This window comes from Hoyosella sp. YIM 151337, from assembly GCF_026041215.1.
Lineage (GTDB): Bacteria > Actinomycetota > Actinomycetes > Mycobacteriales > Mycobacteriaceae > Hoyosella.
In genome coordinates this window covers 1-57,671 of sequence record NZ_JAPEIQ010000019.1, presented here as the reverse complement: position 1 = coordinate 57,671, position 57,671 = coordinate 1, and the positions used below count along the sequence as shown (strand labels likewise).

At 65.4% G+C, this 57,671-nt stretch carries 50 protein-coding genes and 1 tRNA gene; 13 read left to right on the top strand and 38 right to left on the bottom strand.

Translation table 11 applies throughout. The annotated features are described in order from the left end of the window. Nucleotides 1–7: 7 nt before the first annotated feature. From uca to ONR57_RS09305, 3 genes are read right to left on the bottom strand one after another with little or no spacing between them, the layout of a single operon-like run. A complete protein-coding gene (gene uca, locus ONR57_RS09315) occupies nt 8–3,571 on the bottom strand; it encodes an urea carboxylase (RefSeq protein ID WP_265122972.1) in 3,564 nt (1,187 codons plus the stop codon). 30 nt (nt 3,572–3,601) lie between these two features. Beyond that, the gene (locus ONR57_RS09310; RefSeq protein WP_265122970.1) at nt 3,602–4,231 is read right to left on the bottom strand and encodes an urea amidolyase associated protein UAAP2; all 630 of its coding nucleotides are present in this window, start codon (nt 4,229–4,231) and stop codon (nt 3,602–3,604) included. Nucleotides 4,232–4,241: 10 nt separating this feature from the next. After that, complete coding sequence (locus tag ONR57_RS09305; protein WP_265122968.1) at nt 4,242–5,075, bottom strand: urea amidolyase associated protein UAAP1; 834 nt, start codon at nt 5,073–5,075, stop codon at nt 4,242–4,244. 339 nt (nt 5,076–5,414) lie between these two features. Here ONR57_RS09305 and ONR57_RS09300 point away from each other — a divergent pair, with 339 nt between their 5' ends. Further along, nucleotides 5,415–6,875 (top strand): sodium:solute symporter family protein, encoded by a 1,461-nt coding sequence (locus tag ONR57_RS09300; protein ID WP_265122966.1) that lies wholly within the window; start codon nt 5,415–5,417, stop codon nt 6,873–6,875. Between the two features lie 352 nt (nt 6,876–7,227). On the opposite strand, the gene ONR57_RS09295 is transcribed toward ONR57_RS09300, so the two are convergent. Continuing rightward, on the bottom strand, nt 7,228–7,824 hold the full coding sequence (locus tag ONR57_RS09295; RefSeq protein WP_265122965.1) for a hypothetical protein: 597 nt from the start codon (nt 7,822–7,824) through the stop codon (nt 7,228–7,230). Nucleotides 7,825–8,277: 453 nt separating this feature from the next. Between ONR57_RS09295 and ONR57_RS09290 the strand changes: the two genes are divergently transcribed. Then, complete coding sequence (locus ONR57_RS09290; RefSeq protein WP_308198673.1) at nt 8,278–8,967, top strand: TetR/AcrR family transcriptional regulator; 690 nt, start codon at nt 8,278–8,280, stop codon at nt 8,965–8,967. A 307-nt stretch (nt 8,968–9,274) separates the two neighbouring features. Here the strand turns inward: ONR57_RS09290 and ONR57_RS09285 are convergent, their stop codons facing one another. Next, nucleotides 9,275–10,102 (bottom strand): class I SAM-dependent methyltransferase, encoded by an 828-nt coding sequence (locus ONR57_RS09285; protein ID WP_265122964.1) that lies wholly within the window; start codon nt 10,100–10,102, stop codon nt 9,275–9,277. 150 nt (nt 10,103–10,252) lie between these two features. Between ONR57_RS09285 and pepN the strand changes: the two genes are divergently transcribed. Then, nucleotides 10,253–12,823: an aminopeptidase N gene (gene pepN, locus ONR57_RS09280; RefSeq protein ID WP_265122962.1), complete on the top strand. Its 2,571-nt coding sequence runs from the start codon at nt 10,253–10,255 to the stop codon at nt 12,821–12,823. A 73-nt stretch (nt 12,824–12,896) separates the two neighbouring features. Here the strand turns inward: pepN and ONR57_RS09275 are convergent, their stop codons facing one another. The 3 genes from ONR57_RS09275 to ONR57_RS09265 are packed head-to-tail and all read right to left on the bottom strand — an operon-like array spanning nt 12,897 to nt 14,337. After that, complete coding sequence (locus ONR57_RS09275) at nt 12,897–13,379, bottom strand: DUF5130 domain-containing protein (protein ID WP_265122960.1); 483 nt, start codon at nt 13,377–13,379, stop codon at nt 12,897–12,899. Then, nucleotides 13,366–13,611 carry a hypothetical protein gene (locus tag ONR57_RS09270; RefSeq protein ID WP_374116427.1) on the bottom strand — a complete coding sequence of 82 codons (246 nt, stop codon included), beginning with the start codon at nt 13,609–13,611 and terminating at the stop codon, nt 13,366–13,368. Before ONR57_RS09270 ends, ONR57_RS09275 begins: the two co-directional genes overlap by 14 nt. Before the next feature lie 60 nt (nt 13,612–13,671). Beyond that, nucleotides 13,672–14,337 (bottom strand): HNH endonuclease, encoded by a 666-nt coding sequence (locus tag ONR57_RS09265; protein ID WP_265122958.1) that lies wholly within the window; start codon nt 14,335–14,337, stop codon nt 13,672–13,674. Between the two features lie 175 nt (nt 14,338–14,512). Between ONR57_RS09265 and ONR57_RS09260 the strand changes: the two genes are divergently transcribed. The 3 genes from ONR57_RS09260 (at nt 14,513) to ONR57_RS09250 (ending at nt 16,964) form a co-directional block, all read left to right on the top strand. Then, entirely contained in the window at nt 14,513–15,466 is a 954-nt protein-coding gene (locus ONR57_RS09260; protein WP_265122956.1) for an iron-siderophore ABC transporter substrate-binding protein, read from the top strand. Nucleotides 15,467–15,546: 80 nt separating this feature from the next. Then, nucleotides 15,547–16,506 (top strand): mechanosensitive ion channel family protein, encoded by a 960-nt coding sequence (locus ONR57_RS09255; RefSeq protein ID WP_265122954.1) that lies wholly within the window; start codon nt 15,547–15,549, stop codon nt 16,504–16,506. Between the two features lie 56 nt (nt 16,507–16,562). After that, nucleotides 16,563–16,964, top strand: coding sequence for a globin (locus tag ONR57_RS09250; protein WP_265122952.1), 402 nt, complete (start codon nt 16,563–16,565; stop codon nt 16,962–16,964). A 5-nt stretch (nt 16,965–16,969) separates the two neighbouring features. On the opposite strand, the gene ONR57_RS09245 is transcribed toward ONR57_RS09250, so the two are convergent. From ONR57_RS09245 to ONR57_RS09215, 7 genes are all read right to left on the bottom strand, one after another. Continuing rightward, a complete protein-coding gene (locus tag ONR57_RS09245) occupies nt 16,970–17,578 on the bottom strand; it encodes a hypothetical protein (RefSeq protein WP_265123033.1) in 609 nt (202 codons plus the stop codon). Nucleotides 17,579–17,625: 47 nt separating this feature from the next. Beyond that, complete coding sequence (locus tag ONR57_RS09240) at nt 17,626–18,105, bottom strand: acyl-CoA thioesterase (RefSeq protein ID WP_374116428.1); 480 nt, start codon at nt 18,103–18,105, stop codon at nt 17,626–17,628. Nucleotides 18,106–18,128: 23 nt separating this feature from the next. After that, on the bottom strand, nt 18,129–23,180 hold the full coding sequence (locus ONR57_RS09235; protein ID WP_265122950.1) for an NAD-glutamate dehydrogenase: 5,052 nt from the start codon (nt 23,178–23,180) through the stop codon (nt 18,129–18,131). A gap of 96 nt (nt 23,181–23,276) precedes the next feature. Continuing rightward, nucleotides 23,277–23,690, bottom strand: coding sequence for a thioesterase family protein (locus tag ONR57_RS09230; RefSeq protein ID WP_265122949.1), 414 nt, complete (start codon nt 23,688–23,690; stop codon nt 23,277–23,279). A 4-nt stretch (nt 23,691–23,694) separates the two neighbouring features. After that, entirely contained in the window at nt 23,695–25,371 is a 1,677-nt protein-coding gene (ettA, locus tag ONR57_RS09225; RefSeq protein WP_265122948.1) for an energy-dependent translational throttle protein EttA, read from the bottom strand. A gap of 183 nt (nt 25,372–25,554) precedes the next feature. Further along, complete coding sequence (locus ONR57_RS09220) at nt 25,555–26,100, bottom strand: single-stranded DNA-binding protein (RefSeq protein ID WP_265122947.1); 546 nt, start codon at nt 26,098–26,100, stop codon at nt 25,555–25,557. Between the two features lie 180 nt (nt 26,101–26,280). Then, the gene (locus tag ONR57_RS09215; RefSeq protein ID WP_374116426.1) at nt 26,281–28,350 is read right to left on the bottom strand and encodes a cytochrome c oxidase assembly protein; all 2,070 of its coding nucleotides are present in this window, start codon (nt 28,348–28,350) and stop codon (nt 26,281–26,283) included. A 173-nt stretch (nt 28,351–28,523) separates the two neighbouring features. Between ONR57_RS09215 and ONR57_RS09210 the strand changes: the two genes are divergently transcribed. The 5 genes from ONR57_RS09210 (at nt 28,524) to ONR57_RS09190 (ending at nt 32,223) form a co-directional block, all read left to right on the top strand. Then, a complete protein-coding gene (locus ONR57_RS09210) occupies nt 28,524–29,153 on the top strand; it encodes a SipW-dependent-type signal peptide-containing protein (RefSeq protein ID WP_265122946.1) in 630 nt (209 codons plus the stop codon). Next, nucleotides 29,153–29,782 carry a hypothetical protein gene (locus tag ONR57_RS09205; RefSeq protein ID WP_265122944.1) on the top strand — a complete coding sequence of 210 codons (630 nt, stop codon included), beginning with the start codon at nt 29,153–29,155 and terminating at the stop codon, nt 29,780–29,782. Before ONR57_RS09210 ends, ONR57_RS09205 begins: the two co-directional genes overlap by 1 nt. Before the next feature lie 8 nt (nt 29,783–29,790). After that, a complete protein-coding gene (locus ONR57_RS09200) occupies nt 29,791–30,369 on the top strand; it encodes a signal peptidase I (RefSeq protein WP_265122943.1) in 579 nt (192 codons plus the stop codon). After that, a complete protein-coding gene (locus ONR57_RS09195) occupies nt 30,366–32,081 on the top strand; it encodes a hypothetical protein (protein WP_265122941.1) in 1,716 nt (571 codons plus the stop codon). Before ONR57_RS09200 ends, ONR57_RS09195 begins: the two co-directional genes overlap by 4 nt. 65 nt (nt 32,082–32,146) lie before the next feature. Beyond that, a tRNA-Arg gene (locus ONR57_RS09190) sits at nt 32,147–32,223 on the top strand. Here ONR57_RS09190 and ONR57_RS09185 read toward each other — a convergent pair. The 23 genes from ONR57_RS09185 to ONR57_RS09075 all read right to left on the bottom strand — a co-directional run bounded on the left by ONR57_RS09185 (nt 32,189) and on the right by ONR57_RS09075 (nt 55,601). Continuing rightward, nucleotides 32,189–33,868, bottom strand: a complete 1,680-nt coding sequence (locus ONR57_RS09185; protein WP_265122940.1) for a recombinase family protein — start codon at nt 33,866–33,868, stop codon at nt 32,189–32,191. The two genes, ONR57_RS09190 and ONR57_RS09185, sit on opposite strands and share 35 nt — an antisense overlap. 184 nt (nt 33,869–34,052) lie before the next feature. Then, the gene (locus ONR57_RS09180) at nt 34,053–34,262 is read right to left on the bottom strand and encodes a hypothetical protein (RefSeq protein WP_265122939.1); all 210 of its coding nucleotides are present in this window, start codon (nt 34,260–34,262) and stop codon (nt 34,053–34,055) included. Continuing rightward, nucleotides 34,259–34,873 (bottom strand): DUF4913 domain-containing protein, encoded by a 615-nt coding sequence (locus ONR57_RS09175; RefSeq protein WP_265122937.1) that lies wholly within the window; start codon nt 34,871–34,873, stop codon nt 34,259–34,261. Before ONR57_RS09175 ends, ONR57_RS09180 begins: the two co-directional genes overlap by 4 nt. A 19-nt stretch (nt 34,874–34,892) precedes the next feature. Next, complete coding sequence (locus ONR57_RS09170) at nt 34,893–35,384, bottom strand: single-stranded DNA-binding protein (protein WP_265122936.1); 492 nt, start codon at nt 35,382–35,384, stop codon at nt 34,893–34,895. A 91-nt stretch (nt 35,385–35,475) separates the two neighbouring features. Next, entirely contained in the window at nt 35,476–37,218 is a 1,743-nt protein-coding gene (locus ONR57_RS09165) for a TraM recognition domain-containing protein (RefSeq protein ID WP_265122935.1), read from the bottom strand. Between the two features lie 23 nt (nt 37,219–37,241). Beyond that, nucleotides 37,242–37,808 (bottom strand): hypothetical protein, encoded by a 567-nt coding sequence (locus tag ONR57_RS09160; RefSeq protein WP_265122934.1) that lies wholly within the window; start codon nt 37,806–37,808, stop codon nt 37,242–37,244. Then, on the bottom strand, nt 37,808–39,310 hold the full coding sequence (locus ONR57_RS09155; protein WP_265122933.1) for an ATP-binding protein: 1,503 nt from the start codon (nt 39,308–39,310) through the stop codon (nt 37,808–37,810). Before ONR57_RS09155 ends, ONR57_RS09160 begins: the two co-directional genes overlap by 1 nt. Next, nucleotides 39,307–40,533 (bottom strand): hypothetical protein, encoded by a 1,227-nt coding sequence (locus ONR57_RS09150; RefSeq protein ID WP_265122932.1) that lies wholly within the window; start codon nt 40,531–40,533, stop codon nt 39,307–39,309. Before ONR57_RS09150 ends, ONR57_RS09155 begins: the two co-directional genes overlap by 4 nt. 119 nt (nt 40,534–40,652) lie before the next feature. Continuing rightward, nucleotides 40,653–42,125, bottom strand: a complete 1,473-nt coding sequence (locus tag ONR57_RS09145; protein WP_265122931.1) for a PrgI family protein — start codon at nt 42,123–42,125, stop codon at nt 40,653–40,655. 7 nt (nt 42,126–42,132) lie between these two features. After that, complete coding sequence (locus ONR57_RS09140) at nt 42,133–43,563, bottom strand: conjugal transfer protein TrbL (RefSeq protein WP_265122930.1); 1,431 nt, start codon at nt 43,561–43,563, stop codon at nt 42,133–42,135. A gap of 41 nt (nt 43,564–43,604) precedes the next feature. Further along, nucleotides 43,605–43,877 (bottom strand): DUF6112 family protein, encoded by a 273-nt coding sequence (locus ONR57_RS09135; protein WP_308198675.1) that lies wholly within the window; start codon nt 43,875–43,877, stop codon nt 43,605–43,607. Nucleotides 43,878–44,055: 178 nt separating this feature from the next. After that, the gene (locus tag ONR57_RS09130) at nt 44,056–44,322 is read right to left on the bottom strand and encodes a DUF6112 family protein (RefSeq protein ID WP_265122928.1); all 267 of its coding nucleotides are present in this window, start codon (nt 44,320–44,322) and stop codon (nt 44,056–44,058) included. Between the two features lie 6 nt (nt 44,323–44,328). Further along, nucleotides 44,329–45,996, bottom strand: coding sequence for a M23 family metallopeptidase (locus ONR57_RS09125; protein WP_265122927.1), 1,668 nt, complete (start codon nt 45,994–45,996; stop codon nt 44,329–44,331). 14 nt (nt 45,997–46,010) lie between these two features. Beyond that, nucleotides 46,011–46,700, bottom strand: a complete 690-nt coding sequence (locus ONR57_RS09120; RefSeq protein ID WP_265123030.1) for a hypothetical protein — start codon at nt 46,698–46,700, stop codon at nt 46,011–46,013. Between the two features lie 55 nt (nt 46,701–46,755). Then, entirely contained in the window at nt 46,756–47,772 is a 1,017-nt protein-coding gene (locus tag ONR57_RS09115; protein WP_265122925.1) for a ParB N-terminal domain-containing protein, read from the bottom strand. Further along, complete coding sequence (locus ONR57_RS09110) at nt 47,769–48,695, bottom strand: hypothetical protein (protein WP_265122924.1); 927 nt, start codon at nt 48,693–48,695, stop codon at nt 47,769–47,771. Before ONR57_RS09110 ends, ONR57_RS09115 begins: the two co-directional genes overlap by 4 nt. 95 nt (nt 48,696–48,790) lie before the next feature. Then, the gene (locus tag ONR57_RS09105) at nt 48,791–49,243 is read right to left on the bottom strand and encodes a hypothetical protein (RefSeq protein ID WP_265122923.1); all 453 of its coding nucleotides are present in this window, start codon (nt 49,241–49,243) and stop codon (nt 48,791–48,793) included. Next, the gene (locus tag ONR57_RS09100; RefSeq protein ID WP_265122921.1) at nt 49,240–50,055 is read right to left on the bottom strand and encodes a DUF2637 domain-containing protein; all 816 of its coding nucleotides are present in this window, start codon (nt 50,053–50,055) and stop codon (nt 49,240–49,242) included. Before ONR57_RS09100 ends, ONR57_RS09105 begins: the two co-directional genes overlap by 4 nt. Next, the gene (locus tag ONR57_RS09095; RefSeq protein WP_265122919.1) at nt 50,055–51,026 is read right to left on the bottom strand and encodes a bifunctional DNA primase/polymerase; all 972 of its coding nucleotides are present in this window, start codon (nt 51,024–51,026) and stop codon (nt 50,055–50,057) included. The genes ONR57_RS09100 and ONR57_RS09095 overlap by 1 nt, the downstream gene beginning before the upstream one ends. Further along, the gene (locus ONR57_RS09090) at nt 51,026–52,147 is read right to left on the bottom strand and encodes an ImmA/IrrE family metallo-endopeptidase (protein ID WP_265122918.1); all 1,122 of its coding nucleotides are present in this window, start codon (nt 52,145–52,147) and stop codon (nt 51,026–51,028) included. Before ONR57_RS09090 ends, ONR57_RS09095 begins: the two co-directional genes overlap by 1 nt. A gap of 244 nt (nt 52,148–52,391) precedes the next feature. Further along, on the bottom strand, nt 52,392–53,321 hold the full coding sequence (locus ONR57_RS23300) for an AraC family transcriptional regulator (RefSeq protein ID WP_265122917.1): 930 nt from the start codon (nt 53,319–53,321) through the stop codon (nt 52,392–52,394). A gap of 133 nt (nt 53,322–53,454) precedes the next feature. Further along, the gene (locus ONR57_RS09080; RefSeq protein ID WP_265122916.1) at nt 53,455–55,002 is read right to left on the bottom strand and encodes a PH domain-containing protein; all 1,548 of its coding nucleotides are present in this window, start codon (nt 55,000–55,002) and stop codon (nt 53,455–53,457) included. Further along, entirely contained in the window at nt 54,999–55,601 is a 603-nt protein-coding gene (locus ONR57_RS09075) for a PH domain-containing protein (RefSeq protein ID WP_265122915.1), read from the bottom strand. Before ONR57_RS09075 ends, ONR57_RS09080 begins: the two co-directional genes overlap by 4 nt. Before the next feature lie 96 nt (nt 55,602–55,697). Between ONR57_RS09075 and ONR57_RS09070 the strand changes: the two genes are divergently transcribed. Then, nucleotides 55,698–56,300 carry a TetR/AcrR family transcriptional regulator gene (locus ONR57_RS09070; protein WP_265122914.1) on the top strand — a complete coding sequence of 201 codons (603 nt, stop codon included), beginning with the start codon at nt 55,698–55,700 and terminating at the stop codon, nt 56,298–56,300. 40 nt (nt 56,301–56,340) lie between these two features. Beyond that, nucleotides 56,341–57,435, top strand: a complete 1,095-nt coding sequence (locus tag ONR57_RS09065) for a TRM11 family methyltransferase (RefSeq protein ID WP_265122912.1) — start codon at nt 56,341–56,343, stop codon at nt 57,433–57,435. Nucleotides 57,436–57,671 lie beyond the last annotated feature (236 nt).

Here is a 57,671-nt window from a genome sequence, read left to right as displayed (position 1 = left end):
CAACCCGTCAGCGTGGCGCGAGAATCACCACGCCTTCGCCCGCGGCCACCTGCTCACCGGCCGCACCCAGAACGGTTCTAACGACTCCCGCCTGAGGTGCACTGATGACGGTTTCCATCTTCATTGCCTCAAGCGCGAACAAGGGCTGGCCCGCTTCGACAATCTCCCCTGGCGCCACCATCACCTTCCAGATGTTGGCGACGAACGGCGCTTTCACGAGCGCCCCGCCAACAGGCACCGCAACGTCACCAGGAGTGGCCGCCACGGCATCGTTCGACTGCGCGACCACCTCCTGACGGTCGAACTCTCCCGCCGCCTCCCAGATGTCGCGTTCCGCCGCGAACGCAGCTGCCTGGCGGGCCCGGAATTCACCGATCGGCGCCGCGTTCTCCTGCAGGAAGCGCTGATGGTCCGCTAGCGCAAACTCACCCTCTGTGATGTCCACGTGGCCACGTCCGGCCGCCATCTCAGCGCGGAGCTCGGCCAGTTCCTCGGGACTAACGGGGTACCACTGGATTCGGTCGAAGAAGTTGAGCAGCCACGGTTTTTCACCGGCGCCGTAACGGTTCCACACCTGCGTCGTACGGCCTACGAATTGGTATCCGCCGGGCCCCTCCATTCCGTAAACACACAGGTAGGCGCCGCCAATACCGACTGCGTTCTCCGGTGTCCACGTCCGCGCGGGGTTGTACTTTGTTGTGATCAGCCGATGACGTGGGTCGAGCGGCGTCGCGACCGGCGCTCCGAGGTACACGTCACCGAGTCCGAGAACGAGGTAGTCCGCCTCAAAGACCGTACGATAGACGTCGTCCACGGAAGCGAGCCCATTGATGCGGCGGATGAACTCGATGTTCCAGGGGCACCACGGAGCATCACTACGGACTCCAGACATGTAGCGCTCGATCGCTTCTCGCGTCGCCGGGTCATCCCACGACAGCGGCAGTCGCACCGTCCGGCTGGGCACGACGAGTTCTGCCGCGGGCGGGATGTCCTCCTCAGCTTCCTCAAGGAGGTTGAGGAGTTTCGGCACAGGCAGGACATCGGGGTCGACGTGGACTTGCAGAGAGCGGATTCCCGGAGTCAGGTCAAGGACTCCGTCAAGATTCTCCGCCTCCAGCTTCAGGTGCAGCGCATGGACTCGTGCGCGCAACTCTAGGTCCAGCGTGATATCCCCATACTCGACGAGGACGTTGTCGTCACCGGAGCGGCGGTACGTCCGCGACGGCACGCCTGCCCCTGCGCTGTGGCGGGCGAGCACACCGTTGTCGTTGTCGCGATTCGCCGCTGGTACGACCCATCGAGTGTGATCGAGCGAACGGCGCGACGGCGCTTTCGCCGCCTGGATCGGTGTGAACCGCACGGTATCGCCCGGCTTGAGCTGACCTAGCTTCCAGCGCTGCGCCGACACAACCGTCACTGGGCAGACAAAGCCGCCGAGACTCGGCCCATCTGGCCCGAGAAGGATAGGGGTATCACCGGTGAAATCCAGAGCGCCTACTGAGTACGCGTTGTCGTGGATGTTCGATGGGTGCAGCCCAGCCTCACCGCCGTCGCGCCGCGCCCATTCCGGCTTCGGCCCCGTCAACCGCACACCGGTGCGGGCGGAGTTGAAATGCACCGTGTACTCGGCGCTGTACAGGGTATCCATGTCCGCGCGGGTGAAGAATTCTGGTGCGCCGTGCGGACCTTCGGTGACTGCGAGTGTCCACGACGACGTGAATTCCGGGCGATCACTGATCGCTGTGCCAGCCACTGTGGAGCCGGCGGCGCGCAACACATCTCCGGTGCGCAGCGCGCGTCCACCGTGCCCGCCGAACTGCCCGAGTGTGAATGTCGACGTGCTGCCCAGGTATTCAGGCACGTCGAGCCCGCCCGCGAACAGGATGTAGGTCCGCAATCCAGGACCGTCAGCTGAACCGACATCGAGAGTTGCCCCCGCTGGGACGGTGACCGGCTGCCACATTGGTGTGGCAGCGCCGTCAATAGTCACGCTGGCATTAGCGCCTGTCACACAGACGGTGGTGGCGTGACTGAAAGTCAAAGCTGGCCCCGCCGCAGTGCATTCCAGCCCGGGCGCTCCCTCGTCATTACCGAGGGCGCAATTGCCCAGCCTGAAGGAAAGGTCGTCCATCGGCCCGCTAGGCGGCACGCCTACCTGCCATAGCCCAGCTCGCCCCGGCCAATCTTGGACGGTCGTGAGCATCCCCGGGCGCTGCACGGTAATCCGCGGTTCGGAGTCGTTAATACTCGCGATGGTGGCGGTGCTGTGCGTACCTGCGCGCACGCGGGGATCCATTGTGATGGCGCGGAGCAGTCCGAGGTTCGTTTCGATACCGTCTACGCGGGTTCGCTGGAGCGCGCTGCGCATCGCGGAAAACGCGTCAGCGCGGCTATCCGCGCCGACGATTACCTTCGCAAGCATCGGGTCGTAGGCCGTGGTCACCTCGGTGCCGGTTTCGGCCCAGCTATCGACACGGACATCATCCGGCAGCACGACGCGTGTGAGCACTCCAGCTGACGGAGCGAAATCGCGACTGGGGTCTTCGGCGTACACGCGGGCCTCGACGGCATGGCCTCGGACGGGGATCGACTGGGGCAACTGGGGCGTGGTGCCGAGGGCGAGTTCCAGCATCATGCGGACGAGGTCGACTCCGGTCACTAGCTCGGTCACCGGATGCTCGACTTGCAGCCGGGCGTTCACCTCGAGGAACGACGCTTCGCCGCGCTCCGGGTCGTAAACAAATTCGACAGTGCCCGCGCTTCGGTACTGCACCGACGAGGCTAAGCGCCGTGACGTGTCGTGAAGGATGCGGCGCACATTGTCGTTCAAGCCTGGGGCCGGTGCTTCTTCCACGACTTTCTGGTTGCGCCGCTGCAGCGAGCAGTCCCGGTCCCCTAGCGTCGCTACTTTGCCCTTGCCGTCGCCGAAAACCTGAACCTCGATGTGCCGCGCGTTTTCCACGTATCGCTCTAGAAAAACGCCGGTCGCCGAGAAACTCTTGGCGGCGAGCCGTGCGACGACATCGTACGCGCGGTCGAGTTCGGCCGCGCTGCGGCACACCTGCATTCCGATGCCACCGCCACCGCCTGTTGCTTTGAGCATGACCGGATAGCCGATGCGGTCTGCTGCTGCGAGCGCATCGTCGAGACCGCTGAGCAGATCGGTGCCTGCGATCATGGGGACCCCCGCAGCTTTTGCTGCGTCACGGGCGGTGTGTTTTGTCCCGAAGGTCCGCAGTTGGCCGGGTGTCGGTCCAACGAATACCAGCCCCGCTGCCTCGACGCGCTCAGCAAATGAAGCGTCCTCGGAAAGGAAACCGTAGCCCGGGTGAATCGCGCCTGCTTCCGCGGTGCGGGCGGCATCGAGTATCGCCGTGGCGTTCAGGTACGACTCTCTCGGCGGCGTCGGTCCGATGTGTACCGCGTCGTCGGCGAGACGAACGTGTGCGGCGCCGCGATCCGCATCAGAGAACACGGCGACGGTGCGAAGCCCCATCTCGCGGGCTGTCCGGATGATGCGGCACGCGATTTCGCCCCGATTGGCGACGAGGAGCGTGTCGAAAGCAGGCATGGGAGACCTTCCATGGGTGGGTGCAAAACCTCAGGCAGGGCTTGTAACTGTCATGCGCACGGGTGTCGGATTGAAGCCGTTGCAGGGATTGTTTATCTGCGGGCAGTTAGAGATGAGGACGAGTGTGTCGCGTTCCGCGCGCAATGCGACCTGCTTTCCCGCGCCGGAGATTCCATCGACAATGCCAAGTGTTCCGTCCGGGTCGACGGGAACGTTCATGAACCAGTTGATGTTCGACACGAGATCGCGTTTGCCGAGCCCCCACTTGGCTCCTTCGATAAGGAAGTTCTCCACGCATGCGTGCTGATGCTTGGTGTGGTGCCCGTACCGGAGCGTGTTCGACTCTTGTGAGCAGGCTCCACCGAGGGTGTCGTGCCGTCCACAGTTGTCGAACGTAACGGTCATCAGCGGTGCGCCTGTGTTTGCGCGCAAGACGCTGCCCGCGGTCAGGTACGCATTGCGCTGGGCGGCGATGGTTTCGGGTGCGCTGTAGCGTTCGGCGGTGTCGTGCGCGTTGTAAAGGATGCAGTCGACGGCCTGGTTCCCCTCGAGGTCGGTGATCGTGAGTGTGTCTCCGGCGCGAATGATCGCGGACCAGGGGGATCGCGCGGGCACGTGCTCATCGAGAATCGACGGGTCCATGCGGAATGTGGCGGTCATGCCGGGCTCCTTATTTCTTGCCGCGCGCGGCGATGTAGTCCTCGGTGTTGGCGATGGCCCGCAGGTACTCGGGATCGGTGCACGGAAGCAGGCTGGGTTCATCGAGTGCCTCGCGCGAGTCCCACGCGAGCACGTTCAGCGCCGTTGTTGTGAAGTCGGGAGCGGGGTCAAGCCGATGCGCGGTGTTGGCGACGAGCACGGTCGCGGACATGTGAAGCAGGAGGTCGACCGACGCACCCGGCCCCGCCGTACCGTCGCTGACGAGGGCGCCATCCTCGGCGACGTGAATGCCGTGGAAGAGCGAGATCGACGGTGGCAGATCGCGCACGGTGAGTCCGTGCTTCGCCGCGGCTACGGTAAACATCTCAAAGCCAGCGGGCGCGGGGCCGTGCAGTGAACCGTCCCCGTACTTCTCGGTGTTGGAAGCCAGGGTCGTTGTCCCGCAGAGCAGGTCGTGCTTGCCCGACGTGTCTTCCATGACCGTCGCCATAATTCGGCCCTGATCCGTCAGCAGTGGGTGCCCAGTGCGCAGGTACGCCTGCCACGGCACCTTCACAGTGTCTGCGGCATTGAGCCGCTCCCAGGGCTGGTCTGCGCTGAACAGCAGCAGGTGTGCGCATGCGTTGCCGGCGACGTCAGTAAAGCGCACACGGGTCCCGCGCGCGAGCACCTTTGACGTGTACCGGCCGCCAGCCACCGTTTCGGCCCACACGAGATCGTGCACGCCGGCTGGCGGCGCCGGCCAGGTGCTCGCCGGGACGTATGGCATCGAGTCAGTGACCGCGCCAGCCTGGGCTCGCGCATGCGCGCGCGCCGCTTTCGTTGTCGCAGTGGCTGCTGTCATGGGTCCTCCCGTTAAGAAACCTCAGCAAATATCTGTCAGTTGATAGGTTTCCTGATTCTGCAGTACGGGAGGTGACGGTCGCGTAACTCGCAGGGCCGTCGGTGTTAACGCTGCATGACAGGTGTTGCCAGTTCGTTTCGCACCCCGCACCGGTCATGAGCTGCGGTTTTGTTTCTCGTTTGAGGGATCCGCTTTACGGAAGGTTAACGGTTCCGAAACCATTCGCGGCGCCGCCAGTCGTAGGTTCCTGTCAAGTGACAGGTAGTGCGTGATTCGCCTGCACCTGGGGCATCGCCGCCCGCCCCACGCTCCCGACATCTACCTCCGTGGAGGCTTCACATGATTCTCTTCGGCGTCACGCTGAGCGTGCTCGCACTGCTTGCGGCAGGTCTCTACGCCGCGAAGCGCGTGCACGGCCAGAGCGCAAACTACCTTCTCGCTGGACGGTCGCTTTCCATTCCGCTCGTCGCGATCGTTCTCGCTTCGCAAGCCATCGATTCCAACGGCACCCTCGGCAACACTGACCTCACCGCTGACTTCGGATTCTGGGCCGGCGCCGCTCTGCCCATCGGCCTCGCCGCTTGCCTCATCATCGCTGGCCTGTTCTTTGCTAAGCGGATGCGCGAAATCCGCGTCGTCACCCTGCCTGAGTACTTCGAGAGACGATTTGGCCGCAGCGTTGAGCTTCCCGCGTCGGCCCTCACCGTGTCTGCTTTCGGCATCTTGCTTGCCGGAAATCTCGTCGCGATCGGGTTCCTGCTCGACCGTTTCGCTGGGATTCCGTACTCCACGTCCATTCTGATCGCTGTGCCGTTCGTGCTCGCCTACACGATCGCGGGCGGCATGTTCTCCAGCACATACGTCGGTGTCGGGATGATCATTCTCAACATCTTCGGAGTCATCGCCCTGATGACGTGGATGACCTTCACACACGGTTTTTCCGCGCCGGAAGGCATGGGCCCGCTCGCACTCGGTCAGCTCACCAATGCGGAGGAAGGTGCCGTCCTCAACTGGGCCACGATCACCGCTCTAGCGCTCGGCAATCTCGTAGCCATCGACCTGATGCAGCGCATTTTCTCCGCCCGCTGCCCACGCACCGCCCAGCGGGCGTGCTTCGGGGGCGCCGCGCTGATTCTCGCGCTGTGCATACCGTTCTCGCTCGTAGCATTGGCCGCGGTCTCGATCATCGGCCCAGAATCCCAAGGACCGGTCCTTTTCGCCCTGCTCGGCGACTACGCTCCGACCTGGCTGGCGATACTCGTGCTGTCGGGCCTGGTAGCGGCCTCACTGACCACTGCAAGCGGCGTGCTGCTCAGCACCGCGACGGTGATCGTCAAGAACATTCTCCGGCTCGACGAGCGTACGGCGAGTTCGATGAACGCGACCCGGCTCGCCATGGTGCCGATGGCGCTGCTGGGTGCGTTCTTTGCGTTGCGGATCCCCCAGACGGGCATCCTGCTGACGCTGACGTTTGACTTGCTCCTGGCCGGACTCGTCGTCCCGTTCATCTTGGGGCTCTACTGGTCACGCGGGGGCACGGCCGCAGCGCTCGCAGCGATAATCAGCGGCGTCGCCGTTCGCGTGTTCTTCTTCATCACCACGCCGACCGTCTACGGCGTAGAGAACACTCTGCTGTTCATACCGAACAACCTGGTCCCAGAAGCGATGGATGGGTGGTCAACGTTCCTCGCAGCACTCGTCTCGCTCATCGCCTATGTTGCGGTCGCTGGTGCATCGCGCACCATGACCACGCTGCCCGCACCGCACGCAGTGCAGCGCCCCGAGCCGGTCCGGGTCTAAGCGGCGCAGACGGTCTCCGGTCCAACCGCCGAAGAAACCTGAGGACCTGGATCTCCTGCGCGGTTTCTGGAGATCCAGGTCCTCAGGTGGTTAGGTTTCGTTCCCGCTCAGGTGGCGGCCGCGCTGGCGGTGGCGGTGGCGGTGGGCGCAGCTGGGTGCAGGCCGGGTGTACTGGCAAGGTATTGCGAGCGAGCACCTTCGCAGGACCCAGGGTGTGCGTCCGTGCCCGGTGCCGTTGCTGGAGCGCGTTGCCGAAGCGCGGGCGAGGGGACCAAACCGCAGCGACGCCAGCTCATCCGACAGCGCCGGGTGCAGCCGAAGGGCGCGCAGCGCACCGCGCGCGAGCAGCCGGTTAACCGAAGATCCGGTCGAGAACTGATCGAGCGTAAGAGGTTCCTTTAGAGTCTTCCCGGTCGTTGGTCCACTGGCCCCAGCCGTGGCGTTTTTTCTTGCCGTGGCCTGCGTCGTCATTGACGTAATCGTCGTGATTTTCCGCATCCTGATAGTCGTCGTGGTAATTGTCCTCGTACTCAGCTTCTGCAGCCAGAGCGACAGGATTCGGGTCGACCGGGATGGAGAGGTTGCCGTCACCATCGGTGCAAGCCGCGGTGAAGTAATAGGTGATGCCGGGCTGGCCGGTGAACGACGTGGCTCCGCTCATGGTGGCGAAATCGATGTTTGTGGTTCCCAGACTGAACGCGCTCCCGCTTGTCGGGTTGACAAAGGTGCCGCACGCGATGTTGTTGGACAATGTGACCTGGTCGCCGTCTGTGGTGTACCCATGAACATTGTGGAACGTGATCGTGATCGTGTACCCGTCCACGCTGGTGGTGGCGTATCCGTCGATCACGGCAGCGTTTCCCGTTGCTGGTCCAGCGGCGACCGCGAGCCCTGTTGCGGCCGCGATTGAGGCGGCCGCGGCGACACGTTTCATAGCAGATGATGGCATGTGGCAGGTCTCCCTGGATTCGAGTGATGCTGTTTGCTTGCTGTGCCTCAAGAATCCGTTATGGGCGAAATTCGCGACACCAACCCTAAGGGGAAAAAAAGACACCCCAGCCGCAATTCTCGCGACTGCCACCACCCCACGGTGCGTGCCGGATCAGTCGTGCCCGTGGGTCACCTCTGAGTCGCGCGTCAACGAGTGTGGTCCAGTGGTGAGGGATCGGGGTCCAGCCCTGGGTCGCGGGTCTGGAACCAGTCCTTCCGCGAGTGAGGTCTGGGCCGGCTGTATGACCGGCCGAAACTGACCGGAAGAGGCTCGCTGCGAGGCCGCGAAGCTCCGCAAACGCCGGAATACCGGGCGGCACCTGGCCAGGGCCCCATCAAGAACTCCTGCGCGGCGCAGACGCAGACACCACGGAGTCCTGCTCCATCGCGCGACACCTGACAAGATGGTGAGGTGACAACGCAAGGAGCAGGGCGTCCCCGTTCGTCCCAGCGACGGCGCCCTGGTGAGACGGCGCGCGAAGAAATTCTCGATGCGTCCGCGGAACTATTCACCACCCAGGGCTACGCATCGACATCCACGCGCACCATCGCCAACGCGGTGGGGGTCCGGCAGGCGACGATCTACCACTATTTCGGGACGAAGGACGACATCCTCGAGGCGCTGCTGAGCGGTACCGTGACTGGAACGCTTGAAGCTGCCGCCGCGGTTCGCCGTGCGGTAGACGACCCCGCCACACGCTTGCACGCGCTCGCGTGGTTTGACGGGATCCAGCTGTGGAACAGCCGATGGAATATCGGAGCGCTGTACCTGCTGCCCGAATTGCGCGCTGAACGCTTCGCACCATTCATCGAGAGCCGCGAAGAGTTGCGCGACGTGTACCGGACCTGGGCAGCCGACGTTGTCATGGCGAGTGGTGCAGAGACCACGGCCGCAGCAGCGGCCGATGAGGATCTGCCGCTGCGACTCGTCGAGACGCTCGTGAACATGCGCTGGGACGGTCGTGGCGCGCGAAACGAACCGTTTCGCACCGCAAACTCGATCGTTCGGGCGCTCGGGTGGCACGGCGACTGGGACGTTTTGCACAAAGAGTCGCACCAGACCCTGAATACGATGCTCGCGCCGGAGGAGGTCGTGCGCTGATCTTGCCTCTATAACGGTTGCGGGACCTCACTGGGAGATCCCGCAACCGTCTAGCCCGCCTCGCACCAGGTCATGGCCCCCGCGCCGCCCGGCAAGGGCAGCGCTAGCCACTGCACGATCACCGCCGGCTACATACGGGATGTAGACACCCCTCGGTCGCGGTGGATCGCCACGCGGTGCGCTCCTAGCAGTTATTCGCCCGTCCATAGCGAATCGTTACCAGTTTCGCAGTTAAACCGCCGTCCAGTGAGCAGATTCACCGTTTCCGTGCGATTTTGCCCGATTGGGCGGGGTGTTCCTGATTTGCTCATCCACGGCACGAGGGACGCCGCCCGGTGGCCACAAGCGTCGACGCGTCGACCATGGTGATGCCCCGGCGCCCGAGCATGGCGAGGAACTCTTCCCGCACGGCGGTCACCACTTCGGGCTGGAGCGCCAGCAGAGCGCCGCGCATTCCGCTACCGCGCACGAAGTCCCACGCGAACGTCTCGGTGACCGGAATGTGGCTGGAAAGCACCGTCACCGAAACATCCACGAGACCCCGCTCGTGCAGCCACGCTGTGAGGCTTTCTCGCTGGTTGATGCGAACGATATTGTCCTCCCAGACCGGCCTGCGCGCGGGGCCTTCCGCACCGGTGACATGTTTCAGCGCATCGCCAAACGCGACGGCATAGTCTTCCAGCGCGCCGTGCAACCACACTGTGAAGCCTGCCCGGCCGTCCGGGCGAAGGAATCCGAGCAGACGTTCTACCTGCTCGTCCATGTCGGGGAGGAAGAAGACTCCGTAGGAGCAGGCCAATGCGTCGTACGCTGCCCGCGACGGCTGCCACGACGTGACGTCAGCTTCTTCGAAGACAACATTGCGGAGGCCGCGCGTTTCAGCGATCCCCTGGCCCACAGCGAGCAGTTCACGCGCAAGATCGAGCGCGCGCACACCACCGGACGGGCCCGCCGCGAGCGCTGCGGCCAGCGCTGAAGCGCCGGTCCCCGCGCATACGTCGAGCACGTGGTCGCCGGGCTGCACTGCCAGCTGGTGGACGAGAACCTGCGCGGCAGGGCCCCACACGAGCGGAGTTACGCGCTCGAAGTCCGCACCTGCAGCATTGAACGTCTTGGCAAGGTCTGGGGCACTCACTCCACTAACCTTACCGAAAACGATCACCGTTTAGGGTCTCAGGGCGCGCGGGACGCCACGCCCGCACCATCGGCGTGCTACAGGCCGGGCTGCGGAGCATGATGGGATGAGCATTGCGATTACCGCCCCCAACAAGAGAAGGCACTCCACGTGGCTGCACCTAACCTGACCCGCGAACAGGCGCACACCCGCGCCGGGCTTATCTCGGTCGAAAACTACTCCCTGAAAATCGACCTCACGAACGGCTCAGGCGCACCCGGCGAAAAAACATTCCGGACGGAAACTACCGTCCTGTTCTCGGCCGAGTCCGGCTCGTCGACCTTCATCGATCTCATTTCACCGAGCATCCACAGCGCAATCCTCAACGGGCGCAACCTCGATATTTCGGATTACGAAGAGTCCCGAGGACTTCAGCTTGAAGGTCTCGCCGACACAAACACCCTGGTGATAGACGCTGACTTCGAATATTCACACACTGGTGAAGGGCTGCACCGCTTCGTCGACCCTGCCGATGACGAGGTCTACCTGTATTCGCAGTTCGAGACAGCAGACGCCAAGCGTATGTTCGCTTGTTTCGATCAGCCCGACCTGAAGGCAACTTTCGATGTCACCGTCACTGCGCCCGAGCACTGGGAAGTGGTGTCGAACGGAGCGGAACTCAGCAGGGACGGTCAGCGTCGCACCTTCGCTACGACCCCCCGCATGAGCACTTACCTCGTGGCCCTCATCGCTGGGCCTTACGCGAAATGGTCAGACTCGTACTCAGACGACCACGGAGTCATACCGCTCGGCATCTATTGCCGGAGTTCGCTCGCTGAACACATGGATGCGGACCGTCTGTTCACCGAAACGAAGCAGGGCTTTGGCTTCTACCACCAGAACTTCGGCCTGCCGTATCCGTTCGGAAAGTACGATCAGCTCTTCGTACCGGAGTTCAACGCGGGCGCCATGGAGAACGCCGGGGCCGTCACCTATCTCGAAGACTACGTGTTTCGCAGCCGTGTCACCCGCTACCTGTACGAACGACGCGCGGAGACCGTGCTCCACGAGATGGCGCACATGTGGTTCGGTGACCTCGTCACAATGCAGTGGTGGGACGACCTGTGGCTGAACGAGTCGTTCGCAACCTTCGCCTCGGTCCTATGCCAGGCCGAGGCAACGGAATACACGAACGCGTGGACCACATTCGCGACCGTTGAGAAATCGTGGGCATACCGGCAGGATCAGCTGCCTTCCACCCATCCGGTCGCCGCGGACATCCCCGATATCGCAGCGGTGGAGGTGAACTTCGACGGGATCACGTACGCAAAAGGTGCGAGCGTTCTGAAGCAGCTAGTCGCCTACGTCGGGCTCGACAGTTTCCTGGAGGGATTGCGGTCCTACTTCCGCGAACACGCTTACAAGAACGCGACTTTTGCCGATCTACTCCGCGCGCTGGAAACAGCGTCCGGCCGGGATCTGTCGGGATGGGGAGCCCAGTGGCTGAAAACCACGGGGCTGAACACCCTGCGGCCAGAATTCACTGTGGATGACGAAGGCGCTTTCACATCGTTCAGCATCACCCAATCAGGGGCTGAACCGGGTGCCGGCGAAACCCGCATCCACCGGCTGGCCGTCGGCATCTACGACGATGACGGCTCAGGAAAACTGATCCGCGTGAACAGGGCCGAACTCGACATCGAGGGCGAGTCCACGAATGTCCCTGACCTGGTCGGTGCCCAGCGCGGGAAGTTCATCCTCGTCAACGACGACGACCTCACTTACTGCTCGGTGCGCCTGGATGAAGAATCCCTTTCCACGCTTATCGCCCGCATCGCCGATATCGCGGATCCGCTGCCCCGCACGCTTGCGTGGTCGGCCGCCTGGGAAATGACCCGCAACGCCGAAATGCGCGCCCGCGACTTCGTCGCGCTCGTCCAGCGGGGTATCGGCGCAGAAACCGAAGTCGGAGTGGTTCAGCGTCTGCTGCTGCAAGCCGCAACTGCAATCGGGTCTTACGCAGAGCCAGGATGGGCAGCAGAATCGGGCTGGCCAGATTTCGCGGACCGGCTGCTCGATCTTGCTCGCACCGCCGAGGCTGGCTCAGATCACCAACTCGCGTTCGTCAACGCGCTGACGACCGCGAAGCTGTCACCGCAGCACACCCAAGTGCTCGCCACCCTGCTCAGCGAAGCACCCGAATCGCAGGGCTTGCGGGGACTCGATGTGGATACGGACTTGCGGTGGCGTGTTATTCAGGCCCTCGCAGCAGCTGGCGTTGTCGACGGCGACGGGCCCGAATCACCGACCATCGATGAAGAGATCGCTCGCGACGCGACTGCGGCTGGGGCCCGGCAAGGCGCGCAGGCTGCTGCGATGCGCCCACAGGAGGCTGTGAAGGCATTCGTATGGTCCCGGGTCGTCAGCGACCCATCCCTTTCCCACACGATTACCCGGGCCATGATCGCGGGCTTCTCACAACCAGGCCAGAGCGAACTGCTTGGCCCGTTCGTCGATCGCTACTTCGAGGTAATCGACGACATCTGGAAGAACCGCACCAGCGAAGTCGCCCAAACGATTGTGGTCGGCCTATATCCATCGTGGGCGATCAGCCAGGACGGACTCAGCAAGGCTGATGCCTTCCTGGCCGGCGATCATCCGCCCTCATTGCGCCGCATGGTGATCGAAGGCCGGGCCGTTGTGGAACGTGCGCTCAAAGCGCGCGAGTTCGACGCGAAATAGGCTCTAAACGCCAGCTCCCTGGCAGTTCGTCTTCTGGATCGAAGACGAACTGCCAGGGAGCGCGTGACTTCGGTCAGCTACTGACCGGGCGAGCTGCCGCGGCCATGACTTTGACCGCCGCGACGAGACCGTCGATGAGCTTGCCTTCGCGGAAAGCTGGAAGTGCTGCGGTCACCCCGAGTTGGCACACCCGGTCACCAACCTTGCCAACGACCGCCGCGCCCGAAACGATTTCAATCTTGCGTTCGCCGGGCGCCACCGCGATGAGTGCGGTGTGATCCGGATCGTCGAGGCTGTCAAGGAGTTCGAACGCGCGATCGTTCGAGCGCTCCCCCAGTTCACCGAGGTAAATGGTGAACTTTACGCCGGTGGCGCGGGTTCCGAAGGTCAACGCGTCATCGAGCCGGATCAGGTCGTCCTTGTCGAAGGGGAACCTTTCGACGGGCTCATCGAGGAATCGCACAGCCGAAATCCGACCGCTGGCCGTTTGCACGGAACCAACGGGCAGGTTCTCGATGACCGGCGCGGTCGGGACCAGAATCTCACCACGTTGCACTTGCGGATCCTCCAATCGGCTGCGTTGACTCGTCACGGTGGCCGTGACCGCCATGACCCCCATGGCCATGCTCGTCAACCGCGCTCCACCAGACCGGGCCGTAAGGCCACGGATCACCGAGCGTGTACGGCTCAGGCCGGATCGGTTTCTTCAGCATTGGTGGCACTGCCAGCAGGATGTATATCACTGCCGGTATGACAACGAACAAAAGGACGGTCTCCATGATGCTCACACATAAGACGTTAATCGAAGCGCATCACGAATGTGTCGCCGGGCCGGCAGAAAGTCGCAATTACGCGCTCTCGAGCGCAGGAACGTAGTCACCCCACACCGGATCGAACGTATCGATCTTGGATATCAGATACCAATGCCTGCCTGCTGGCGGCCGCAGAATCGTCCGGAGCGTCCACCCGAGTTCACTGAGCAACCGGTCTGCCTTTTTGTGATTGCAGCGTGCACAGCAGGCCACGCAGTTCTCCCAGACATGTTCGCCGCCCCGGCTGCGAGGTACGACGTGATCGATCGTGTCGGCCTTCGCGCCGCAGTACCCGCAACGATGACGATCCCGCTGCATGAGCGCGGAACGCGTTAACGGCACACGAGCGACGTAAGGCACATGCACATAGGTCGTGAGCCGGATGACCGATGGCACGTACACCTGTCGGCCCGCCGAATGCACGACCGTGCCCGCAGGGTCGGAGTGCAGCATCTCGGCGCGATTCCGCAACATCAGGACGATGGCACGCCGGACCGCGACTGTGGTGAGTGGCTCATAACTGGCATTGAGGAGCAAGACGCGGCGTGCAGCCAGCCCTTTGCGTGGGGTGACGGAAGAACTGGGTGACGCGTGTGCCGCCGCGGACTGGTCACCGTGAATGGCCCGCGGCACCCAATCGCTCTGGCTGCCGCCGGGCACGAGTTGTCGGTGGTGCGTCTTGTTCGAGCTCCTTTTCGCCATGCGAGCCTCCAATGCTCCACGATATTGCACCAAGTGAACACTGTCCGGCCCCGTCTGCGCAGCAGATTTCTTGCATAACACCTGGGAAGAGTGTGTGAATTCTTGGTGACGCCGCAGGTCAGCCGCAAGCTGACCCGCAAGCCGGGAACCAATAAGGGTAGGCTACCCTGCTTCTATGGACAGACTGAATGGCAGCAAGCGCGATCCGCGCTGCGTCAAACTGGCGCTCTCGGTGGCAGCCGGACTTGTGGTGACGCTCGCAGCGGCCAGCTGCGCGACCGAGACCGGCGGCCCGGAAGAGACCGGCCAGAGTGCTCAGCCGGAACACGTTGTGGAGCATGCGCGCGGAGTTACCGAGGTGCCCACTGCCCCCGAGCGGGTCGTTGTCCTTGAGCCGGTGCAACTCGACACGGCAGTGGCTCTCGGCGTCATCCCGGTCGGGTCGACAACGTTCGCGGGCGCGACGGGTGCTCCCGCCTATCTTGGCGCAGACGCAGCCGCGATCGAGTCGGTCGGACCGGTCGCCGAACCGAATATCGAGGAGATCGCCGCGCTTCAGCCCGATCTCATCCTTGGCACCGAAACCCGCCACGGCGACCTGTACGACCAGCTTTCCGCGATCGCTGCGACAGCGTTCATGGCATCCCAATCAGATCCGTGGCAGCAAAGCGTGCAGTTCGTCTCGACCGCACTGAACAAACCGGAGGAGGCACAGCGTCTGCTCGCCGCGTATCAGGAGCGCTGCGAGGAGATCGCCGACACCTACGGCACTGTCGGCAAGACCGCGCAACTCATCCGCCCGCGCGACGGGATACTCACACTGTACGGTCCGTCATCATTCGCAGGAAGCACGCTTGAGTGCGCGGGCTTCACCACACCCCCGCGCGCGTGGAACGGAGAAATCTCAGTCGACATCTCCACTGAACTCGTTGGCGAGGCGCAGGCGGACCTCGTCGTCGTCACGAGTGCCGATCCCGGCAATCCTGCGACCATGCCGGACGCTGTCGCGAACAGTCGCGACTTATTTCCCCGGCTGCAACTGGTCGACCAATCGTACTGGATTGCAGGTGTAGGCCCGCTTGGCGGAATGGCCGTTCTCGACGATATCGAGGCCATACTGCAGCAGTGACTTCGCCCCGTTGCCAGCGAGTGCCTCGTGACTGAAGTCGCTGTTCGGCGCTTGGCTTATCCCCTGCGGCCGTACGTACGATGGGCGGCGTGCTGACAGACTTACAAGAAGCAATCGAATGGACCGAGACGAGTCGTGAGTGGCTCATCGCTAAGCCACTCGAGGCGGCTTCCTACATCGTCGTCGCACTCATCCTGCGATGGGTCGCACACAAACTGATTGATCGGGCAACCCGGCGCACCGGAAAAACGCTGATCCCGGCCGCTGTTCGCAAGAACACCGACAACAACACTGACGACGAACGCCGTCAGGCGCGCAGCAGTCAGCGTCGCGAAACCATCGCGTCGGTGTTCAAGTCGGTCGTCACGCTCATACTGGTGACATGGGTGATCCTGACGATCCTCACGATCATCGGCATTAACGTAGCCCCCTTCATTGCCTCGGCAGGGGTCGTGGGTATCGCTCTGGGCTGGGGCGCGCAAAGCCTGGTGCGCGACTTTTTGTCAGGGGTCTTCATGCTGCTCGAAGATCAGTACGGTGTCGGCGACGTAGTCGACTTCGGCGAGGCGGTCGGAACTGTCGAACACGTCGGGCTTCGGGTAACGACACTGCGCGCGCTGAACGGAACCGTGTGGTACGTCCGCAATGGGGAGGTTTTGCGCGTCGGCAACCACAGTCAGGGTTACGCGGTCGCAGTCGTCGACGTCGCGCTCGCCCGGCCTGTCAACGTCACCCGCGCGACCCGCATTACGGAACGATCGGTTTCTGAAGCAGCACAGGACGAAGCTATGCGAAACAGCGTGCTTGAGGCTCCGACGATGCTCGGTGTCGACTCCACGACGGCGTACACGGTGACGATTCGGGCAACCGTCAAGGTGCGTGCGGGCTCCCAGTGGGCAGTGCAGCGTTACCTCACCCAGCGAATCCTTGCCGACCTCGCTGAAGCCGATATCGTGACGCACGACGCCGGAAGCACCACCGAAAGCGATCCAGCGGGCTTGCCCGCAGCGCAGTCCGCACCGACTGAGACGAACAAGTGATGCGTGTGGCCAGCCGGGTACCGATTGAGCCACACAGACAGGCATGATGGACAGTGATGGCCAACGAGCAACAGTTTCAGACGTTTTTTGATGCGGTGGGCGGCGCCGAAACCTTCCACCGGATTGTGGCGCGCTTTTACGAGGAGGTGGCGAAAGATGAGATCTTGCGCCCTCTCTATCCAGAAGAGGATTTAGGGCCTGCGGAGCGGCGGCTCCGCATGTTCCTGGAACAATACTGGGGCGGGCCGCGCACGTATTCGGAAGAGCGTGGACATCCGCGGCTGCGCATGCGTCACGTGCCGTTTCAGGTTGGCCCGCTGCAGCGCGACGCATGGCTGCGGTGTATGCGAATCGCGATCGCGTCGATTGACGCGGACACGCTAGATGATCAGCGCCGCAAGGAGCTTCTCGACTACATGGAGATGGCGGCGAACTCACTGGTGAATTCGCCGTTCTGAGCTGGTTACCGCACGAAAAGCGGCATCTTTGTGCGGTTGAGCACGACGGACCCGAACCGCGCGTCGATTCTGACCCAGCCGCCGCGCATTCGCACTCGGACCATCTCCGCATCAGCCTGTTTCGGTATGAAACCCATACCGGTCAGCGCGAACACTGCCCGCATCGGAACCGTGACGGTGCCCGCGTCACCGCTGACCGTCATGACTTCCTGGTCGAGCAATGAACCCGGCATGCCTTGGGGTGTGCTGTGCTCGCGCGCGACCTCAGCGCCGCGGTTCGCAAGGTCGGCCAAGGCGGCGGCCGGGATGTCGTCTACGTGGCTGTAGCCCGTTTCGGGTGGTAACGCGCCCCGCCACGCGGAATCGAGACTGTACCCAGTGTCGATTAGTCCGGTGCGGGTGTTCCGCAGGCCCTGGAGAAGATGGTCGGCGGCAGCGATCACCTCGTTGGGCGTCACTTGAGCTTCGACTGTCCGCGTTGCAAGAACGTCGAGCCCAGTGTTGACCCAAACGGTCAGTTGTGTGTCACTGCGGTTGCGCAGACGCACCACCGCAGCGTCATCGAGGCGCAGTGCCCGGGTGAGGAATACTCCGAGGTCAGCGCGTGACGACATTCCGCGTAACGCGAGGTGGCGCTCGCCACCTGTGTCGGACAGCCCGCTCACGTGACTGGAGCGTCGCCGGCGTGGAGGAACTGCGCGAGGAACGAACGTTCCTCGCCGGTGAGCCGTCGCAACCGTTGACTGTCGATATCGAAGGCGGCTAACTGGACAGACGCGGTTACTGCAGGCGCAGCACTTGGTGCGGAGCCATTCGCACGAACTTCGTATCCGATCGTCCAGTCCGCGCTGCGAAGACGCTGAACCCACATGTCGATTTGCAGTGGCCCGTCGGCATGGCGGAGCTGTCCCCGGTATTTCACATTCATCTCCACCACGACCGCTCCGGCCCCGAGGGCAGCGGTGGGCCGCTCGGGACTGAGGAGCCAAGGAATGCGCGCCTCTTCTAAGAGGGTCACCATCCGTGCGTGGTTGATGTGGTGGAAGACGTCCATATCCGACCAGCGCACCGGCACCGACACCCGATACGTCCGGTCACCGTTGGGCGACGCGGGGGTGCCGCTCGCTGAACGTGGCGCGATGTGCTGCCGCTCCCCCGCCTGTGTCACCTGTTAGCCTCCGACCTCACGCTGCGTGAATACACCATGCTCCGCACTTGACGTGCCGCAACGGAGAGAGTCGCGAGATCAAGAGTGCCGGAGCTTGCGATCTGTGAGAGGGCTGTCCGCGCACGCTCGAGCCGTGACGAGTTCGACAGTTCCCACTCCGCGATCTTCTCCTCAGCACTCTCCCCTGGCTCGGCGTACTCGAGCACGTCAAGGCAAAGCGCCCTCGTGGAACCATACAGGTCGTCGCGCAGCGCCAGGCGCGCGAGGGCGTGCCAGCGGTCCCCGCGCTCAAGTCGCGAGACCGCGCCTTGCAGCATGTCTATGCCTAGGTGTGCTGTCAGTGTGAAGTACAGCTCTGCCACTTCAACGGCGTCACGTTCGGTGAGGTCTGCGACCTCCGCAATATCGAGCAGACAGTATTCGTGCGGCAACCCGTACACCCGGGTAGCGATGTCTTCAGGCGCGCCGATGGCTACCGCGTCGGCGGTGCGTGATTTGAGGTACTTCAGGTCGTTGCCGTGCAGCCAGCTCGGTACTTGCGGGCCCAGCGCCTGAACGGTCGCGGCGAAACGATTGATTTCTGCACCGACTGCGAGCGGCTGTGGGCGGTTCGCGAGCAGCCACCGTGACGCCCGGTCCAGCAGCCGCCGCGTTCCCAGCATCATCGTGTCCGAGGCTTCGGTCGGCATCTCCGTGGTGCGAATCTTCGTCCACAGTTCAGTCAGCCCGAAGATCGTGTTCGTCGCAGCGAACGCACGGATGGCGTCGGTGGTTGTTGCTCCCGCGTCTTCCGACAGCCGGAATGTGTAGGTGATACCTCCGTTGTCGATCGCCTGGTTGGCGATCATCGTGGTCACGATCTGCCGTTTCAGCGGGTGATGCTTGATCGTGTCGGCGTAGCGCTCCTGGAGGGGCTTCGGGAAGTACTCCGGCAGCCTGGAGGCGAACACGTCGTGATCAGGAAGATCACTCGCCAGCAGGTCAGACTTTATTGCGAGCTTGACGTGCGCGAGCAGTGTCGCGAGTTCTGGCGAGGCCAGTCCTTCGCCGCGTTTTTCGCGCAACCCGATTTCTTCCTCATCCGGCAGGGCTTCAATCTCACGATCCATCCCGCGGTTCGCAGCTAGGTCCGCGATCTGCCTTGTGTGCACCGGCAACAGTGATGCCGCGTTGGCACGGCTGGTGCCCATCAGTTCGTTTTGCATTCGGTTGTCGTCGAGGACGAGTTCAGCCACTTCTTCGGTCATGGAGGCGAGCAGTTCGTTGCGTGACGCGGGCGTCAGGTCGCCGGAGCTGACGAGTGACTCGAGGAGAATCTTTATGTTCACCTCGTGGTCAGAGCAGTCCACTCCTGCGGAATTATCGAGGGCGTCAGAGTTGACCTTGCCGCCGCGCCGCGCGAACTCGATCCGGCCTTTCTGGGTGAGACCAAGGTTGCCGCCTTCACCGACGACTTTCACCCTAAGCTCATCACCATTGACGCGAACCGCATCGTTCGCTTTGTCTCCGCACTCGGCATGCGTCTCAGTCACGGACTTCACGTACGTGCCGATGCCACCGTTCCAGAGCAGGTCCACCGGCGCCAGCAGTATCGACTTGATCAGTTCCGGTGGTGACATTTCATCAATCCCGGACGGCAGCCCCAGGACCTCACGCATTTGCGGGCTAATTGGGATGGCCTTCACCGTCCGTGGCCACACTCCACCGCCTTCACTGATAAGCGAGGTGTCGTAATCCGCCCACGACGAGCGCGGCAGTTCGAACATCCGCTCACGTTCGCGAAATGAACTCGCTGCGTCCGGTGTCGGGTCGATGAAAACGTGCCGGTGATCGAACGCAGCGACGAGCCGGATATGTTCGCTGAGCAGCATGCCGTTACCGAAAACGTCGCCGCTCATGTCACCCACGCCGACGACCGTGAAATCTTGCGTCTGCGTATCGACGCCCTCTTCGCGGAAGTGCCGCTTGACGCTCTCCCATGCGCCTCTGGCAGTGATACCCATCGCTTTGTGGTCGTACCCTGCGGACCCGCCGGACGCAAACGCGTCACCAAGCCAGAAGTTGTACAGGCCAGCTACCTCGTTAGCAATATCGGAGAACGTTGCAGTGCCTTTGTCCGCTGCCACAACCAAGTAGGTGTCATCGCCGTCCTGCCGCACCACGTCGGCGGGAGGTATGACCGCTTCTGTGGTCTGGTCGAGGTTGTCGGTCAGGTCAAGCAACCCAGAGATGAAGAGCCGGTAGCAATTAACGCCTTCCGCACGAAGCGCATCCCGGTCTGCTGCAGGGTCGCCGGTGGGGGTGGGCGGCTTCTTGACAACGAACCCGCCTTTCGCGCCGACAGGCACGATAACGGCGTTCTTGACGGCCTGCGCTTTTGCCAGACCCAAAATCTCGGTGCGAAAGTCTTCCCGGCGATCCGACCAGCGCAGCCCGCCGCGTGCGACTGCACCGAACCGCAGATGCACACCTTCGATGCGCGGCGAGTACACGAAGATCTCGAATCGCGGTCGGGGCTTGGGGATCTCCGGGACGTCGCGCGGGTCAAACTTAAACGAGAGCACTCCGCGGTAGCGACTCTTCCCCGCAGGTACATCGAGATCAGCGCGTGCACCCACGAAGTAGTTGGTGCGCAGTGTCGCCCGTATGAGCCGCCGGTATGCCCGCAGGATCCGATCGGCGTCGAGACTCACGACCTTGTCGAGGTGCTTGTTGATCTGCGAGACAAGTTCCTCGGCGCGCTGCCGGGAATGGCTGACTGGGTCGAATGTCGCCTCGAACAGATCGACCAGCGCCGCGGTGCTTTCCGAGTGTGCGATGAGCACTTCCTCAATGTGCGCCTGGCTGTACTGAAAACCGAGTTGACGCAGGTACCGGGCGTATGCGCGAAGCATCGTGGCTTCCCGCCAGTCCACGCCGGCACGCATGATCAGTTCGTTGAAACGGTCAGCCTCGGCAAGGCCGTTCCACAACGCGTTGAAGGCGTCAGCAAACCTGCGCTCGAGATCGTTCGCCCGTCCGCCCTCCTCGAGGAAACGGGGAACCGACGGGAGTTCCGCGTCCAAGTCGGCCACTTCGGGCGTTTTCAGTGTTTCCTGGTCCACGACCATACTGAAGTCGTAGATCCAGCATTCTGCACCATCTGTTCGAGTCAGGCGGTAGGGACGTTCGTCGAGGACCTCCACACCCATCGACTGCATTACGGGCAGCACATGACTCAGCGAGACGCTCTCACCACGCAGGTAGAGACTGAGCTGCCAGCATCCCGGTGCGGCACCCTCTTTTCGGTACAGCGCGGTGTCGATTTCTCCCTCGTCGAGACGGTCGATCCGTTTGAGGTCCGAAATGGCGCGTACCGGTTCGAAGTCTGCCTTGTATGACTGGGGGAAGGTTCCGGCGTACCGGTTTGCGCGTCCTGCATGCGCTGTTGGTTCGCTGCGGGCGACTTCGTCGGCAAGCAGGTCTTCCCAGCTGCGGGTCGCCTCGCTGAGGGTTCGCTGTAACCGCTGTCGTGCTTGCTCTGACACATCTGGCGCGTTGTCCTCAGTCCAGCCACCCGAGATGCGGATGATGAAATGCACCTGCGCCACGACGGATTCGGTCACCTTAGCCGTGTAATCAATCGTGTTGCCGCCGAATTCGCCCAGTAGGATTGACTGCATCTCTAGTCGAACACCGGTGCGGTATCGGTCTCGCGGCATGTACACCATCGCCGAGACGAATTTGCCGTTCGGGTCCGCGCGCAGAAACAGTCTCAGCTCGCGAGTCACTCCTATTGCGATGACTTCGCTCACGGTGCGGTATAGGGTTTGCACGTCCGCGGTGAAGAGTTCGGTTCGCGGGTACGACTGGATGACTTCGAGCATGGACTGACCGGAGAACGAATCTGGTGAGTGCCCTGCCATGCGCAGAACCTCTTGTGCTCGGCCCGCTAGCACGGGAACTTCGAGCACGTTCTCGTGCAGGCCAGCGACCGTGAAGATTCCAAGGAATCGGTGTTCGCCGACTAGTTTGCGGTCCTCACCAAAGATGCGGACACAAACGAAGAACGGGTACACGACGCGCAACGACATGGCGGGCGCCTGTCCCTGTGCGAACACGAGCAGGCGGCGTGCTTCTGCGGCGTCGCTGTACAGGCGGAAACGCAGATCCGTCATCTCGGGCGAGCGAAGCACTCCCAGTCCGCTTGCTTCCTCGACGCGAAGATCGGGTCCGGAAGGTGTCTCACCGGCCGCCACGTAGCGGCGATAGCCGAGCACCCGGAAGTTGCCGGATGCGAGCCAGCGCAACAGCCCCGCTGATTCGTTTGCTTCGGCGGAGCTCGCGTCACCGATACCGCGCCCCGACTCTAGTTCGGTGGCGATGTCGGCAAGTGTGCTCCGCATCATCGAGGTGTCGGATACAACCTGGCGAACATCTTTGAGCAGTTTGATCACGCGGTCCGTGAGTTGCTGTCGCAACTCTGTTGGTGTCCCCGTGAGTTCGAGGTGCATCCAGGATTCCGCGATCGAGTCGTCAGGTTTATCGAACGTCGTATGTTCGGTGAGAACGTCAACAAGATTGCCGTCACTATCCCGGCGAACGATCAGCACCGGATGCACGATCTGTTCCACACTGATTCCGATACTGCCGAGCAGCGCGGTCACCGACTCGACCAGGTACGGCACGTCGTCGGTGACGATTTGCAGAACAGATGCGTCCGTGGGAGACGCCTCATTGGCACGGAAGTCGTCAGCAGATATTGACACCTCTGGCGTACCGGGTTGTCTCCGGGCTGCTAGTTCACGGTGACGCTTGAGCAGTTCAAACGCACGGCGCTGATATTCGTCGCCGTCAGGGCGTCGCTCAAGCGGCTGGGCCGCGCCGCCAACGTCCGCAGGCACCGCGTCTTGCCGGTAATACGTGCGATAAAGACTGGTTAAGTCCCGCCCTCCGGCGGAGTCCTCTTCGAGGCGCGTCGCGATATCGAGAGCTTCCGTTGCGCGCTCGTTTGGCGACGCCGTCCGCGCAGAGGACCCGGCAGTGGAGTGAACCTGAGAATCCGTCATCGCTATTCCTCCTGGACGCAATACCGACGCTCACGAGGCTATTCGCGATTACCTGCTGGCGGGTGTAGTTGCGGAAGATTGATGGTGGCGTACCCGTTACTCTTCCGTGACTGCATACGCTCGCAATACCTCGCGCTCCTCGTCGCTAAGCACGCGTGACGTATTCGCCGACATCGAAAACGCCACCAGCACAGCGACGACTGAGCCTGCACGGTTACCAGCATTGTCGTACATTGTGTGCCCGATCGTGAACGAGCGCGTCCCGACCTTGAGGACTTCCAGTTCGATCGTCAGCGGACCGGACGTTGTGAACAGTGGCCGGTCGAAGTCCGCCTCGAGGTGGCGGACGACGACGGCACTGTCCCCAGACATTCCTTGCCCGAAGTTCTCCGCGATAAACCGAACGCGAGCTTCTTGCGCGTATTCGATGAACTTCGTGTTGTTTACGTGGCCGAGCATGTCTGAGTCACCCCAGCGCACCTCAACCTGGCATTTGTAGACGTCTGACACGCGCTCAGTCCCGGGTGAGGCGACGATAGGTGACGCGGTGCGGGCGTGCCGCTTCTTGACCGAGGCGCTCGATCTTGTTGGCTTCGTACGCCTCGAAGTTGCCTTCGAACCAGAACCATTTCGCGGGATTGCTGTCGTCCCCTTCCCACGCGAGGATGTGGGTACAGGTCCGGTCCAGGAACCAGCGGTCGTGGGAGATAACGACGGCGCAGCCGGGGAAGTTCTCCAGCGCGTTCTCCAGCGAACTGAGCGTCTCGACGTCGAGGTCGTTTGTCGGTTCGTCGAGAAGGATCAGGTTGCCGCCCTGCTTCAGCGTGAGCGCAAGGTTCAGCCGGTTACGCTCGCCACCGGACAGCACCCCCGCTGGCTTCTGCTGGTCCGGACCCTTGAAACCGAAGGCACTGACATACGCGCGTGACGGCATTTCGGTGTTACCGACCTCGATGTAATCGAGGCCTTCGGACACGATTTCCCACACCGTCTTTTTCGGGTCGATGCCGCCGCGATGCTGGTCGACGTAGCTGAGTTTGACCGTCTCACCAATCTTGACGGTGCCCGAATCTGGTTCCTCAAGGCCCACGATTGTCTTGAACAGCGTGGTCTTACCGACGCCGTTGGGACCGATCACACCGACGATGCCGTTACGAGGAAGCGTGAAGGACAAATCCTTGATGAGCATGCGGTCACCAAAGCCCTTGTCGAGGTGATTAACCTCCACGACAACACTGCCAAGCCGCGGGCCAGCCGGGATCTGAATTTCCTCCATATCGAGCTTTCGCGTCTTCTCAGCCTCAGCAGCCATCTCCTCGTACCGCTGCAGACGCGCCTTGCTCTTGGCCTGGCGGGCTTTCGCCCCTGAGCGGACCCAGGCAAGCTCGTCCTTCAGCCGCTTTTGCAGCTTGGCATCCTTCTTGCCCTGCACCTCGAGGCGCTCGGCCTTCTTCTCCAGGTAAGTGGAGTAGTTGCCTTCGTAGGGATAAGCCTTGCCGCGGTCGAGTTCGAGAATCCACTCCGCCACATGGTCGAGGAAGTAGCGGTCGTGAGTAACCGCGAGAACCGCGCCGGGATACTGCGCAAGATGCTGTTCGAGCCACAGCACACTCTCTGCGTCAAGGTGGTTGGTCGGCTCGTCCAGGAGAAGCAAGTCGGGTTTGCTGAGCAGAAGTTTGCACAGGGCGACACGCCGGCGCTCGCCACCCGACAGGGTCGTGACCGGCTCATCGGGAGGCGGGCAGCGCAGCGCGTCCATCGCTTGTTCCAGCTGAGACTCGAGATCCCAGGCGTCAGCGTGGTCAAGTTCCTCCTGGAGCTTGCCCATTTCCTCCATCAGCTCGTCGGAGTAGTCGGTCGCCATCAGCTCCGCGATTTCGTTGAATCGGTCGAGCTTTACCTTGATGTCGCCCATGCCTTCTTCAACGTTCTGGCGTACTGTTTTCGACTCATTGAGCGGAGGTTCCTGCTGGAGGATGCCCACCGACTTGCCGCCTGCCAGAAAGGCATCGCCGTTGCTGGGCTGATCAAGACCAGCCATGATCTTCAGAACACTGGACTTGCCCGCACCATTCGGCCCGACGACACCAATCTTTGCGCCGGGGAGGAACGCGAGGGTGACGTCGTCGAGGATAACTTTGTCACCGTGCGCCTTCCGCACGCGCTTCATGGTGTAGATGAACTCAGCCACTATTACCTCTCGAAATTGTCCTGCTCCAGAGCGGAACGGCCACTAGCCGTGCTGCCATCACATACTTACTTGAGCAACATTGGACGCCCGGCATCGTCGGACCAGCGCCCCGTCACCCAAAGTACCGTGTTGCAGGTTAGCGCAGTTGGCCGCTCTCACCCACCTTCAACCGTGCATCGCCTCCTACGCTACTGCGACGAGCCCCGAATCCCGGTCCTGGGCGTCATCGCCATCATCCGCGAAAAGCAGGTCATCCGCATCGGCTTCTTCCGCGGCAGCGACCTGGTCGTCACTGAGTGGCGTACTTACGCCGGCGGAATCCATCGAGCTTCCTCCAGCCACCTCCGGGGTTTCGGCTTTCAAGCGCGCGCGCCGGTCGATCTCAGCGATACACCGTGTGACGTCAGGTCCCACTGCCCGCGCACGCAACTCGAGAGACATGCGGGGATTGCCATCGCCATCCGTGTATTCATTTGTATGCAGATCACCGTGAACGATCACCGGATCGCCCTTTGCCAGACTCGCAATCACCCGATGCACGGCCCGATTCCAGCAGCTCACCCGGACGAACAGCGTGTTTCCGTCGCGCCACGTGCCGGTCCCTCTGTCAAACAGTCGTGTCGTGGACGCCACCGTGAAGCGCAGAACTTCGTCACCGTTCTGGCCAACTGTGCGGCGAGTGAGGTTACTCGCCACATTCCCCACGATCGTCGTATAACTCTCGTACATCGTCTTCCCCCTTCGCTTACACGGATCCGCTGGACGCGCTCCACGTTGCGATCAGCGCCGTTATACCTACGATGGCTGGGCTGCGGCGCTACGGCGAGGGACAATCCCGCGAATGTGGATAACTCACTGACCTGTGGAGGAAGAAGGAAAACTGTCGGACCGGGATGCTAGGCAACGGTCCTACCTCCACCGGTCTTCAGCATCCTTGCGAGCGAGCTCAGCGAACATTGCATTGTGCGCGGCAAGTGCGGCGTCGTCGTCTTTATCGGCCACACGGTCATACCGGCGGGCTACTCGCCGATCGCTTCTGGACCATTGCACGAGCAGCGCGAGCATCACCACGATGAGTGGCATCTCACCAGTCCCCCACGCGAGACCGCCCCCGACTCGCTGGTCTTCGAGGAGATCGCGGACCCACGGCAGGTTGAGCTGCTGGTAGAACCAGCCACCCATCACTGTTTCCATATTCATCAAGGCAATGCCGAAGAAGGCGTGAAACGGCAGAGTCGCCCACAGCAGTCCCAGCTTGGCAAGGGGCTGAAGCGGATGCGGCGATGGATCCACACCAATGACGACCCAATAGAAGAGGTAGCCGCTCAGGAGGAAATGCAGATTCATCAAGATGTGCGCCGTGTGGCTCCCGACGTAAGCGTCGAAAATTCCCCCGAAGTACAGCCCGTAGAACCCGGCGACGAACAGCACCGCGGCAATCACCGGCTGTGTCAAAAACTTCGAAACAGGACTGTTCACAGCGGCCAGCAGCCATTCCCGCGGCCCGGGCACTCCGCCGCGCCCAGCGGGTTTGAGCGCACGTAGCGCAAGTGTCACGGGACCGCCGAGGACAAGCAGAATCGGCACCAGCATCGAGAGCAGCATGTGCGACCCCATGTGGACGCTGAACATCGCGTGGGCGTACTTACCGATCCCAGATGAGGTTGCCACCAGCAGCACCACGCAACCGCTAAGCCATGCGACAACGCGGCCAACCGGCCATGCATCGCCCCGCGCGCGGAGGACCCGCACCCCCTTGACGTACAGCACTGCAAGCACGATCGCGGCCGTCCCGAAAATCAGATCGAATCGCCAATCAAGCATCAGTCTGCCGAAGGTGGGAGGGCCCGTGAGTTCATAGCCGAGTTCCACCTCCATCAGGGACGGGACAGAGGCAGGAGCTGGCGGAGGGGTGCGGCCTAGTGCCACCGCAAGACCGAAGGTCGCGGCGAGAACGAAAAACTCGACGATCGCTAATCTGACGAATGGCGTCTTCGCCTGACCATTCCGCTGCAGGGCCGCCACGACCCGGCGCCGCTGCGTCCACCCGAAGATGCCGAGGACGGCGAGAGCAATAAGCTTCGCGAGGACCAGACGACCGTAAGGATCAGCAAAGAGATCGCTGAGCTGGATTCGCACAAACGCGTTGATGACGCCGCTTACGGCGACCGCCACAAAAGCCACGGTGGCTACGAGCGAGTACCGGCGCACCACGAGCGCGAGGTGCTCGCTCCGATACCACGCATGCATCAGCACTGCGAAGAGTCCGCCGATCCATAGTGTTGCACCGATGAGATGCCAAAACAGGCTGTTCGTAGCGACGTCGTGGCTGCCGCCTGACGCGGAATGGCCGGTAAGCACAAGCGGCATGAGTGTCAGCAGCGACAGCGCGAAGACCACCGGTGTCCATGACCAGCGCAGCACCGCACGCGACGCCATGGCCAGCGCAGCGGCGAAAATACCAGTCCAGGCCCAGGCTACGGCTGTATCGACCCGAGGCAGTGCGGGCCACAGATTCTCCGGACGGACCGCTTCGGCGAATCCTGCGCCGGAAACGTCGGACAAGGTGAGCGGGACCATAAGGAAAGCGCACACGGCCCATATGGCGGCCGCGACACTACACACGCGCAACGCCCGGTAGCCACCCGCATCAAGCACACCACTCGGTTGTGGCGGGGCCAAGAACGCGGCCAATAGCGCACACCCCGCTGCGATCACCGCGGCGATGTATCCCGCGGCTTTCACCATCGGCAGTCCGTAGCGCGTCACCACACCCGGGTCTGGGATGCCCAACAACACTAGGGCATCGGTCGCAGACAGACTCACGAGCGAAGCCGCGACGAGCGCCGCGATCAGTGCCCCCATGGCCGCCACGGGGACGACCGTTCCGCGAAATCCTGCTCCTTCGGAGTGACGCTGGACGCCAGCCGTTCCGCTTCCGGCATGCGGGGACGAGGCGGTGGATTCAGCGTTGGCCATGGCTGTCAGGGTACGGCGGCACCCATCACGATCGCGAACCGCGCGTAGACAGAAGGGACCAAAGTCCCTGTAAACGAATTATCAAAGGCCTGTAACAAACAAGATCTGTTCAGTGATACTTCTCATAACACTTAGTGGAGTGTTAAATCACACCGAGTTTGAAAGAGGCTGCCGTGTCGTCACACACGACCTCCCCACGCACCAACCGCAACCGCCGCAAGGCCCGCGCCGTCCTCGCTGGCGGCATCGTGCTCGGAATTGGTGCCGTCGTTACCCTCGCTGCGTGGAACGATTCCGTGTGGGCTGAAGGCGAGTTCGCCACCGAAGCCTGGAATGTGCAGGGCTCGGTTGACGGTGGCAGCACCTGGGACGAATACGCGACCGCTGGCACCGCGGGTCAGCTCCAGTTCACACTCGACAACCTCGCTATGGTTCCCGGCGATACCGTGTACGCGCCGTTCGCGCTGCGTGTCGGGCCTGATCCCTCAACGCTGGACGCGTCAGTCGTGCTCAACAGCGCAATCGTCCAAACCCCCGGCGACTTCTCGAACGACCTCCGCCTGACGGTGTCCGGCGCGAGCCCAACAGCTTGTGCAGACGGAAACGCCGGGACCACGCTGCCAGGCTGGCCGAGCAACTCGCCGCTCACCGCGGCCGGCACCACGCCCATCACCGTTTCAGGCAGCGGCACCCAGTACGATCTCTGCTTCGCCGTGCACCTCCCGCTGAACTCCGGCCCATATACCGGCGGCCAGCAGCTGACTGGTTCGGTTCAGTGGAAGTTCGACGCTGAGTCCGTGTGATGACCGCACGCACTAGCAGGACGAGGGCCCGAAAAGTTCGGGCCCTCGCCGCTGCCGGACTCGTTGTGGGGACGGGCGCTGCGCTCGTCCTCGCCGGCTGGACCGAGTCACTTTTCGTGGCAGCTGGGTTTGGCACTGCACCGTTCAGCGTGGAAGGCGACATCGGGTCGGGATGGCAGCGTTACCCGGATGCCGGCAACGCGGCGGAACTCCCGTTTCCCGTCGCGGTGCAGTCCATGCGTCCTGGCGACGCGGCATATGCCCCGATTTCGGTGCGAGTCGGAGCGGATTCGCTCGCAGCCAGCGTGACACTCGAAGGTGCGTCCGGCTCGGGCCAGTTCTACAGCGCGCTGCGCTACCGCGTCATCGAGTCCGCAACCTGCGGAGCGCCTTCATTCACATCGGGGACCTTCATTGTTGGTTCTCCCAGCAGTGCGCAGCCGCTCAACGCCTCGTCCGCACAGAACATAATTTCGCTCCCCGCAGGCGCCGCTGGAAACCCCGGAGCGCACAAGACTTTTTGTTTTGAACTCAGCCTGCCGAACACCGCCGCGAACTGGACCACGCCGGGGATTCCTGGTGCGCAGTTAACCGTGAACTGGAAGTTCGCGGCCCAATCCACAACGTAGAAGGACCCATGACTACACCGGCTCCATACACGCAGCGCAGACGACCATTGCGTTCCGCTGGCGCTTTTCTCAGCGGTCTCGTGATGAACGTCCTCGCGCTGCTCGGTGTGGTCTGCATCATCGCCGTCATCTGTGCATTCGCATTCAACATCACGCTGATCATGTTCCGCACCGGATCCATGCACCCGACTATCCCAGCGGGGTCACTCGCCGTCGTGCAAGAAGTGCCCGCCGAGACGGTGGAAGTTGGAGACATCGTCACAATCGACCGCGAACCGGGACTCCTGCCGGTGACGCACCGCGTCATCGCCGTAACACCTGGCCCCGGCGGATCGACCTTCATCGAGATGCAGGGAGACGCGAACCCCAACCCTGATCCAGCTCCCTACCAGGTACGCACCGTCCGTACCGTCCTGTGGCACGTGCCTGAGCTGGCGAAGGCCGTCGTCAAGCTCTCCGATCCGCGCGTGATGGCTGGCATCACCCTTGGCGCCGCGCTGCTCGTTGGCTGGGCATTCTGGCCGCGCCGGGAAGATGACGACGAACAATCCGCGCCCGCTAACGTTAACTCCGGAACTGCCCCATGAAACTCAGTCGCCGCAAGAGGATCACCGCGGCTAGCGTCGGCCTGCTGGCCTTCGTTGCTGCAGCCCTGCATCCCGGTATGGGGTTAACGCACGCCACCGAGGCAGCGTTCAACGACGCTGTGTGGACCCGGGCGTCGGTGGGCGCCGGCGAGTGGCCCACCTCCGGGTACGGCCGTTCCTCCGCGGGCACCGGTGTGGTCACCGATAATCTTCTGATCATCGGGACTCAGCAACCGATACCTGGCGCATCCGCGCAGCGTAATGAAACGGCACCTGGTAAGACGACACACGCGCCATCGCTGGGCAGTGCGACGATCCTCTTCTTCCAGGTCAGCTCCCGCAACGCCAGCGCCTGCGGCGCTTACCTGACCGGAGCGTCGAACCCTGCCGATGACTGCAACCCGGCACCCACCCCACACGATGCCGACGCATCAACCAGTTTCAGCAACCTCACCGGACGAGTGAATCTCGCTGGACTTGTGGGGCTGTACACCGTCATCCAAACTTCGGGGACTATTACCGGCGCCGCCCGGTGTGACAACGGCAGCCCCACTGCTGTCGCGCCCGCCGGCAACAATCTGTCCGTCGGAAGCCTCAATATTCCGATTCCCACGTCTAACGGGACGACGAGCTACCTCCAGACGGAAACACTTCTTCGGCCGCGGATCGCCGCAGACATAACGCGGACTGTTCAAACGTCATCGAATGGTGCGCGGTCCTACCTCCATATTCGGCTCGATGTGCGATTCGCACTGTTAGTTAACGGCGTCATCGACATCACACTCGTCGACGCTGAATGCAACCTCGGTGGGCCATCACCGTTCGCCGCGATGAGCGCTCTCTCACAACCAGTTCTCGCGAACGCCGGGCGCTTCGCCCACGGCGAAGAGATCAGCGGAAGCACAACAGACACAGATACGACGACAGACGGCGAGGAACCGGGGACCAGCGAGTCACATGAATCGCCTGACGCGAGCCCGGCAGCGGGATTTGGCGACAGTCTCGACGACTCCAGCGCGGCGAGCACCGGTGACACCGCCCCCAGCGAACCGCAACCTGCGCCTGCACCCATCCCAGTCGGCCCCTCCCTCGTCGCGGTGGGCGATACCTTCATATTGCGGTCCCTGGACGGCAACGAACTCGGTACAGCAAGGGTTGAAGGCGTCACGTACCCCGGCGAATGCGCCATCGTCGCAGCAGGTACCCCGGTGGCGATACGGCTCAGTGTGACGACGTCTGCTGACACCAGTGCCGACCGCCTCTCCGGGATCACGCCAGCCAGTTTCGGTGTGCTCAGCGGGGACGGCACCCTTGCACGATTCACTTCGTCACCCGGCTCGTGCACCGGAACCGCACCGGCCGTACCCGCGGCGATGGAGCCATCCCGTTCCTACAGCGGCTGGATTGTCCTGGACGTCCGTGACACGTCCGCTCCGCTCGTGTTCCAGCCAAAGGGCACGCCGGGATGGACGTTTGCATTGCCGCACGCCCCAGCAACCCCCGTCACGCCACTCCCCACGGAAACCACAGCCGGCCCCGAGCCGACTGCTGAACCGGTCGCCACCCCCATAGAACCGGCGATCCCATCGACTGTGCCTCCCTCCGCGGCCGTCACACTAGAGCCAACGGTCGCGGAAACGACGACGGAGGCAACAACTCCGACGGCAACACCAGAAGTGCAGGTAAGCAACGAAGCTAGCTCCCCCGAGTAACACCACGGGCGTCCGCACCCGCACCGCTGCCTCCGCTACACTCTCAGGCGGCGGTTGAGTGCCACGCCTCCGTAGCTCAGGTGGATAGAGCAAGGGCCTTCTAATCCCTAGGTCGCAGGTTCGAGTCCTGCCGGGGGCACCAGAGCGTCGTTGTTCAAACCAGCGACGTTCCCGGTTTGATCCGTCCCGTTTCCGCCTGCTGTCTGGCGGGCGAGGGCGGTGGCCTGCACGTCGGGGTTGAACAGGGTGTCGAAGGGCACGCCTGGTTCGGCGTCGATGGCGTCGTCGTCGGTGACGGTGAGGCGTTCGAAGAAGGCCTGGTTGGCGATCCGACGGAGCGAGTCGTCGATGCTCATGTAGATCGCGTGGGCGTTGCCTGCCAGGGCCAGGCAGTCATCGAGGTGGGCGCGGGCCTGGTCGTACTCGATCTCGCTGGCCTCGATGCGTGAGTCGAGGAACGCGATCTGTCGGGCGATGCGGTCCTGTTCGGTCTTGAGCAGGTCCAGTGGCACGGCTCCGGCGTAGTGTGCTTGGAGCAGTTTGGTGCGCTCGTCGTAGAGGCGGTCGCGTTCGGCGACCTGTGCTGTGCGTTCGGTCTTGGCGGTGGCGAAGAGCCGGTCGAATTCGCTGGTGATCAGCTCGCGCAGCGCGGTGACGATGTGGGCGGGTATCTGCACGCGGCGGTAGTGGTCCTCGACCGCGGCCTCGACGTCGGGCACGAACATGGACTTGCGGTCGCAGTTGGTGCGCTTGGAGTGTCGGCCGGCGCAGATGAAGTAGGGGTAGATCACTCCGCTGCGGCTCCGGGCGTTGGACAGGATCAGGCGGGAGCCGCAGGTGCCGCAGAACACGGTGCCTTTGAGGTAGTGCTCGTGGGCTTGGGTCTTCTCGCCGGAGGCCTGGTGGGCGGCGAGCACGGTCTGGACCCGGTACCAGACCTCGGGGGCGACCAGGGGTTCGTGCAGGCCGTCGTAGGTCGCGCCTTTGAACTGCACGTTGCCCTTGTAGTACGGGCTGGCCAGCATCCGGTGGATCGAGGACAGCGCGGGGGCCTTGGCGGGCCGCTTCGGTGTCGCCACGGTGGTCAGACCGCGGTCGATGAGTTCATCGCGCAGCGTCGCCACCGAGTAGTTCCCGGTGGCGTAGGCCTCGAAGGCCCACCGGATGATCGGGCCGCGGTGCGGGTCGATGTCGATGGTGCGGACCTCGCGACCGAGTTCGTCACGCCGGGTGACGTTGAGGTAGCCCATCGGGGCCTTGCCGTTGGTGCCACCGGTGACGGCCTTCTGGTTCATGCCCTTGGAGACCTCGTTGGCGAGGTTGCGGGAGTAGAACTCCGCGATGGTGGACATGATCCCGTGCAACAGCATCCCCGAGGGCGTCTCGTCGATATTCTCGGTCGCCGAGACCAGCAGGACTCCTGCGTCTTTGAGCGCGAGGTGGATGGCGACGTCGTCAGCGCGGTTGCGCGCGAGCCGGTCGACCTTGTGGACGATGCAGTAGGCCACCGGGTGGGTCTTGACGTACTCGATCATCTGCATCAGCGCGGGCCGGTCTGCCTGGCGGGCGGACTCACCGGCGTCGACGAACTCCTCGACGATGACCGCGTTGACCTCCTGGGCCTTGCGCAGGTTCGCCTGACGTTGAGCCGGGATGGAGAACCCTTCGTCCCGGCCGCCCTTGGAGGCCTGCTCCTTGGTCGAGACGCGCAGGTAGGTCACCGCCAGCGTCGTGGTCGCACCGATCTGCTCGGGCGCCGTTGCCAGCGGAGGGTGTGTGGTGCTCATGGGTCGTGTTTCCTTCCCCAACAGGTGGGGCCAACACGAGAGCGCGGGACTGCTCGTGCGGTGCGACGTAGAAAACAAACACGACCCGTGCCGTCCGCTTACGGACGGGCTGGGTAGGCCACGAAGGGCTAATGAACAAGACGCCACACCACGACCACCCGGGTGGCCGCTGGCATGCGTACGCTTACGATTCTACGCCCTGGCCATCAGTCGGCTCAGGAGGACTCTCCTGGCCGTGATTCTCCTGGTGTTCTTGGCGGGCGCGGGCCTGGGCCATCCCGATGAACACCTGGGCGAGCTTGTGCAGGTCGGGGCTGGGACGCAGCTCGGCCTCGACGCGGTAGTCGCGCATCCGCTCCGGCGGAGCACTCGGGCTTTCGGCTCCGGTGGTCATGGCAGCTCTCCGGTGTCGAGGTCGAGTCCGGCGAAGAACGCGTCCTCGGCTTCACGGCGGGCCTGAACCTGCTCGAACACGTACTGCAGGAAATCCTCGCCACGGTCGGTGATCGTGATGTCCTCGATCGCGGGTGCGGGCTCCTCGCCGGGCCAGACCGCCTGCCGGGTGGGCCGGTCATGATCCAGGCGGGTGCCCGAGGCGGCCACCCAGTCGCGCAGCCGAGTACGAGCATCGGCGAAGTCACGGTGCCAGCCGATCGCGGCCGAGGCGTTCTGCTCGGGGTCGTAGGCGCCCAGCCAGTGCAGATGCAGCGCTGACAGCTCCCACACCAGCTCGGGATGGCGGTGCCAGTACGGCGGCAGCACGCTGACGGGCAGCCCGTAAGTGCGGCGCAGCCACGCGACCCAGTCGTTGAGTGCCAGCCACTCGGCTTCCAGGTCGTCGGCGCTCAGCAGGTTCCAGTTCACCGGATGCGGCACGGCTGGCGTGTCGGCGTCGTCGAAGCCGTGCACGTCATCGGTGTCCGGCGTCTCGTCTGCGTCCGCCCTGTTCTCGGCGTCGTGGAAGTCCTCATCGGACGTGTGCTCGTTCGGAGTCTCGTCGTTCATGCTCGTGTCTCCTCTTGGCTCACAGGCCGATGTGTGGCGTGGCGTGCTGGGACTGCGGTGCTCGCCGCGGGGTCTGTTCGATCTGCGACGCCTCCGCGCTGGCGGCCTCCCGGCTCTGGGACCGGCGTTCGAGAGTCCTGCGAGGGGCGCGCCCGGCGGTGTTCTTCGACGGCGGAGTTGCGGGCAGGAACCGGGTGGCCTCGAACTGCTCCTCGGGCTCGCCGGTGTGCTTGTTGGTGTACTCGCGCAGCGAGCCTTGGGCTATGAACCGGTCCTTCTCGCGCAGGTGCTCGATGCCGAACTGGGCAGCCCCCTTGAATGCAACGACGTCGTGGAAGGTGGTCGGCTGGTTCTGCCATCCGGCCTCGGGGTCGTAGTGGCGGTGGCGTTGGCCGGCCTTGAAGTACAGGCGGGCATCGCCGTTCTCGGTGTAGGTCAGTTGCGGCTTGGAAGCCACGAAGGCGTAGATGCTGTCCTTCATCTCCAGCCCAGTCGTCGAATCGGTACTCATCGCACGTGCTCCTGCTCACGCAGCCTCCGGAGCGGTGACCGCTGGGACAGGTAGGTGCACGCGCGCACCACGACGACCGAAGGCGGCGGGCTCAGCGCCGGAGCAACGCTTCGACCTCAGCGCGGTCGGACTTCAACTGGCCGCTGTCTGGACGCGACGGCCAGGGGCGCAGGTCGGTGACGATCGGGGGTGCTGAGCGCAGCAGAGTCACGCCGGTGCCGAAAGGCAGCGTTCTGATCCGATCTGGGGGCAGGATCGGCACCCGGCGGATCGAGCGTTGGTTCGACCTGGTGCCGTGATCGCCCAGGGTCACCGAGTCGGTGTACTCGTCCCGCTCACCAATGAGCGTGGACAGGTCTTGGAGGTCACGGGAGTTGGACGCGCCGCCGAGGATGATCTTGACGATGGAGGCGTCCCAGATCGCGCCGGCGGCGTTGTCGGACCACTTCTCCCGCGCCTGAGCCAACGACTGCAACACCGGCAGGGTCGTGATTCCGGTGCCACCGCCCTCCGCCATCAGCGTCGGCAGGGATGGCAAGGGGGCGAGGTTGCCGATCTCATCCAAAGCCAGCAGCAGCGGTGGATCGAGGCGGGCGCCGGGTGAGCGTGCGGCGATCCGGCGGGCGGTCTCGATGAGGTCTTCGACGAACGCCGCCACCAGAGCGGCGGAGGCGCCGGCTCCAGCCCCGGTAGCGAGCAGGTAGAGGGTGCCGCTCTCTTGGATGAAGGTCTCCGGGTCGAAGTCCTCACCCGCCCGCGGTGAAACAGCATCGAGCACGCGGGGGTCGGCCAGGGCACCGAGGGCGAGTGCGACGCCTTGCCAGATGGAGTCGCGGGTCTTGGGGTCCGAATCGATCATCGCCCCGAGCGAGTCCGCCCACCCGGTGGCGGCTTGGGTGGTGTTGGTGAGGATGGCGACGGCTTCGGCTGCTGCGGTGGGGTCCAGGGTCCACCGGAACAACTCACTCGGTGGCCTGTGCTCCAACGCGGCAGCGTGCAGCAGGGCTTGTAGGGCGGTGCGGGTCTTGCCTTCCCAGAACCCGCCGGACTCCACCCCACCGGCGGAGAGTCCGGTGGCCGATGCGAGTCCGGTGGCGCGGATCATCGCCGTCAACGGGTCCTCGCAGCCGCGGATGGGTGACCAGCGCATCCCGGCGGGGATGCGCTCGGCGAGGTGTTGGGGGTCGAACACCGCCACCGGCCGCCCGTCACGTTCCCGAGCGCGCAGGGTGGCGGTGAGGTTGTCCGGCCGTGTGCTCGTGGTGACCACGGCGCCGGGGGCGTCGAGGATGGCGTTGATGACCACGTGCAGGCCTTTGCCGGAGCGAGGTGGGCCGATGAGCAGGATCGAGTCCTCCACGCTCGCCCACACCTGTCTGCCGCGTGAGCGGCCCAGCAGGTAGCCGACATCGGAGGGTGCCGGGTCGGTCAGCGAGGGACGCAGTGTCGAAGCGCGCTTCAAGAGCGCCTTGGCCGAGGCGGTCTGGTTGACCTCGTGGGCGGTGGCAGTGCCGGCCAGGCGCCGCGGGTCGGTCTCGACCTTGCGCGAGTGGCGACGCAGCCGCACCCACACCCACGACCCGGCGAAACCGAGCCCGGAGAGGAGGAGGGCGGTGGTGATCCAGTACGCGACCGGGCTCAGCCCTTCGGCATCCAACGCCGTCGCGGGGTCGGTGGGGTTGAACAGCACTCCGAGCCCGGATGTGGGACCGGTGGCGGGTTGAGGCGTTCCGGTCAGGAACGCGGCCACCGATCCTGCGGCGCGCAGGACGAACGCGAAGCCGAAGGCGCCGATCAGGGCGACGATGGCGGCGTTGGTCAGCTCCTCGCCCATGCTCCCGGTCTGCCGCTGCCCGCTCATTGTGGAACTCGCCGGATGTGCAGGGTGCCCGAGACCCGGCCCAGCAGCACGACCTCACCGGTGCCGCCGGCTAGGACAGGAGCGAGGTGGTCGATGTCGATCAGGGCGCGGGCGTGGCCGGTGCCGGTGGCGTCGGTGTGAGCGACGACGACGGCGACCGCGATGTCCTCACCGGGCACGAACCCCTCACCGGTGACCTCAACCAGCTCCGGCGCCTTCCGGCGATTCTTGGAGTGCCTGCCGTCGGGCTCCGGAGACGAGGCGCCCGGCGGCTCCGGTGGCTTGGGTTTGCGGGCGCGGATGAGGTCAGTGAACACCGACCCGTCGCTCTCTCGGACCTCGATCCGCACAGTGATGGTGCGGTCGGCGGTGACGGCATCCATCAGCTCGCCGAAGGTGCTGCGCGTCCACGCGTAATCCTGCTGTGGTGGCGGGAACGGTGCGCCGTCGACGGCGACGTCCAACGTTCCGCTCTCAGCAACCGTGACGACGACGTGCGGCAGCAGCACCGGGGACTCGGCGGGGTCCTGCCACGTGGTGCGGCGTGGCTTCGTCGACGCCATCACATGACCCCCTGCGTGAGCCGAGAGCTGGTGTCGAACAGTCCCAACTCGGCGGGGTGGAGCTGATGCTGGGTCACAAAGGAGCGATCCTTGATCCGCCACAACCCCTGCCCGACCCCCAGCGACGGAAGCAACTTCTGCTCGGTGCCGGTCAGTCCGAGCGCGTTCGCGGTGGGTCCGAGCTGGTCGGATTCCTGCCGGTAGACAATCCGGGTCTCCGCGTTGGCCAGCAGGCTGTTGGCGAGGGAGCGCATGGCTGAGCCCTGGTCGCCGACGTTGTCGAGGTCGGAGAGCTTGTGGAAGATCAGCATGTTCGCGATCCCGTAATGACGAGCGAGCCGCCAGTGCGCATCCATCCGCTTCAACAGCGCCGGGTGAGACATGAGCCGCCAGGCCTCGTCGTAGATCACCCACCGCTGACCGCCGGCTGGGTCCAGTAGCGCGGACTCCATCCACGCGCTGGAGCACGTCATCAGCACGCTGATGAGGGTGCTGTTCTCGGTGACGCGGGACAGGTCGAGGCTGATCATCGGCAGCGACGGGTCGAAGGCCACCGTCGAGGGGCCATCGAAGAGCCCCTGGAGGTCACCGGCAACGAGCCTGCGGAGGGCGTGACCGACGAGCCGGCCGTCCTCGGCCAACCTGCCGTCAGCGTCCGTATGTGAGCTGTTGGGGTTGAGGATATGGTCGACGACCATCGGCAGGATCGGCACGTCGTTGTCCCGCACCGTGGTGGTGAGGGCGAGGTCGATGGCGGTGTGCTCCAACGGCGTCAACCCCCGCGCCAGCACCGTCTCGGCCAGAGCACCGATCAGGTCACGACGCCGCGAGGCCACGGTCGTCGTCCACTGCTCATCGCTGAGCCCGCCCGGTCGGTGGCCTTCGTCGAGAGGGTTGAGGCGGGTGTTCAGTCCGTGGCCGAGGACGATCGCCCGCCCGCCGACGGCCTCGGCGACCGCGGTGTGCTCGCCTTTCGGGTCACCGGGGACGTAGACGCGGCGACCGAACGGCAGACTGCGCGTGTAGAGGCTCTTGGCGAGGCTCGACTTGCCGGAGCCGACGATCCCGGCCAGCACGACGTTGGGCGCGGTGATGATCCCGCGGGCATACAAGACCCACGGGTCGTAGACGAACGACCCGCCGGAGTAGAGGTCTTGGCCGACGAACACCCCGTCGGAGCCCAGGCCGCCTTCGGCGACGAACGGATACGCCCCGGCGAGGGTCGCCGAGGTGTCCTGGTGGCGCGGGAGGCGAAACCTCCCCGGCGATCTGAGCGCGGCGGGGCCGGGTTCACCGGCGGCGGGCAGGTAGCGGGCGGCGCGGCGTTCGGCCCGCTCAGCCTCGACCTTCGCGCGTGCGGCGGCCTTCTCGGCGGCGTGCTGTTCGGCTTGGAGCCTCGCCGCGGCCTTCCGGCGCTGCTTGCGCAGCCGGCGGCGCTCCTTGGCGGGGGCGACGAGGACCGAAGTGTGCAGCCGCTCCCGCTCGTCTCCTTCGCCGGTCATAGTGACAGTCCTCGCCCGGACTGGCTGATGGTGCCGGCTGGGCTGGCGTACCAGTCCCGGTCCGCGCCGAGGGCGGCGCGCTGGGCAGCCGGCGCCTCCCGAGCCGGTGCGGGCGCGTGGTGTGGCTGCTCGTTGACGACCGCCGAGGCCGGCCGCTGGACCTCGTGCAATGCGGGGTCTGGTGGGGTGTCGAACTCCCGGTACAGGCCCACATGCCCAAGGCCGTGGTTGTAGGTCAGCGCGTATCCCTCGGTGGTCACGGTCCGATCGGTGCTGCCGGTGGGTGGCTTGTCGTCGTAGACGTACCCGTTCTCCAAGGCCGCCTGGGTGGTCTCCTCGCCATAGTCGTACCCGCTCAGGTGCGCGATGGCCGCTTCGGCGCCGTCGCGGTCGATCAGATCGAGTACCGCATCGGCCTCCTCGCCCTGGAGGAAGGCCACGTTGAGCCAGCGCCGCCCCACCGCCTGTTCGGGCTCGGAGCCGGTGTGCTCGCTCAGCTCGGCCAGGGCGTCCGTGTTGGTGCGGGCGGCCTCGGCCACCCACGCCGGGAACAGGCCCTCGTGCTCCGGGCTGCTCCCAGGGTGGTCGAGCGCGTACTGGCGGGCCTGACCGGCGGCGCTGAGGAAGGTCGCGAGGTCTCGGATGGCGTGGTGGGGGTCGACGGGGGTGCCGGCGCCGGTGAACAGGTCCCGGCCCTCCAGCTCCTGCCCGGTGGTGGTGTCGGCGATCCGGTAGGCGTAGCGCTGGTGTTCACCCACCGGTGCATCGGGCCACACCGTCAACGTGAGCGTCCCTGCCTGCACGGTCGTGGTCTCGGGGTCGCCGCCGAGCCGGGCGGCCAGCCGTTCCCGCGCGGCTTCTCGATCGATGACCGGTTCGGGGTGCCAGGCGATCCTCCCGGAGTGGGAGAACGCCGCGTCGAGCCGGTCGTAGGCCTGATCGAGCAGCGTGCCGGCCTGGTGCAGCTCATCGGCCGCGGCCAGCGCGGACGCCGCGCCCGCGGCCGGGTTGCCGTCATCGTCGAACGCACGATCCCGCGCGTTCAGGTGGGTAGCGGCGAGCTGGTCGAGGACTTGGCGCAGCGACCGCACCCCCGCCACGAGGTCACCGAACACCCGGTAGGTGTCCGCCGGGTCATCGAACACGCGGGATGCGTGGGCCAGGCCCGGCAGTGCTTCGGAGGCTTCGGCCGCATCGGCGAGCGGGTCGTGGAACGTGGGCATCACAGTCTCCAAGACGGTGGGCGAACAGAGAGGGGCGAGCCCGTGGTTCGGGCTCACCCCTCAGGTGCACGCACCACGCCACCGCCATGACTGGGCCGGGGGCCGGCGCCCGTGCACGGTCAGACGCGACGGCACAGTGGCAGCGCGGCGGAGGTGAACGCCGCCGCCTGCTGGCCGACCAACAACCTTGTTTCGCAGGAGGCTTGGATGGCAGCCTGTTCGATCGCTGCCACTCCGGTTTCGAGTTCCTCGACGGTGGGTGCGGATACGGAGATGAGGCCGGTGTATCGCAGGATGCCGTGGCCGGCGGTCAGGTCGGCTTCCTGCTGGAGCACGTCCTGATACTCCGCAGTCTGGGAGGCGTCTTCGATCTGCCCGATCTTCGCCCGCTGCGCGGCATCGGAGATGTGCTCGACCTTCTTCTTGCGGATGTCGCGTGCGGCTTGGTCGGAGCGCATTGGGGTGCAGATCAGCGAAAAGCTCCGTTGGATGCCGGTCGAGAGGAGTACCGGCGACAGGAAGCCGGGGTAGACCATCGAGCGGGGCCATTCGGAGACCCAGAGCACGGCGTGGTGGGCGGAGTCGGTGCGCAGGCGGGTCCAGGTTTCGTTGACCGCGACGGGTCCGGCGGTGGCGAGGGATTGGCCGAGTTCGCCGTGGCGCTCCAACGTGGCGGCGATCGCCGGGTCATAGGCCGAGCGCAGGATCACGGCGATCTCACCCGGGCTCAGCCAGCCCGAAGGTGTCAGGTCGGCCGACCGCAGAGCGGCCACGAGCGTGCTCATCTCTTGGCGCAGGACGGCGGCGGCGCCGCGGATGCCGCCACCAGCGGTTCTGATCTGCCGTGCCGCGTTCTTCATGTCCAACGACAGCGACAGGGTGGTGGCGTGCCGTTCGCCGGCGGGTCCGGCGCGGTCGATCAACTCGGCGTACGTGGTCGCGGCCCAGGTGTCGTCGGCGGTGCCGTGGGCTTCCCACCACTCCACGAGACCGGTGCCCGAGTCCGGCAGGGTGCGTTCGAGGACTTGGAGGGTGGCGATGCGTCCGGAGCGGCAGACGGTGGCCAGGACGCGGCCCCAGGAGGTGACCCGGCGTTCCTGCTCGCCCGGGTCGAGGAGCACGAACGCCGGATGCGACACCTCGCAGACCACGGTGAGGGTCTGGGCGTGGGGGTCATGGATCATCCCGGCGTTCGTTTCGGGGTCGGTGTACTCCCGCAGTCGCGCCATGTCACCCGGCAACGCAAGCGTGCCCACGGGGCGAGGTGTGGCGACTCGGCGCCGGTAGGCCAGTTGTCCGCCGGTCGAACGCCAGAGCCACCAGAACGCGACCGGCAGCCACTCCACCGCGGGCCGTCCGGTAATCGGTATCCACGTCAAAGCGGCGGCGAGTACCCAGACGGGGGCGGTGTAGGCGAGCAGGACGCCGCCACCGGCATACAGCGCCCCGACCACCGAGAGGACGCCGGTGGCGAGGGTGATGAGCTGCGACAGGGACAGACCCAACAACACCCCGCGGCGGGTGAGGCGGGAGAACTTCACCGGCACCAACTCCGATGACGACGAGGCGGACTCGTTCTGCTTGGTAGGCATGGCGGGTTCACTCCTTCCCGGTCGACTTCAGGGCCGGCGGCGGGGGCTGCTTCGGCGGCCGCGCCTTCGCCCCTGACGACCCGCCCGTGGGCGCCTTGGGCTGAAGCGTCGATGGCGGGGGCGCCTGCGCGGACGGTGGTGGGGTGCTGCCGGCCTGGCCCGCGGAGTCGGCGGCGGCCTCGCCATGCCCACCGAGGGCCGCGCCGGCCTTGGGTCCGGCGGTCGCCGCGTCCTTGGCGACCTTCGCCGCGACCACGGCCGCTGCCGCAGGCCCCGCCGCCGCAGCACCAGCGCCAGCACCGGCACCGGCGCCTGCTCCACCGCTTGCCCCGGCGCCGCTGCTAGCGGCCGCCTTCCCACCACCGGCCCCCGGTGACCCACCACCGCTGGATGCCTGCGGTTTCGGGTTCTTCGGCTCCGGTGGCTTCTTCCCACCACCACCGTTGTCGCCCTTGTCCCCACTGCTGTCGTCGAGGACCTTCTTCGGCTCATTCCCGCCCTGCGGCTTCGAGGGGGTGGGGAAGGGCCGGTTGAGGGCGTTCTTGGCGTCCTGCTCCGAGCCGATGGCGTGGTACATGTCGAACCCGACGAAGTTCAGGAACTTGTAAGTCATGTACGGCGCGAAGGCGGCCATCGCCATGAGCACGATCCCCGCGATCGGGTCAGCCACCGAGGCCAGGTCCCCGTCAATCGGTGCGGAGACCTGCGTGATGGCGACGAGGAACATCACCACCAGGACGAGCTTGGAGACGATGAGGGCGATGACGAACATCGCCCACTTGCTGATCCACCCCTTCGTGGCATCCCACGACGCCCCCGAGAACGCCAAAGGTGCCAGGACGATCGCGACCAGCAGCAGCGCCTTCCGCACCAGAAGACTGAGCCAGACGATCGCCGCGGCCGATATCGCCAGCCCGGCGAGGAAGATCGTGATGATCGCGCCGACGCCGGGTGCGGCGATGTTGATCCCCACCAGGCCCGCGGCGAGCAGGGTGATCTTGTCGCCCATCGACTCGGTGGTCTCGCCGGCGGCTTGGATGATCCCGATGCAGAGCTGATCGACGATCTCCAACAACAGAGCCGTCAGGGTGATGACCACGAACGACCCCAGCACCGACTTCGCGAGGCCGAGTGCCGCGCGGGACAGTGCGGTGGGGTCGCGGCGGATCAGGCCGGTGATGAGCTGGAGGCAGAAGAACAGCAGCATCACGAACACGGCGATGCCGAACAGGATGTTGTAGACCGCCACGTACTCGTCGCTGGTGACATCCACGAGGGTGGTGGTGTCGAAGACGGACCAGACGGCCTCGAATAACCAGCCAGCGGCGGCGCCCATCGCGCCGGCGAGCCAGTCGAACGGGGCGGAGACCAGGCTAGCGGCGGCTTCGCCGGCGGTGTCGCAGACGGTCGAGACGAGGGGGATATCGCACACACCCACCGCAGATCACTCCTTAAACGAGCAGAGTCGAGTGGGTGGGGTCAGACCTGTTGGCCGACGTCCCAGAAGAAGTTGATGAGCGTCACCGACGCCCCGCAGATCACGGCGGCGCCGCAGCTCACGAGGACGCCGATCTTCCCCCTGCCCGCCAGGTGAGGGTTGGAGGAGTTGGCGCCGAAGCCCCACACGATCGCCGAGATGATCAAGGCCAGGACGGAGAGGATGAGGCCGATCGTCATGACCGCGCCGACGATGGTGCGGAGCTGGCTGATGCCAGGCAGGCCGGAGTCGTTGGGGTCGATGTTGATGTCCATCGGCAGCACGGCCGGCAGTGCGGTGGCGGCCACGGCGGTGGTTTCGGTGATCAGGCTCAGGACGGTCATAGCGGGGTGCTCCTTCGGGGCGTCGGCGAGATGAGCGTTCTCGTCGATCAGGTGCACCGCCCGCCCCACACGGGCGGAGCCGATGAGGGGTCGGCTGGTGGGGCGTGATTCAGAGTTGCTGGCCGAGGTCGATCAGCCAGTTCAGCCACGCCACCCCGCCGCCGGCCAGGACCGCGGTGCCCAGGGCGGTCCAGGCGCCGATCCTTGATTTGGTAGCGGCGGCGTGGTGGCCGTTCGCGGTCGACAGCGCCCACACGATCGCGCAGACGATCAGCATCAGCACCGCGATGATGAGCACGAAGGTCAGCAGCGCGCCGATGACCTCCCGCAGGTCACCGATCCCTCCCAGGCCGTCGAAGTCGGGGAACACGTCCATGCCCGATCAGCTCCCAGCCCGGACGGTGACATGGAGGTGGTCGGCGTGCGAGCCCGTGATGCTGTCGGGATCGTGCATGCCGCCGCCGTCGTAGGGTCGCCAGCCCTCAGCGTCGCGGGCGGCCGACCAGATGAGGCCGTCCCAGATCAGATACTCCACCCCCAGCGTCTCGGCGTGGTCCTTCATCCAGTTCGTCACCTCCCACCCGAGTTCGCGCTGCTCCGGGGTCGGGCGCTCGCCGATGGCGTTGCCGAACGTCCCATCACAGGCTCGGCCGAGTGGGTGTTCGGAGACGGTGCCGGGGCGGGGTGAGTAGCAGGACCAGCTCGTGTCTGGGAACGCGGCGACGGTCTGGGTGTAGAGGTGCAGCATCCGCGCGGTGATCTGCCCATCCGAGGTCGGATCGTCCACCATCCTGTCGGGGTCGCCGTCGAAGGGGTCCGGCTCACCACCCGGTGTGCCGTTGCTGGGTTCGCAGTCGCCGTCGGGTGCGCCGGTCTCGGGCTCGGGGAGGTCCGCGGCGTCGTGGGCGTTGAGCCAGGCGGCGGGGTCGGTGTGCTCACCGTCGGTGCCGCCGAGGCGGACCTCGAAATGCAGATGCGGCCCCGTGCTGTTGCCGGAGCTGCCGGTGTCGCCGATGTGCTGCCCGCCCGTCACCTGGTCGCCGACCTGGACGTGGATGCCGTGCTCCCACATGTGCGCATACGCCGTGGCCATCGTGGCGCCATCGATCTGATGCTCGATGACGATGAGGCCGCCGTAGCCGCCGGAGAACTCCGCGACCGTCACGGTCCCGTCCGCGGCAGCCAAGAGGGGTGTGCCGTCGGGGGCGGCGAAGTCGGTGCCGGTGTGGAAGGAGTCCTCGCCGGTGATCGGATGCACCCGCGGCCCGTACTCGCTGGTGAGCACCCAGGTGCCCTCGGGCATCGGGAACACCACCCGCGACGTGCCCGCCGTTGTCGTCTGCGCAGCCGGGACCACAGCATCGCCGCCAGACGCGTCCGTGCCGGCCGTTGTTGTAGTGGTGAGGGTGGTCAGGATGGATTCGGCGACGGGCTCGTAGTTCCGGTACCGGTCCGGATACGCGCTGACCTCGACGGCTTGGGCGGCCTCGCCCTTGTCCATGTCCTCCCACCCGGGAATGTCCAACAACCCCCGCGGTGAGGGGTGGTTGGGGCCGGTGGGTCCGCCGAAGAACGCCTCGGCCTGGTAGACGGGGTCCATCAGCTCCGCGACCGTGCCCCAGCCCGATTGGGGGCGCATCTGAAACAGGCCCAGGGAGTCGTGGTCGGAGCCGTCCCCGTCGTTGGGGTAGTCCGCCGACTCGGGATAGGCGCTCGTGTTCGACAGCATCCGCAGCGTGGACTCGGTCAGTGCAGCCATCAACGCGATCACCAGCCCATCGCGGGTGATCCCCTCGATGCTGTTGCCGGTCTCGATGATCGTCGCGGCATGGGTGAGCTGGGTCCGGTTCAGCGTGAACGTCTCACCATTCGCCGCGGTGACCTCCAGCTCGTCGGGGACGTCGCCGACCGTGACGTTCGAGCCGCCGGGGATGGTGCAGGAGCCCGTGGCGCTCAGGGCGGGGTTCATCACCACGCCGATCCCGATCAGCACCAGTGAGGGGGCGAGGAAGACCAGGGCGAGGGCGGCGATGGCGAGCTTCTTCAACACGACATGTCACCGACCTATCGGAGGGGGTTGTCGAGCTGGGACAGCCGCAGCAGATGACAGGTCTCGTAGGTCGGGCCGCAGACCACGAACACCGTGAACGCCACCGCGTGCTCGGAGGTCACCTGCTCGTCGTTCCACAGCCCGGTGCGGTGGCGGGTGCCCTCGATCGTGACCGCGACCGTGCCCTCGGCGAGCTGCCCCGGCTGCGCCTGCTCGACCGCGGTCGCCCAGGAGTCGGGGATATAGGCGTTGTCGATGGAGATGTGCTGGGCGGTGGCGTACTGCCGCAGCTCCAGCCAGGCATCGCGGGACGGGAGGTAGGCGGCGATGTCGGAAGCGAGCCCGGCCTGCTCGGTGCCGGTGGGGTCGCCGACGTCGAGGACCACGCTGGTGTAGTCCAAGGGCATGAACCCGCTGGCGGTGTCCCACTCGAACAGCGCGGTGGCGACGTTGCGGGCGAAGGTCTCCGGATCATCCGAGGCCCGCACGACCGGCAGCCGCGGTGTCGTGGTGGGCACCGGACCGGAGGGCGTGGTGATACTCGGCTCAGGGCGGCCACCGTCATCGTCCCGGTCCGGGTTGGGTGGTCCGGCCAGGAGGCCGTAGACGCCCATACCGGAGAGCACGAGCACGATGACCGCCGCGGTGAGGGCGGCGATGACTCGGCGGCGGGTCCGTGGTTCGGAGAGGTCGGGAGTCTTCATGCCCACCAGGTGCGCTCCCGCCACCAACCCAGGCAGGGGCAGGGCGGGGTGGCCGTCAGAGGGCGCGCAGATGGGCGCGCGCGGACACTGGCTCGTCGTCGGCAGTGTCGCGGTCGCGCAGGGTGCGCAGTTCCTCGGCGAATCGGCTGGTGCCCTCGGCGGTGGTCAGGAACGACTCGATCTGCTCATCGCTCAGCTCGGTGGCGAGGTGTTCGGCGTCGTAGTGGGTCCACCAGTCAGCGAGCTCGCCCCAGGTGAGCACGAACGCCCGCACCGGATACCGGACTGGCTCACCGTCGTTGTCGGGCACCGGCCGAGGTCGTGCTGCTCGCTTGCCGGTCTTCATCTCCTTCGCGCGGGCGAGGGCGTCGGCAGCGAGCTGATGCAAGTCGGTCTCACGCTGCTCCTGGGCGGCCTCGGCGAGGCCGCGGATGTGCCGGTAGATCGGATCGACCGCAGCACCGGAGTCGATCCGCTCCAGCTCCTCGACCACCTGTGCCCGGAGTGCAGCGGGTTGGGCGGGGTCCTCGGCGATCTGTTCGAGGTAGCCGATCTTCTCCAGCGTCTTATACGAGGCGCCGCCAGGAATCATGGCCGCCGCCTGCTCGCGGGACTTCCCGCGCGGCCCGCCTAACGGGGGTGGAAATTTTCCACCCCCGTTAACTCCGGGCTGATATTCGCTAGTGAACCGGGTCGCTGCGTCGCGACGCTCGGCATCCTCGGCCATGAGGGTCTTCAACTCCCGATACAGGGCGGCGGCCTCGGTCTGGGTCAGGGGCTTGTGGAGCACGTTGTCGTCCTGCTCGGCCAGCAGGTGCCCGAGGCGGTCGGAGATCCCGCTGCGGACCCAGACGTTGACCTTGCGCCAGCCGAGCTGCTTGATCGCCGCCAGCCTCCTGGCTCCGCACACGAGCGCCCCGTCGGGGGTGATGGTGATCGGCTGCAACAGCCCGTCGCGGTCGATGGAGGCGGCGAGTTCGTCGATGTCCCCGAACGCGGTGCGGTGCCGGCGCCCGACCCGGATCGAGTCAACGGTGCGTTCCAGCTCGATGTACCCGGCCGGTGCGGTCACGACCGATCACCACCAGGCTCGTGCTGGCCGGGTGCGGCCAGGGAGATGGTCAGGATGAGGTCGTCATCGCGCAGCAGCACCGGCACGGTCTCGCCGATCAGCAGCCGCAGCAGCACACCCCGCCCCGCGGTCGTGGCGGCGTAGGCGGGGTGCGGGTTGCCCAACAAGGCGCGCAGCAGCGCCGCCCACGAGGAACGCGGGATGTCCAGCAGCGCGCGGGCGTGCTTGTCCCGCCGCAGCGCCTCGTAGGCGGCCTGGCGGGTGCCGGTCTTTGTCAGCGCCCCGCAGACATGCTCCACCCCAGCCCTGGTGGTGGCCGGGTCCCAGCCCAACAGCGTGAACAGCGCGATCGCGTCCTCGGCCGCCGACCCCGCGGACATGCACGCCCGATCCGAGCCGTGCCCACCATCATCGAAGCCTGCCCCGGCAGCGTCCGTCTCCGCGTCGGCGCCGTCGTCGTGGTTGTGGGTGTCGGTGATGTGGAAAGCCGGGTGATAGTCGGTCAGCGCGTTCTCCCGGTCGGAGAACCGCTCCGGGTCATGAAACGCCGAGACGTGCGGGCGCCTCGCTTGGTGGACCGAGCAGAGCAGTCCTTGGGCGCGTTCTTCGAAAATGCAGGTGATCCGCACCGCGTGCGTGATCACCGCCCACGGGTCGCGTGCCTCACGGGCGGCGCGGGTGATCATCACCTTGAACGCCGCCGACGCGGCCTCCCACGGGTCCAGGCCGTGCTTGCGGGCGAGGGGTTCGTACTTGGCCGCGGTGTGGGCCATCAGCTCCGCGGCCACCGGATCATGGCTCCACGAGCCCGCTCCCGCGGCGTGGAGCCGGTGCAGCAGCGTCCGCAACCCGTCGCTGGTAGTGAAGTCCTCAGCACCCTCGCCGTCAGCGATGTGCGAGTGGGTGGGTGTTGTCGTGGTCATGGTCTGGCACCTCCTGACAGGTAGGTGCACGCGCGTCCCCACACCACCGTCAGGGACGGCGACGGCGACGTGATGATGGGGGTGCGCATGTCAGGTCACCCCAACCCGATCCCCGAACGGCTCACCCACGACTGGTGCCGGCTGCCGCGGCCGAACTCCGAGACATCCGGCAGCCGCCGCGCCCGCTCACTGATCGTCTGCGCGGCCTTACCGAGACCGCGGCCGCTGGTCTGCGTGATGTGGCCGGTGAGGTTGCGGGTGCGGCGAGCGAGTTCGACCTCGAAGTCGATACCCCGACCCGCCACCGTCGCGGACTGGCGGGCGAGCAGATCGGTGGGCCGCACCCACTCCACACCCCGCACCCGCCGCGCATCGTCCACGCTCTTCGTGTTCATGCCGCGGTTGCGCGCGGCGACCTTTGCGGCCTGCACCGCCTCCGGCGTCCCCGCCTTCTCCGGGCCCTCTTGAACCGAGTGTTCCTTGGTCGGCTCGGGTGGGTTCTGCCGGCGCTCGTACCGTTGACGGGAGTGGTCGGTGGGGGTGGTCATGGTGTCTTCGCCTCCTCGACGGTCTGCTTGTCGGGAAGGTGCGCGGGCGTGAACCAGCGGCCGACCGTGGACGGGTGCACGCCGAGTTCGCGGGCGATGCGTTTGTTCGACCACCCCTGCTCACGCAACCTCGCGGCGCGCTCACGCCGGTCCGAGCGCGTGCCGCCGGCCCGCGTGTGCCGGGGGCTCTCGACCACCGGCGGTGGGGCATCTGGCGCGCTGTTCCCATCAGCGGCGTCCTCCACCGGCGCTGGCGTCGCCGGGAGCAGACTCGGTTCAGGCGCTTCGACGGGCACGGACGACTGCGTCGGCAGCTCCACCGGCGCGACCCGGTCACGGGCGACCATGCACGTGTCAGTCAGGGGGTCGGTGGCTGGTGGGAGTGGTCGGGTGAGGATGACGGTCAGGTGGGTGATCGCCAGCAGCACCACCGGCGGCACCGCCGCCACTGCGGCGGCCAGCACCCCGGGCACATCGGCATCGGCGGCGACCACGGCATGGAGGGCGTTGGCGGTCACCGAGACCGCGGCGCCGCCGATCAGCAGCGCCCACGGATACCACGCCGACCTTTGGCCTGCGAGGGCGACGACGGCGACGGTGGCCACGACGATGATGCCGTCCACGATCAGCGGCCACGCCCACGCCTGCCCGGCACCGACACCGCTTCGGGCCGCGAGGTCTGCCAGCGCGGTGAAAGACAGCCAGAAGGCGCCGGCGGCGATGAACACCGTCCCGGATACCGCCGTCACCACCGCCCACCGGCGCCCGGCGGTCCTGCTCGCGACCGTGCTGCTCGTGATCGGGGTGGTCATCACAGCCCCCGCACCCTTGACGACTCGGTTGACGGGCGGGTGCTGTTGTTGCGGTCGAACCAGGCGGTCGCGGCCAGCGGCGAGGCGCCCCGCACCGGCGATGACCCATCGCGTGCGCCGCGTCGGGCGGGGGTGCGGCGGACGGTGCGGTAGGCGGAGCGCACCGTGGCGGTGATCTCGCGCTCGGCGAGCCCGGCGTGACCGGCGGCGGTGGTGAGCACATCGAGCGCATCCGAGGCCGGGAGCCCGTTCTCCGCGAGTCGACACGCTGCCCAGAACAGGCCGCGGTTCCGCTCGCCCTCGCCACGGGCAGCGACCCACGCCGCGAGCCGGGACACATCGACATCGACACCCCGATCCAGACTTCCTGGCGCGTGCCGGGGTGTGGGGCGGGGGTCGAGGAAGTACCGCAGCCGTCCCGCATCCAACACGCTGGCGGGGCCGGCGTTGACCTCCTCGACCTGGTAGCCGACTGTGGTGCCCTCGATGGAGCGGGCCGAGGGCGGGACGATGATGTAGCCACCGTCGCCGCGGAAGTCGATCCCCGCGCGGGCCGCCTGCCACGACCGCTGCTCCGTGCCGGGTGTGGCCGGGTAGTAGGCGTGCATCCCGCCGGTGGGAGTGCCCACCAGCAGCTCCCAGCCGTCCACCAGCCCGGCGCGGGTGGCGCGGTCGAAACCGGTCCGCCCGTCGACCGGCCCGTGCACATCGACGTCCACCACGACCGCGCCCGAGGCGGCGCCGGTCGGGACGCCGATGTTCGCGCCCGGTGACTGCCGCCACCACGCCTCGATCTGATCCAGGTCCGTGGTGGCGTCGTGGAACCCGTGCTCGGTGGCCGGCCGCTTCCCCCACGGTGCGCAGGGGAAGACCGGCACCCCCGCGCACGCGAGCTCTCGTGCGGCGGCCGACAGCGGCCACGCCGCATTCATCCGCAGCAGGACCGACGAGACGGCGCCGTGCTCGGCCATCACAGCATCCGCCCCTCGACCGCCGGCACCGGTACGGGTCTGGCGGCCGGTTCAAGCGATGGAGTCGCCTGCCGCGGCGATGCCGGCTCCACGGTCGGCGACGCTTGCGCTTGTGCGGGTGCGTCGCGCTGGGCGGCGTCACGGTCCAGACCTGGCGGGGTGCCGTCACCGACCTGCGCGGTGTCGAGCTGGTCCAGGATCGCCAGCGCGGTCTTGCGGACCCGCTCACCGGTGGCCTTGACGACTTCCACCGGCTCTTTGCCGTCGACGCGGGCCGCCCAGGTGGAGACGTACGGGATCGTGTAACCGGAGGTGTCCATCCCGTGGGCGGCGCCGATCATCAGCGCGACGGACTCGGCTTCGACCTCGCCGATGCCGCGATGCTGCCGGGCTTCCTCGGCGTCGGGGCCATGCAGGAGGACGTGGCCGAGCTCGTGGGCGAGGGTCTTGACCTGCGCGGCCGGGTCCATGTTCTCCCGCACCGCGACGGTGTTCGCGGTGTAGTCGGTCATCCCGTTGGCGCCGTGGATCATGCCCTCGTGCGGCACCCGCAGCACCGTGAACCCGGCCGCCTCAACCTGCGCCGTGAGCCCGTCCCACAGCCCGGCTGGGGCCTGGCCTTCCAGCAGCTTCGGTGCGGGTGGTTCGGGGATCTGGTCGCCGGCGGTCTGGGAGGCGTCCCACACGTAGGCCGGGCGGACGCCGACCATCCGCGTGCGCACGACCTCACCGGCACGGGGCTTCTCGCCCTTGCTCAGGCGTCGCCACGACTCCGCATCGGCCGGGGTGGCGGTGGCGAAGCGGCCGGTGACCGGTGCGAGTATCTGATACCCCGGTTGTCCCTTCTGCACCTGTCGGCCGAGGCTCTGCCACTGCTTGTAGCCGGCCACATACGACGGCAACGGCGCGGGCACTAGGCCGGCCTCGAACGCTGCCTGGTGCTGCTCCCAGATCAGCAGCGTGTTGGAGAACGATCTGGTCCTGAACTGTGCCGCGAACGCGAGCGCGCGAGTCCAGTCCTCACCGGAGACGAGCTGTTCGACCGCAGAGGCGAGGCGCTCGTGGAGCTCGTGGAGCTTCGCCTCTCGCGCGGCTTTGTCTTGCTCCCGTGTCGTGGCCATCGTCGTGTCCTCCCGATACCCTGAGCACCGGGCCGAACTGGGCCTCGGTGACCATCAGGTGCGCCGGGATCACCAGCAATGACGAGACGGACAACGGACGATGTGACCGTCAGGCGTGTGGTGAACCCGACGAGTCCGTACCGGACTATCAGCCCCTCAGCAGTCCCGGGCGCCGAGGCCGGCGATGATGCGGATACTCGTATCGGGGTTGCGGCGATCTGTATCGCCGCCGTCCTGGCCCTGCTCAGGCGGCAGTCTTCTGTCGGCTCAGTTCCCGGTAGCGCGTCGGGGTGACGCCCACGGCCTGGCGGAACATCCGAGCGGCGTGACCTCGGCTGTACCAGCCGACCCGTCGCATCGCCTCCTCGATCGGCAGCTCGGTCTCACGCAACAACCGAGCGAGATGCTCCGCGCGGATGGTCACCAGGTACGTCATCGGGGACTTGCCATAGGCATCTACGAACACGCGGCCGAGTTGTGAGGGCGATAGATGCACGGCATCGGCGATGCTCTGGAGCGTCCATCGCTCGGCGGGCTCGTGACGCAAGAGTTCGACGGCCTGCCGTGCCTCGGCTCGCAATGGCGCGAACTCACGACGGCGCGGAGGACTCGGATGCGCTACCCGGCACTGGGTCACTGATCGGCGCACCGCGGTCGTCCTCACGTAGGGCGTGATCACGTCGAGCACCGCGAACAGTAGCGCTTGCATCCGGTAGAACCGATCCGACGAGATGCCGTTGAGGCTGAGGGCGACGAGTTCGTCGAGCCACGGCATGAGCATTCCGGCACGGTCCTCGCCGAGGTGGAGTATCTGCGCGGGTTCGGAGTACAGCTCGGCGGCGAAGTCCTGGGCGTCGAGACGGTCGGACAGCAGGGCGGCGTGCTGCCAGAACACCTGATCGATCACATAGTCACGATCCAGATAGAGGGTCGTGACCGTGATCGAACCTTCAGGTTCGCTCCCACACAAGGTATTCGCGCCGAGGATGACGACATCGCCGACCGCGACGGGTTTCTCGCCGAACTCGCTGAGCAGAATCGCCGAACCGTGGCGGACGAAGATCAGTTTCACGCAGTCATAGGCGATGGGCCCCACCGGACAATGCACGCTGCTGGTACGGGCGAGCAACGGACTGAAGTCCCGTCCTTCCTGATCCCGCGGTCCAGACGTCACAGCCGCCTGCCCTAAACGGCTCGGTCACGCGGCGACCTCTCAGCCACCCGCGGTGTCCCGATCGTTGCTCCTTCAGTTGCTCTTGTTCGCGCAGGAGAGCAAGGCCGGCAGCACCGGTGATTCAGGGGGCCACTCATCGTCCCGACTCGATGAAAGGATCGAGCAGTCCTGGTGCCGCCTGAGCCGCAAAGCGGAACGCTTCGTTGGCGTCGACATCTGGTGTCTCGTAGATGCCCCACCCTGCTGCTGTCATGGCCGATACCGTGCTCAGCTCGAGTCGGCGTTGCAGGATCGACTGGCGTACCGCAATCGTGCTGACGGCGTCACGCCGTAGCGCGGATGTCGAGCGGCTGAGCAGGCCAGAGCGCGTGATGACGTAGTCGCCGTCGATCGCGTGCCCGAGCGCCCTGTAGGCGACGACGGCGCACGCCATGGAGACCGGCCAGAGCGACAGAACGATCCAGACCGTCCAGATTGGCGCGACGCCAGCCCAGACCGGCCAGGCGATAAAGCCGAGGCCTCCTATCGTCACTCCGGTCGCCCACCAGAGACGCCGCCGCAGTGCCGCCGGTGGGTGACGGGGCAAAGCCACCATCAGCGGGCAGGGCTCCCCGAGCACGCGAACGGCGACGTGTCGTGCGACCGAGATCGGACCTCGTGGCACGAGCGCGGTGGGTTGCTCAGCAGACCACAGCCCCAGGCCGGTGGTGATGAGGTTGGTGTCTGCCATCCCCATCCACCGCCACAGCAACGGCTCGTCAATGGTGAGACCACGCATCCGGGATTCGTCGCGGTTGACCTCTCGGGTGCTGAACAGGCCGCGACGCGTTCGCAGGAAGGTGCTGTTGCCGGAGTGAACTCGCGCGAGCTCGAAGTTCCAGTTGGCCGTGAAGAAGTTGACTCCCAGTCCGATCACGCCGAGTGCGCCGGCTCCTATCACGATGATGGCGATCGTCGTCACCAGGCCCAGTCCTTGGTTCGATGCGGTATCGCTCGCGAAGGACAAGAGATTGACCCCGAAAGTGGACGCGAGCCAGAACACGCCCCACAGCAGTCCTGCGGCCATGAGGTAAGCCCAGATCGTGAACATGTTGTAGACGACCCACCAGGGGCGAAGGCGCGCGAACACATGTGGACCGGCGACGGGATCGGTCCCGTGGGTGCCGCCCGTGCCAGCGGGGGCGCGTTCTGTGCCGAGCAGTTCTTCGCGCAGCTTCTCGGCATCGGCTCGCGTCAAGGCGTCCAGCCTGAATGCTGCCTCTCGTGCGCTGGTTTGCTGGCCTGCGCCGATCGTCACCACCCGCAGTCCCGCGAGGCGGTGGCGCAGTTTGGCGTGGGCATCGACGCTGCGGATGCGGTCACGTCGGACGGCACGCGAGCGGCGGACGAAGACTCCGGTGCGGCGTTGAACCTCGTTGTCGGTGAGGCGATAGGTCGTGAAGAACCACCGCATGGCGTCGCCGACGGCTCCGACGAGCCCGAGCAGAGCGATCAATGCGAGCGGCCAGAGGTTGCCCACAGAAGGCGTCACGCCGACGATCCAGACCGCGATGGCCCCAGGGGTCAGAGACAGCACAGCCTGGACGAGGTCGACCCAGATGACGCGGACGCTCAGTCGTCGCCACTGCACGTCGTTGCGCGGCAAGCGCTGGGGGTGAGCCGGGGATGCAAGAACGCTCATGTCGCGTCTCCCGGCGTCAGTTCCGCCACCGCAGACAGACGAGTGACGGCTTCCTGCGCCGTCCGCTGGTCCAGTCCGTTGATGTCGATCGAGCCGTAAGACGAGGCTGTCGTCACTCGCAGCGTCGACAGGCCCAGCAACTGCTCGATCGGCCCACGCACCGCGTCCACGGTCTGAATGCGCGAGGTCGGAGCGACCCGCCACTCCACGACCAGCCAGCCGTTGGTGGCATAGGTGGCGTGCTCGGCGACCTCCCAGCGGTGGACGCGATAACGCCACCACGGCTCAACGAGCATCTTGGCGAGCAGGACGGCTCCCGCGGCCACGATCGGGGCGATCAGCCAAGGCCGGCCGTCGTCCCACAGGACGGCTGCGACGACCAGCGCCGCCAACAGCGCTCCCCACCGGACCGCGGCACGCAGCATCCACCACCAAACGGCTCGGCGCTCCACACGCAGCATCGGCAGCCGCGGGACAACGGCCGTCGCGGGCTCGGCGGCGCCAGTCAAGCCGCCGACGTAACCGTCACTCCCGGAAGGCGAGAGCACGGCAGGATACTGCCTGCGCTCGCCGCGAGACGTGGCCTGCGCCTTCGTCATAGATGAGACCTCTCAAGTCGTGCAGTACGGCAACCTCTCGTAGGTCACTCTGTCCTATGATAGATCACACTGTCGCTGTGGACTACACTGTTGTCCATGAATCGCATGCAGGAACCGATCAGGCGTGACCGCAGCCAGTCGATGGCCCGCACCCGCCAAGCGATCCTCGACGCCGCGGTGGAGATGCTTCGCCGTGACCCCGCGGCCTCGATGGCGGCGATTGCCGATGCCGCCGGCACCGCGCGCAGCACGCTGCACCGCTACTTCCCCGAACGTTCCGACTTGATTGAGGCGTTGCAGGAGCTGGCTGACGAGCAGGTCACCAGAGCCACAGAACGCGCCCGTCCGGAAGAAGGCACCGGCAACGAGGCCCTGATGAGGGTGTGCCAGGAGTACTTCGAGCTGGACGAGCTGATCGCGGTGGCCTACGGCGACTTCACTCAGGGCGATGACCTCGAAACCCTGGACGACATGGACGCCGACTTGCTCGCACTCGTGGAGCGAGGGCACGCGGACGGCACGATCGACCCCACTCTGTCTCCCGAATGGATACACATCCTGCTCTGGCACTTTCTCGACGCGGCGTGGTCGATGACAGCCACCCGCAGGGCGACGAAACACGAAGCCCTCACCCTGTGCCTGCGGACGCTCGACAAACTCATCACGCCGAGCGATCCGCGATCGCAGCGGTCCGTCTGACCCATCAATTTGATCCAGAGCGAGGGGAGGGATGAGAAGTATGACCGATGCACGACGCGCGAGTTCCTACGAACGAGTATTGAGCGCGGCACGTGAGCAGGAGTTCGCCATCCTTCTCGAGCCCTCGGCGAATCGCGTGTACTCCGAGAACGCCGTCAACATGCTCCGCGCCGAGATAGGCGTGTTCGATGAGTTCCTGATCGACGGTGCCATCGGGAACGTTCGCGTCAGCACGGTCGGGGCCGCTCAGTGCCTGCGGTTCTCCACCGAAGGCCTGACCGAACGTGACCTGGACTGCCTTGCGAACCTGTCATCGGCCTACGTGTTGTTCGCCGTTCACGACGAAATGCTGATGCCCGTCGCCGGCAGACCCTTGGATCGTTACGACCACGACCTGCTCTCGATCCTGAAGTATCGGGGCAAGACCAACGAGCAGTTCACGAAGCTCCTCATGAACGTCACAGCCGCGACTTTGAACTCAGCTGACGCGTACCTCAAACGACAGCTTCGCGTCCTCGACCCGCTGTGCGGTCGTGGTACCACACTGAACCAGGCGATCATGTACGGGTGGGACGCCTGCGGCATTGACATCGACCGCGGGGACATCGACACCTATGCGGCGTTCATCAGCCGGTGGCTGAAGGACAAACGGTTCAAGCACGCCCTTCACGAGTCGCGAGTGCGCCGAGAAGGCAAGACTCTGGGTCGCCGCTTCTCTGCTCAGTTCGCCGAGTCCAAGACGGCATACAGGGCGGGAGCCGTGCAATCGCTCGACGTCATCACGGCCGACACGCTGCACACCGCCGACGTGGTGAGCGGTAGAGCCTTCGACCTGATCGTGACCGACGCGCCCTACGGGATTCATCACGGCGCAACCAGCTCCCGCTCCGGACTCTCGCGAGACCCCTCTGCGTTGCTTGAAGAGGCGACGACGGGCTGGGCAACCGTTCTCCGAACGGGAGGTGCAATCGGCCTCGCATGGAACACCCGTCAGACGACACGTTCGCAGCTCGAATCCATCCTCGCCAGGGAGGGCCTCGAAGTGGTGGAAAGCGAGCACCTCCACGGCTTCCGTCACCGCGTCGACCACGCCATCGACCGCGATCTGATCGTTGCCCGTAAGACCCGCCACTGAAGCCTTCCGGCGGACGAGCAAGGCCCCCAGAACATCCGACGGCGCCCCTAGCCCGATCCGGCGGCCAACGCTTTGATCGCGGCTGCTGCTTGCAGCGGCAGCACACCGTTGCCGAGGGCGTTGAGCTGCTGGTTGTCGGTGAGGCCGTGAGCGGGGTCGGTGACCCAGCCTGGTGAATCGCCCCGGCTTTAGTGGAGGGCGGGTTCTCCCAGCGCCGGCTGGTACTGGGAGGTGTT

Bases quoted from the DNA above. Each gene is read 5' to 3' on its own strand.
- uca (WP_265122972.1), bottom strand. From the start codon at position 3,571: ATGCCTGCTTTCGACACGCTCCTCGTCGCCAATCGGGGCGAAATCGCG.
- ONR57_RS09310 (WP_265122970.1), bottom strand. From the start codon at position 4,231: ATGACCGCCACATTCCGCATGGACCCGTCGATTCTCGATGAGCACGTG.
- ONR57_RS09305 (WP_265122968.1), bottom strand. From the start codon at position 5,075: ATGACAGCAGCCACTGCGACAACGAAAGCGGCGCGCGCGCATGCGCGA.
- ONR57_RS09300 (WP_265122966.1), top strand. From the start codon at position 5,415: ATGATTCTCTTCGGCGTCACGCTGAGCGTGCTCGCACTGCTTGCGGCA.
- ONR57_RS09295 (WP_265122965.1), bottom strand. From the start codon at position 7,824: ATGCCATCATCTGCTATGAAACGTGTCGCCGCGGCCGCCTCAATCGCG.
- ONR57_RS09265 (WP_265122958.1), bottom strand. From the start codon at position 14,337: ATGGCGAAAAGGAGCTCGAACAAGACGCACCACCGACAACTCGTGCCC.
- ONR57_RS09260 (WP_265122956.1), top strand. From the start codon at position 14,513: ATGGACAGACTGAATGGCAGCAAGCGCGATCCGCGCTGCGTCAAACTG.
- ONR57_RS09255 (WP_265122954.1), top strand. From the start codon at position 15,547: ATGGGCGGCGTGCTGACAGACTTACAAGAAGCAATCGAATGGACCGAG.
- ONR57_RS09250 (WP_265122952.1), top strand. From the start codon at position 16,563: ATGGCCAACGAGCAACAGTTTCAGACGTTTTTTGATGCGGTGGGCGGC.
- ONR57_RS09245 (WP_265123033.1), bottom strand. From the start codon at position 17,578: ATGTCGTCACGCGCTGACCTCGGAGTATTCCTCACCCGGGCACTGCGC.
- ONR57_RS09235 (WP_265122950.1), bottom strand. From the start codon at position 23,180: ATGACGGATTCTCAGGTTCACTCCACTGCCGGGTCCTCTGCGCGGACG.
- ONR57_RS09220 (WP_265122947.1), bottom strand. From the start codon at position 26,100: ATGTACGAGAGTTATACGACGATCGTGGGGAATGTGGCGAGTAACCTC.
- ONR57_RS09215 (WP_374116426.1), bottom strand. From the start codon at position 28,350: ATGGCCAACGCTGAATCCACCGCCTCGTCCCCGCATGCCGGAAGCGGA.
- ONR57_RS09205 (WP_265122944.1), top strand. From the start codon at position 29,153: ATGACCGCACGCACTAGCAGGACGAGGGCCCGAAAAGTTCGGGCCCTC.
- ONR57_RS09200 (WP_265122943.1), top strand. From the start codon at position 29,791: ATGACTACACCGGCTCCATACACGCAGCGCAGACGACCATTGCGTTCC.
- ONR57_RS09195 (WP_265122941.1), top strand. From the start codon at position 30,366: ATGAAACTCAGTCGCCGCAAGAGGATCACCGCGGCTAGCGTCGGCCTG.
- ONR57_RS09185 (WP_265122940.1), bottom strand. From the start codon at position 33,868: ATGAGCACCACACACCCTCCGCTGGCAACGGCGCCCGAGCAGATCGGT.
- ONR57_RS09180 (WP_265122939.1), bottom strand. From the start codon at position 34,262: ATGACCACCGGAGCCGAAAGCCCGAGTGCTCCGCCGGAGCGGATGCGC.
- ONR57_RS09175 (WP_265122937.1), bottom strand. From the start codon at position 34,873: ATGAACGACGAGACTCCGAACGAGCACACGTCCGATGAGGACTTCCAC.
- ONR57_RS09170 (WP_265122936.1), bottom strand. From the start codon at position 35,384: ATGAGTACCGATTCGACGACTGGGCTGGAGATGAAGGACAGCATCTAC.
- ONR57_RS09165 (WP_265122935.1), bottom strand. From the start codon at position 37,218: ATGGGCGAGGAGCTGACCAACGCCGCCATCGTCGCCCTGATCGGCGCC.
- ONR57_RS09160 (WP_265122934.1), bottom strand. From the start codon at position 37,808: ATGGCGTCGACGAAGCCACGCCGCACCACGTGGCAGGACCCCGCCGAG.
- ONR57_RS09155 (WP_265122933.1), bottom strand. From the start codon at position 39,310: ATGACCGGCGAAGGAGACGAGCGGGAGCGGCTGCACACTTCGGTCCTC.
- ONR57_RS09150 (WP_265122932.1), bottom strand. From the start codon at position 40,533: ATGCCCACGTTCCACGACCCGCTCGCCGATGCGGCCGAAGCCTCCGAA.
- ONR57_RS09145 (WP_265122931.1), bottom strand. From the start codon at position 42,125: ATGCCTACCAAGCAGAACGAGTCCGCCTCGTCGTCATCGGAGTTGGTG.
- ONR57_RS09135 (WP_308198675.1), bottom strand. From the start codon at position 43,877: ATGGACATCAACATCGACCCCAACGACTCCGGCCTGCCTGGCATCAGC.
- ONR57_RS09130 (WP_265122928.1), bottom strand. From the start codon at position 44,322: ATGGACGTGTTCCCCGACTTCGACGGCCTGGGAGGGATCGGTGACCTG.
- ONR57_RS09120 (WP_265123030.1), bottom strand. From the start codon at position 46,700: ATGAAGACTCCCGACCTCTCCGAACCACGGACCCGCCGCCGAGTCATC.
- ONR57_RS09110 (WP_265122924.1), bottom strand. From the start codon at position 48,695: ATGACCACGACAACACCCACCCACTCGCACATCGCTGACGGCGAGGGT.
- ONR57_RS09105 (WP_265122923.1), bottom strand. From the start codon at position 49,243: ATGACCACCCCCACCGACCACTCCCGTCAACGGTACGAGCGCCGGCAG.
- ONR57_RS09100 (WP_265122921.1), bottom strand. From the start codon at position 50,055: ATGACCACCCCGATCACGAGCAGCACGGTCGCGAGCAGGACCGCCGGG.
- ONR57_RS09095 (WP_265122919.1), bottom strand. From the start codon at position 51,026: ATGGCCGAGCACGGCGCCGTCTCGTCGGTCCTGCTGCGGATGAATGCG.
- ONR57_RS09090 (WP_265122918.1), bottom strand. From the start codon at position 52,147: ATGGCCACGACACGGGAGCAAGACAAAGCCGCGCGAGAGGCGAAGCTC.
- ONR57_RS09080 (WP_265122916.1), bottom strand. From the start codon at position 55,002: ATGAGCGTTCTTGCATCCCCGGCTCACCCCCAGCGCTTGCCGCGCAAC.
- ONR57_RS09075 (WP_265122915.1), bottom strand. From the start codon at position 55,601: ATGACGAAGGCGCAGGCCACGTCTCGCGGCGAGCGCAGGCAGTATCCT.
- ONR57_RS09070 (WP_265122914.1), top strand. From the start codon at position 55,698: ATGAATCGCATGCAGGAACCGATCAGGCGTGACCGCAGCCAGTCGATG.
- ONR57_RS09065 (WP_265122912.1), top strand. From the start codon at position 56,341: ATGACCGATGCACGACGCGCGAGTTCCTACGAACGAGTATTGAGCGCG.